Annotated in this window: 56 protein-coding genes, 2 tRNA genes and 1 riboswitch (2 of these 59 running past the window's edge); of the genes, 23 read left to right on the plus strand and 35 right to left on the minus strand. The window is 70.6% G+C overall.

What is annotated here, in order from left to right:
- Window positions 1-390, plus strand: partial view of a DUF1707 domain-containing protein gene (locus tag ACFY1P_RS22365; protein ID WP_390751682.1) — the 3' portion only. Its footprint begins 213 nt before the window's first position; only the last 390 of its 603 coding nucleotides appear in the window; the start codon falls outside the window, past its left edge; the stop codon is at window positions 388-390.
- Between the two features lie 3 nt (window positions 391-393).
- Here ACFY1P_RS22365 and ACFY1P_RS22370 read toward each other — a convergent pair whose 3' ends face one another.
- Genes ACFY1P_RS22370 through ACFY1P_RS22380 form a run of 3 tightly spaced genes read right to left on the minus strand, consistent with a single transcriptional unit; the run spans window position 394 to window position 2,981 of the window.
- Complete coding sequence (locus ACFY1P_RS22370; protein ID WP_390751683.1) at window positions 394-1,356, minus strand: ATP-binding cassette domain-containing protein; 963 nt, start codon at window positions 1,354-1,356, stop codon at window positions 394-396.
- A gap of 10 nt (window positions 1,357-1,366) precedes the next feature.
- Window positions 1,367-2,131, minus strand: coding sequence for an ABC transporter permease (locus ACFY1P_RS22375; protein ID WP_361523792.1), 765 nt, complete (start codon window positions 2,129-2,131; stop codon window positions 1,367-1,369).
- Window positions 2,132-2,180: 49 nt separating this feature from the next.
- The gene (locus tag ACFY1P_RS22380; protein ID WP_361523741.1) at window positions 2,181-2,981 is read right to left on the minus strand and encodes an ABC-2 family transporter protein; all 801 of its coding nucleotides are present in this window, start codon (window positions 2,979-2,981) and stop codon (window positions 2,181-2,183) included.
- Between the two features lie 284 nt (window positions 2,982-3,265).
- Between ACFY1P_RS22380 and ACFY1P_RS22385 the strand changes: the two genes are divergently transcribed.
- Window positions 3,266-5,566 (plus strand): transglycosylase domain-containing protein, encoded by a 2,301-nt coding sequence (locus ACFY1P_RS22385; RefSeq protein ID WP_390751684.1) that lies wholly within the window; start codon window positions 3,266-3,268, stop codon window positions 5,564-5,566.
- A gap of 21 nt (window positions 5,567-5,587) precedes the next feature.
- Here the strand turns inward: ACFY1P_RS22385 and ACFY1P_RS22390 are convergent, their stop codons facing one another.
- From ACFY1P_RS22390 to ACFY1P_RS22400, 3 genes are all read right to left on the minus strand, one after another.
- Complete coding sequence (locus ACFY1P_RS22390; protein ID WP_361523736.1) at window positions 5,588-5,908, minus strand: SMR family transporter; 321 nt, start codon at window positions 5,906-5,908, stop codon at window positions 5,588-5,590.
- A 30-nt stretch (window positions 5,909-5,938) separates the two neighbouring features.
- Window positions 5,939-6,009: riboswitch (guanidine-III (ykkC-III) riboswitch) on the minus strand.
- Between the two features lie 34 nt (window positions 6,010-6,043).
- The gene (locus tag ACFY1P_RS22395; protein WP_058046871.1) at window positions 6,044-6,346 is read right to left on the minus strand and encodes a co-chaperone GroES; all 303 of its coding nucleotides are present in this window, start codon (window positions 6,344-6,346) and stop codon (window positions 6,044-6,046) included.
- A 102-nt stretch (window positions 6,347-6,448) separates the two neighbouring features.
- A complete protein-coding gene (locus ACFY1P_RS22400; RefSeq protein ID WP_361523730.1) occupies window positions 6,449-6,769 on the minus strand; it encodes a DUF3618 domain-containing protein in 321 nt (106 codons plus the stop codon).
- A 166-nt stretch (window positions 6,770-6,935) separates the two neighbouring features.
- Between ACFY1P_RS22400 and bcp the strand changes: the two genes are divergently transcribed.
- Window positions 6,936-7,403, plus strand: coding sequence for a thioredoxin-dependent thiol peroxidase (bcp, locus tag ACFY1P_RS22405; protein WP_361523727.1), 468 nt, complete (start codon window positions 6,936-6,938; stop codon window positions 7,401-7,403).
- Window positions 7,404-7,439: 36 nt separating this feature from the next.
- On the opposite strand, the gene ACFY1P_RS22410 is transcribed toward bcp, so the two are convergent.
- Both ACFY1P_RS22410 and ACFY1P_RS22415 read right to left on the minus strand, forming a co-directional pair.
- Window positions 7,440-8,681: a sensor histidine kinase gene (locus ACFY1P_RS22410; RefSeq protein WP_390751685.1), complete on the minus strand. Its 1,242-nt coding sequence runs from the start codon at window positions 8,679-8,681 to the stop codon at window positions 7,440-7,442.
- A complete protein-coding gene (locus ACFY1P_RS22415; protein ID WP_361523724.1) occupies window positions 8,681-9,214 on the minus strand; it encodes a hypothetical protein in 534 nt (177 codons plus the stop codon). Before ACFY1P_RS22415 ends, ACFY1P_RS22410 begins: the two co-directional genes overlap by 1 nt.
- A 273-nt stretch (window positions 9,215-9,487) precedes the next feature.
- Between ACFY1P_RS22415 and ACFY1P_RS22420 the strand changes: the two genes are divergently transcribed.
- Window positions 9,488-10,990: an MFS transporter gene (locus ACFY1P_RS22420; RefSeq protein WP_361523721.1), complete on the plus strand. Its 1,503-nt coding sequence runs from the start codon at window positions 9,488-9,490 to the stop codon at window positions 10,988-10,990.
- 115 nt (window positions 10,991-11,105) lie between these two features.
- Window positions 11,106-11,189 (plus strand) — tRNA-Leu (locus ACFY1P_RS22425).
- A 70-nt stretch (window positions 11,190-11,259) separates the two neighbouring features.
- Here the strand turns inward: ACFY1P_RS22425 and rdgB are convergent.
- The 3 genes from rdgB to ACFY1P_RS22440 all read right to left on the minus strand — a co-directional run bounded on the left by rdgB (window position 11,260) and on the right by ACFY1P_RS22440 (window position 12,934).
- Window positions 11,260-11,862: an RdgB/HAM1 family non-canonical purine NTP pyrophosphatase gene (gene rdgB / locus ACFY1P_RS22430; protein WP_390751686.1), complete on the minus strand. Its 603-nt coding sequence runs from the start codon at window positions 11,860-11,862 to the stop codon at window positions 11,260-11,262.
- On the minus strand, window positions 11,859-12,593 hold the full coding sequence (gene rph / locus ACFY1P_RS22435) for a ribonuclease PH (protein WP_361523713.1): 735 nt from the start codon (window positions 12,591-12,593) through the stop codon (window positions 11,859-11,861). The genes rdgB and rph overlap by 4 nt, the downstream gene beginning before the upstream one ends.
- Before the next feature lie 107 nt (window positions 12,594-12,700).
- Window positions 12,701-12,934, minus strand: coding sequence for a glucose PTS transporter subunit EIIB (locus tag ACFY1P_RS22440; protein WP_087927953.1), 234 nt, complete (start codon window positions 12,932-12,934; stop codon window positions 12,701-12,703).
- A gap of 224 nt (window positions 12,935-13,158) precedes the next feature.
- Here ACFY1P_RS22440 and ACFY1P_RS22445 point away from each other — a divergent pair, with 224 nt between their 5' ends.
- The gene (locus tag ACFY1P_RS22445) at window positions 13,159-14,472 is read left to right on the plus strand and encodes a PTS transporter subunit EIIC (RefSeq protein WP_361523710.1); all 1,314 of its coding nucleotides are present in this window, start codon (window positions 13,159-13,161) and stop codon (window positions 14,470-14,472) included.
- Between the two features lie 268 nt (window positions 14,473-14,740).
- Window positions 14,741-16,030 carry a PTS transporter subunit EIIC gene (locus ACFY1P_RS22450; RefSeq protein WP_390751687.1) on the plus strand — a complete coding sequence of 430 codons (1,290 nt, stop codon included), beginning with the start codon at window positions 14,741-14,743 and terminating at the stop codon, window positions 16,028-16,030.
- 108 nt (window positions 16,031-16,138) lie between these two features.
- On the opposite strand, the gene ACFY1P_RS22455 is transcribed toward ACFY1P_RS22450, so the two are convergent.
- The 8 genes from ACFY1P_RS22455 to clpS all read right to left on the minus strand — a co-directional run bounded on the left by ACFY1P_RS22455 (window position 16,139) and on the right by clpS (window position 22,010).
- Window positions 16,139-16,888, minus strand: a complete 750-nt coding sequence (locus ACFY1P_RS22455) for an MBL fold metallo-hydrolase (protein WP_361523705.1) — start codon at window positions 16,886-16,888, stop codon at window positions 16,139-16,141.
- Window positions 16,889-17,096: 208 nt separating this feature from the next.
- A complete protein-coding gene (locus ACFY1P_RS22460) occupies window positions 17,097-18,047 on the minus strand; it encodes a cysteine synthase (RefSeq protein ID WP_361523702.1) in 951 nt (316 codons plus the stop codon).
- Window positions 18,048-18,061: 14 nt separating this feature from the next.
- On the minus strand, window positions 18,062-18,349 hold the full coding sequence (locus tag ACFY1P_RS22465) for a MoaD/ThiS family protein (RefSeq protein ID WP_361523699.1): 288 nt from the start codon (window positions 18,347-18,349) through the stop codon (window positions 18,062-18,064).
- Between the two features lie 68 nt (window positions 18,350-18,417).
- Window positions 18,418-18,534: a putative leader peptide gene (locus tag ACFY1P_RS22470; RefSeq protein WP_361523696.1), complete on the minus strand. Its 117-nt coding sequence runs from the start codon at window positions 18,532-18,534 to the stop codon at window positions 18,418-18,420.
- A 100-nt stretch (window positions 18,535-18,634) separates the two neighbouring features.
- Window positions 18,635-19,057 carry a M67 family metallopeptidase gene (locus ACFY1P_RS22475; RefSeq protein WP_361523693.1) on the minus strand — a complete coding sequence of 141 codons (423 nt, stop codon included), beginning with the start codon at window positions 19,055-19,057 and terminating at the stop codon, window positions 18,635-18,637.
- A 211-nt stretch (window positions 19,058-19,268) separates the two neighbouring features.
- On the minus strand, window positions 19,269-20,765 hold the full coding sequence (locus ACFY1P_RS22480) for an amino acid permease (protein ID WP_390751688.1): 1,497 nt from the start codon (window positions 20,763-20,765) through the stop codon (window positions 19,269-19,271).
- Between the two features lie 340 nt (window positions 20,766-21,105).
- Window positions 21,106-21,699 (minus strand): DUF2017 domain-containing protein, encoded by a 594-nt coding sequence (locus ACFY1P_RS22485; protein ID WP_390751713.1) that lies wholly within the window; start codon window positions 21,697-21,699, stop codon window positions 21,106-21,108.
- Window positions 21,699-22,010 carry an ATP-dependent Clp protease adapter ClpS gene (gene clpS / locus ACFY1P_RS22490; protein WP_361523784.1) on the minus strand — a complete coding sequence of 104 codons (312 nt, stop codon included), beginning with the start codon at window positions 22,008-22,010 and terminating at the stop codon, window positions 21,699-21,701. The genes ACFY1P_RS22485 and clpS overlap by 1 nt, the downstream gene beginning before the upstream one ends.
- A gap of 130 nt (window positions 22,011-22,140) precedes the next feature.
- Here clpS and ACFY1P_RS22495 point away from each other — a divergent pair, with 130 nt between their 5' ends.
- Window positions 22,141-23,469 carry a nicotinate phosphoribosyltransferase gene (locus ACFY1P_RS22495; RefSeq protein ID WP_361523687.1) on the plus strand — a complete coding sequence of 443 codons (1,329 nt, stop codon included), beginning with the start codon at window positions 22,141-22,143 and terminating at the stop codon, window positions 23,467-23,469.
- Between the two features lie 156 nt (window positions 23,470-23,625).
- Window positions 23,626-24,219 (plus strand): isochorismatase family protein, encoded by a 594-nt coding sequence (locus ACFY1P_RS22500; RefSeq protein WP_361523684.1) that lies wholly within the window; start codon window positions 23,626-23,628, stop codon window positions 24,217-24,219.
- Between the two features lie 308 nt (window positions 24,220-24,527).
- Here ACFY1P_RS22500 and ACFY1P_RS22505 read toward each other — a convergent pair whose 3' ends face one another.
- Together ACFY1P_RS22505 and ACFY1P_RS22510 are read right to left on the minus strand one after the other, a co-directional pair.
- Complete coding sequence (locus ACFY1P_RS22505; RefSeq protein WP_361523681.1) at window positions 24,528-24,854, minus strand: hypothetical protein; 327 nt, start codon at window positions 24,852-24,854, stop codon at window positions 24,528-24,530.
- A 130-nt stretch (window positions 24,855-24,984) separates the two neighbouring features.
- Entirely contained in the window at window positions 24,985-27,390 is a 2,406-nt protein-coding gene (locus tag ACFY1P_RS22510; protein ID WP_390751689.1) for an immune inhibitor A domain-containing protein, read from the minus strand.
- Between the two features lie 315 nt (window positions 27,391-27,705).
- Between ACFY1P_RS22510 and ACFY1P_RS22515 the strand changes: the two genes are divergently transcribed.
- On the plus strand, window positions 27,706-27,993 hold the full coding sequence (locus ACFY1P_RS22515; protein WP_361523675.1) for a hypothetical protein: 288 nt from the start codon (window positions 27,706-27,708) through the stop codon (window positions 27,991-27,993).
- On the opposite strand, the gene ACFY1P_RS22520 is transcribed toward ACFY1P_RS22515, so the two are convergent.
- Window positions 27,979-28,791, minus strand: coding sequence for an RDD family protein (locus ACFY1P_RS22520; protein WP_390751690.1), 813 nt, complete (start codon window positions 28,789-28,791; stop codon window positions 27,979-27,981). The two genes, ACFY1P_RS22515 and ACFY1P_RS22520, sit on opposite strands and share 15 nt — an antisense overlap.
- 75 nt (window positions 28,792-28,866) lie before the next feature.
- Window positions 28,867-30,225, minus strand: coding sequence for an RDD family protein (locus tag ACFY1P_RS22525; RefSeq protein WP_361523670.1), 1,359 nt, complete (start codon window positions 30,223-30,225; stop codon window positions 28,867-28,869).
- A gap of 358 nt (window positions 30,226-30,583) precedes the next feature.
- On the opposite strand from ACFY1P_RS22525, the gene ACFY1P_RS22530 reads away from it, so the two are divergent.
- Complete coding sequence (locus tag ACFY1P_RS22530) at window positions 30,584-30,988, plus strand: SsgA family sporulation/cell division regulator (protein ID WP_361523667.1); 405 nt, start codon at window positions 30,584-30,586, stop codon at window positions 30,986-30,988.
- A gap of 143 nt (window positions 30,989-31,131) precedes the next feature.
- On the opposite strand, the gene ACFY1P_RS22535 is transcribed toward ACFY1P_RS22530, so the two are convergent.
- Together ACFY1P_RS22535 and hppD are read right to left on the minus strand one after the other, a co-directional pair.
- Complete coding sequence (locus ACFY1P_RS22535) at window positions 31,132-32,499, minus strand: FAD-linked oxidase C-terminal domain-containing protein (protein ID WP_361523664.1); 1,368 nt, start codon at window positions 32,497-32,499, stop codon at window positions 31,132-31,134.
- A gap of 857 nt (window positions 32,500-33,356) precedes the next feature.
- Window positions 33,357-34,499 carry a 4-hydroxyphenylpyruvate dioxygenase gene (gene hppD / locus ACFY1P_RS22540; RefSeq protein ID WP_390751691.1) on the minus strand — a complete coding sequence of 381 codons (1,143 nt, stop codon included), beginning with the start codon at window positions 34,497-34,499 and terminating at the stop codon, window positions 33,357-33,359.
- A 121-nt stretch (window positions 34,500-34,620) separates the two neighbouring features.
- On the opposite strand from hppD, the gene ACFY1P_RS22545 reads away from it, so the two are divergent.
- The 5 genes from ACFY1P_RS22545 to ACFY1P_RS22565 all read left to right on the plus strand — a co-directional run bounded on the left by ACFY1P_RS22545 (window position 34,621) and on the right by ACFY1P_RS22565 (window position 39,148).
- Complete coding sequence (locus ACFY1P_RS22545; RefSeq protein WP_390751692.1) at window positions 34,621-35,100, plus strand: Lrp/AsnC family transcriptional regulator; 480 nt, start codon at window positions 34,621-34,623, stop codon at window positions 35,098-35,100.
- Window positions 35,101-35,170: 70 nt separating this feature from the next.
- Window positions 35,171-35,818 carry an ABC transporter permease gene (locus ACFY1P_RS22550; protein WP_361535189.1) on the plus strand — a complete coding sequence of 216 codons (648 nt, stop codon included), beginning with the start codon at window positions 35,171-35,173 and terminating at the stop codon, window positions 35,816-35,818.
- On the plus strand, window positions 35,811-37,070 hold the full coding sequence (locus tag ACFY1P_RS22555) for an ABC transporter ATP-binding protein (protein WP_390751693.1): 1,260 nt from the start codon (window positions 35,811-35,813) through the stop codon (window positions 37,068-37,070). The genes ACFY1P_RS22550 and ACFY1P_RS22555 overlap by 8 nt, the downstream gene beginning before the upstream one ends.
- A gap of 196 nt (window positions 37,071-37,266) precedes the next feature.
- Window positions 37,267-38,151, plus strand: a complete 885-nt coding sequence (locus tag ACFY1P_RS22560; protein WP_361535771.1) for an ABC transporter permease — start codon at window positions 37,267-37,269, stop codon at window positions 38,149-38,151.
- Between the two features lie 4 nt (window positions 38,152-38,155).
- Entirely contained in the window at window positions 38,156-39,148 is a 993-nt protein-coding gene (locus ACFY1P_RS22565; protein ID WP_361535774.1) for a glycine betaine ABC transporter substrate-binding protein, read from the plus strand.
- Between the two features lie 263 nt (window positions 39,149-39,411).
- Here the strand turns inward: ACFY1P_RS22565 and ACFY1P_RS22570 are convergent, their stop codons facing one another.
- The 4 genes from ACFY1P_RS22570 to ACFY1P_RS22585 form a co-directional block, all read right to left on the minus strand.
- Window positions 39,412-40,206 carry a S16 family serine protease gene (locus ACFY1P_RS22570; RefSeq protein ID WP_361535756.1) on the minus strand — a complete coding sequence of 265 codons (795 nt, stop codon included), beginning with the start codon at window positions 40,204-40,206 and terminating at the stop codon, window positions 39,412-39,414.
- A gap of 232 nt (window positions 40,207-40,438) precedes the next feature.
- On the minus strand, window positions 40,439-41,080 hold the full coding sequence (locus ACFY1P_RS22575; RefSeq protein ID WP_361535753.1) for a helix-turn-helix domain-containing protein: 642 nt from the start codon (window positions 41,078-41,080) through the stop codon (window positions 40,439-40,441).
- 819 nt (window positions 41,081-41,899) lie between these two features.
- On the minus strand, window positions 41,900-43,690 hold the full coding sequence (locus ACFY1P_RS22580; protein WP_390751694.1) for a DEAD/DEAH box helicase: 1,791 nt from the start codon (window positions 43,688-43,690) through the stop codon (window positions 41,900-41,902).
- 273 nt (window positions 43,691-43,963) lie between these two features.
- Window positions 43,964-45,442, minus strand: coding sequence for an MFS transporter (locus ACFY1P_RS22585; RefSeq protein ID WP_390751695.1), 1,479 nt, complete (start codon window positions 45,440-45,442; stop codon window positions 43,964-43,966).
- Between the two features lie 86 nt (window positions 45,443-45,528).
- Here ACFY1P_RS22585 and ACFY1P_RS22590 point away from each other — a divergent pair, with 86 nt between their 5' ends.
- Window positions 45,529-46,254 carry a hypothetical protein gene (locus ACFY1P_RS22590; RefSeq protein WP_390751696.1) on the plus strand — a complete coding sequence of 242 codons (726 nt, stop codon included), beginning with the start codon at window positions 45,529-45,531 and terminating at the stop codon, window positions 46,252-46,254.
- An 83-nt stretch (window positions 46,255-46,337) separates the two neighbouring features.
- On the opposite strand, the gene ACFY1P_RS22595 is transcribed toward ACFY1P_RS22590, so the two are convergent.
- The 3 genes from ACFY1P_RS22595 to ACFY1P_RS22605 form a co-directional block, all read right to left on the minus strand.
- Window positions 46,338-47,432 carry a YeiH family protein gene (locus tag ACFY1P_RS22595; RefSeq protein ID WP_390751697.1) on the minus strand — a complete coding sequence of 365 codons (1,095 nt, stop codon included), beginning with the start codon at window positions 47,430-47,432 and terminating at the stop codon, window positions 46,338-46,340.
- Entirely contained in the window at window positions 47,432-47,986 is a 555-nt protein-coding gene (locus tag ACFY1P_RS22600) for a cysteine dioxygenase (protein WP_390751698.1), read from the minus strand. The genes ACFY1P_RS22595 and ACFY1P_RS22600 overlap by 1 nt, the downstream gene beginning before the upstream one ends.
- A gap of 84 nt (window positions 47,987-48,070) precedes the next feature.
- Window positions 48,071-48,976, minus strand: a complete 906-nt coding sequence (locus ACFY1P_RS22605; RefSeq protein ID WP_361531724.1) for a LysR substrate-binding domain-containing protein — start codon at window positions 48,974-48,976, stop codon at window positions 48,071-48,073.
- 121 nt (window positions 48,977-49,097) lie between these two features.
- Here ACFY1P_RS22605 and ACFY1P_RS22610 point away from each other — a divergent pair, with 121 nt between their 5' ends.
- From ACFY1P_RS22610 to ACFY1P_RS22620, 3 genes are all read left to right on the plus strand, one after another.
- On the plus strand, window positions 49,098-49,982 hold the full coding sequence (locus ACFY1P_RS22610; protein ID WP_390751699.1) for an alpha/beta fold hydrolase: 885 nt from the start codon (window positions 49,098-49,100) through the stop codon (window positions 49,980-49,982).
- 76 nt (window positions 49,983-50,058) lie between these two features.
- A tRNA-Cys gene (locus ACFY1P_RS22615) sits at window positions 50,059-50,130 on the plus strand.
- A 74-nt stretch (window positions 50,131-50,204) separates the two neighbouring features.
- The gene (locus ACFY1P_RS22620) at window positions 50,205-50,525 is read left to right on the plus strand and encodes a DUF4190 domain-containing protein (RefSeq protein WP_361531730.1); all 321 of its coding nucleotides are present in this window, start codon (window positions 50,205-50,207) and stop codon (window positions 50,523-50,525) included.
- On the opposite strand, the gene ACFY1P_RS22625 is transcribed toward ACFY1P_RS22620, so the two are convergent.
- Complete coding sequence (locus ACFY1P_RS22625) at window positions 50,513-50,731, minus strand: hypothetical protein (protein WP_361531733.1); 219 nt, start codon at window positions 50,729-50,731, stop codon at window positions 50,513-50,515. The two genes, ACFY1P_RS22620 and ACFY1P_RS22625, sit on opposite strands and share 13 nt — an antisense overlap.
- An 80-nt stretch (window positions 50,732-50,811) precedes the next feature.
- On the opposite strand from ACFY1P_RS22625, the gene ACFY1P_RS22630 reads away from it, so the two are divergent.
- From ACFY1P_RS22630 to ACFY1P_RS22640, 3 genes are all read left to right on the plus strand, one after another.
- Complete coding sequence (locus tag ACFY1P_RS22630; protein WP_390751700.1) at window positions 50,812-51,195, plus strand: hypothetical protein; 384 nt, start codon at window positions 50,812-50,814, stop codon at window positions 51,193-51,195.
- A gap of 806 nt (window positions 51,196-52,001) precedes the next feature.
- Window positions 52,002-52,814 (plus strand): helix-turn-helix transcriptional regulator, encoded by an 813-nt coding sequence (locus ACFY1P_RS22635; RefSeq protein ID WP_361531739.1) that lies wholly within the window; start codon window positions 52,002-52,004, stop codon window positions 52,812-52,814.
- Window positions 52,811-53,035 (plus strand): DUF397 domain-containing protein, encoded by a 225-nt coding sequence (locus tag ACFY1P_RS22640; protein ID WP_361531742.1) that lies wholly within the window; start codon window positions 52,811-52,813, stop codon window positions 53,033-53,035. Before ACFY1P_RS22635 ends, ACFY1P_RS22640 begins: the two co-directional genes overlap by 4 nt.
- A gap of 83 nt (window positions 53,036-53,118) precedes the next feature.
- On the opposite strand, the gene ACFY1P_RS22645 is transcribed toward ACFY1P_RS22640, so the two are convergent.
- Together ACFY1P_RS22645 and ACFY1P_RS22650 are read right to left on the minus strand one after the other, a co-directional pair.
- A complete protein-coding gene (locus ACFY1P_RS22645; RefSeq protein WP_361531744.1) occupies window positions 53,119-53,619 on the minus strand; it encodes a hypothetical protein in 501 nt (166 codons plus the stop codon).
- Between the two features lie 92 nt (window positions 53,620-53,711).
- Window positions 53,712-54,061, minus strand: the end of a protein-coding gene (locus ACFY1P_RS22650; protein ID WP_390751701.1) for an alpha/beta hydrolase. 1,399 nt of this gene lie beyond the right edge of the window; 350 of the gene's 1,749 nt are visible here — the last part of the coding sequence; the start codon falls outside the window, past its right edge; its stop codon occupies window positions 53,712-53,714.

The raw sequence follows: 54,061 nt of genomic DNA on the forward strand, positions 1-54,061 counted from the left end.
TGGGCGGAGCGGGTCGGTGGGAGGGCCACGTCCGGCGGGGCGGTCGGGATCTTCGGTGGTTTCCACCGCGCGGGGCGCTGGACGGTGGGGCGGCGGTTCACCGCCTTCACGATGTGGGGTGGCGGCCAGATCGACCTCCGTGAGGCCCGTTTCGCGGAGCGCGAGGTGGTCATCCGGTGCTTCGCCCTGATGGGCGGCATGGGCGTCGTCGTACCGCCGGACCTGGACGTCCAGGTCTCCGGCATCGGCATCATGGGCGGCTTCGGCGACCGGGCGACCGGACCGGGCACGCCCGGCGCGCCCAAGGTGCGGGTCACCGGCTTCGCGCTGTGGGGCGGCGTGGGCGTCACCCGCAAGGCGAGGAAGGCCGAGCGCAAGTCCCTGGGCTGAGCCTCACACCTCCCGCTCCGCGTACATCCTCGCGATCACGTCCTCGATGTCCGGTTCCTTGATGGAGAGGTCGACCAGCGGGTACCGCTCCGCGACCGCCGCCACGACCGGGGCCGCGCTGCTGTCCGCGGGGAAGGCCAGCCACTGGCGCGGTCCCGCGACCTTCACCGTGCGGGCGCCGGGAACGCCCTCGATCGGCGGGAGTTCGTGCTCCAGGTCGACCACGAGCGTGCGTTCGCTGCCGCCCACCGTGTGGAGCGTGCTCAGCCCGCCGTCGTGGACGAGGCGGCCGTGGTCGATGACCATGACCCGCTTGCACAGCTGCTCGATGTCGGTGAGGTCGTGCGTGGTGAGCAGGACCGTCGTGCCGCGTTCGGCGTTGACCTCGCGGAGGAACTGCCGGACCTTCGCCTTGCTGATGACGTCCAGGCCGATCGTCGGTTCGTCGAGATAGAGCACCTCGGGGTCGTCCAGCAGCGCCGCCGCGATGTCACCGCGCATCCGCTGCCCGAGGGAGAGCTGGCGCACGGGCACGTCGAGCAGCTCGCCCAGGTCGAGGAGTTCGACGCAGCGGTCCAGATTGGTTCGGTAACGGGCGTCAGGAATGCGGTACATGCGGCGCACCAGTCCGTAGGAGTCCCGCAGCGGCAGGTCCCACCACAGGGTGGTGCGCTGTCCGAAGACGACGCCGATGCGGTGCGCCAGCTTCGTCCGCTCGCGGGAGGGGTCGATCCCCGCGACGCGCAGCCGGCCGCCGCTGGGCGTCAGGATGCCCGTGAGCATCTTGATGGTGGTGGACTTCCCGGCTCCGTTGGGGCCGATGTAGCCGACCATCTCGCCGCGCGGCACCCGGAAGCTGATGCCGTCCACGGCCCGCACCTGATGCCGCTCGCGGCGCAGGAAACCGGTCTTCCGGCGTACGTCGAACACCTTCTCCACGCCGTCGAGTTCGATGAAACCGTCCACTGTCCGCCTCTCAGCTCCCCGTACTCCGATAGCTCCGCAGCCCTGCCCGCCACACCAGCCCCGCGCCCGTGAGCATGAGGAGCGCGACCAGGGGCCCGCAGCAGCCGACCCAGCCGGGCAGGCCCAGCGGGTCGTCGCGACCCAGGAGGCGCAGCGCGGGCAGCCAGTTGACGAAGGCCAGGGGGACGATGAAGGTCACCCCGCGGACGAGCTCCGTCGCGAAGACCGTGGGCGGGTACTGCAGCATGGTGGCGCCGCCGTAGGTGAAGGAGTTCTGCACCTCCGCCGCCTCCGTCGCCCAGAACTGGAACGCCGCGCCGACGATGAAGACGGACGCGAAGAGGGCCGCCCCGCCGAGCACCATCGCGACGGTGAACAGCGCCTTGGGCAGCGTCCACGCGACGTCGACGCGGGCCAGCCCCCAGCCCAGCACGAGGGCGCCCTGGCTGATGCGGCCCAGCCTGCGCAGCGCGAAGCGGTCGGCGGCGACCTGCGCGAGGACCGGCGCCGGGCGCACCAGCAGCGTGTCGAACGTGCCGTCCCGCACCCGCTGCCCGATCCGGTCCATGCTGCCGAGCACCAGGTCGGCGAGGCCGAGGGAGCAGCTGCTCGCGCCGTACAGCAGCGCGATCTCCGGCAGGGAGAAGCCGCCGAGCGCGTCGATGTGGGAGAACATCAGCATGATGGCGACGAAGTCGAGGCCGCTGGCCACGAAGTTGCCGATCGTCGTCATCACGAACGACGCGCGGTAGGCCATCGTGGAGCGCACCCACATCGCGACGATGATCCCGTACGCCCGTATCCCCGTCACCACCACGGACCGGTCAGCCACCCTGGACCACCACCTTGGCCGTCGCGAGCGACTGCACGGCGCGCCCCGCCGCCAGCAGGAGCACCGCCCAGGCCGCCTGGAAGGCGAGCGCCCGGGCCAGCCCCGCGCCCGTGTGCAGGCCGAGCAGGACGTCCGCCGGGACCTGGAGCATCGCCGCCCACGGCAGCAGCCGTACGGTCTCGCCGAACGCTCCGGGGAAGACCGTCAGCGGCAGCAGCATCCCGGAGAAGAAGCCGCTCAACAGCATGCTCACCATGTTGAGTCCGGTGCCGTCGAGCATCCAGAACGCGCACAGGCCGATCAGATAGCGCAGCCCGAAGCCCACGCCAAAACCGAGGAGGGCGGAGAGCAGGAAGGCGAGCCAGGCCAGGGGGTCGGTGGGCAGGGCCAGTTCGAAACAGAGCGCGCCGACGGCCAGCGGCACCGCCCCGCGGCCGAGCAGCTGGAAGGCCGCCCGGCCCAGATCGGCGGCGAACCACCACAGCTGGAGGTCGGCGGGGCGGTAGAGGTCCACCGCGATGTCGCCGGTGCGGATGCGCTCCTGGAGCTCCTCCTGGAAGCCGCCGCCGAGCAGCGCCATGGCCGCGAGGAGCCCCTGGCTGACCCAGACGAAGGTCAGGGCCTGCGCCTGGCCGTAGCCGCCGAGGTGCGGCCGTTCGTCCCACAGGGCGATGAACGTATAGGCGATGATGAAGCCGAAAACGGTGTTGGTGAAGACACCGGCGGCGGTGGCGACGCGATACGTGGCATAGCGGCGGAATCCACTCACCGCGACGGCGGCATACAGCCGCATCCCAGGACACCTCTCGTCGTTGAACCTCGATAGTCCGCTGACCTCGAAGCGCTGGAGCCTATCCGCACGGCTCGGCCGCCGACCACGTATTTTTCACTCCTGGGAGTGGTCGGCCTGATCCGTTCGGCTCTTCAGTGCCGTCACAGGTGCGCTACGTCCCTCCGACTCGGAACGCATGATGCCAAAGTGTCCGACGGGGCGTACGACGCACAGCGAACCGCCCGACACAACACCGCTCACCGTGGCCGAACAACCCCGGGAGCGGCCGAGGAGTCCCTAAAGACATGAGCGACGAGCAGTCACAGCAGCAGCCGGACGGCGGTGATGAGCGCTCCCGCCGGGCGGGCCGGCCCCCGAACGGCGCCACCGGCCCCGGTGGTTCCGCCAAACCCCGCCGCCCCAAGCGCACCGGCTGGCGCAGGCTCCTGCCGACCTGGCGCATGGTCCTCGGCGGCTTCCTGCTGATCGTCCTGCTCATCGCGGGCGGTCTCGTTGCCGGCTACATGCTGGTGAACATCCCGCCGGCCAACAGCGCGGCCACCGCCGAGAGCAATGTGTATCTCTACGCCGACGGCACCCAGTTGGCGCGCGACGGCGAGGTCAACCGCGAGAGCGTGTCGCTGAGCCGGGTCCCCAAGACCGTCCAGCACGCCGTGCTCGCCGCCGAGGACCGCGACTTCTACTCCGAGTCCGCCGTCAACCCCGAGGCCATGCTCCGCGCCGCGTGGAACACCGTCACCGGCAAGGGCAAGCAGTCCGGCTCCACGATCACCCAGCAGTACGTCAAGAACTATTACCTGGGCCAGGAGCAGACCGTCAGCCGCAAGGTGAAGGAGTTCTTCATCGCGATCAAGCTCGACCGCGAGGAGAGCAAGGACGAGATCCTCGAAGGCTATTTGAACACCAGCTACTTCGGGCGGAACGCCTACGGCATCCAGGCCGCCGCCCAGGCGTACTACAACAAGGACTCCGACAAGCTGAACGCCGCCGAGGGCGCCTATCTCGCGACGCTCCTCAACGCGCCCAGCGCCTACGACGTCGGCGCGCACCCGGAGAACAAGCCCCGGGCCATGGGCCGCTGGAACTACGTCCTCGACGGCATGGTCAAGAAGAAGTGGCTCGACGCGAGCGAGCGCGCCGCCATGAAGTTCCCCTCCCCCGGCAAGTCCCGGCCGCGGCTGGGCATGTCCGGGCAGCGGGGCTATCTCGTGGAGGCCGTCAAGGACTACCTCACCACCGACAACAAGATCGTCGACGAGCAGACGCTGGCCCGCGGCGGTTATCGCATCACCACGACGATCGACAGGAAGAAGCAGGACGCCTTCGTCAACGCCGTGCAGAAGCAGCTGATGGACGACCTCAGCGAGGACCGCCAGGTCGACCGCTACGTCCGCGCGGGCGGCGCCTCCATCGACCCCACCACCGGCCGGGTGGTCGCCCTCTACGGCGGCATCGACTACACCAAGCAGTACGTCAACAACGCCACTCGCCGCGACTACCAGGTGGGCTCCACCTTCAAGCCCTTCGTCCTCACCTCGGCCGTCGAGAACGGCTCCACCACGCAGGACGGCCGCCCGATCACCCCGAACACCCTCTACGACGGCACCAACAAGCGCCCCGTGCAAGGGCGGACCGGCCCCGTCGGCTACGCGCCCGCCAACGAGGACGACAAGTCCTACGGGCAGCTCAACGTCACCAAGGCCACCGACCTCTCGGTCAACGCCGTCTACGCCCAGATGGCACAGGACGTCGGCCCGGGCAAGGTCAAGGACACCGCGGTCGCCCTCGGCATCCCCGCCAAGACCCCCGAGCTGACCCCCTACCCCTCCATCGCGCTGGGCGTGGCCACCGCCAGCGTCCTGGACATGACCCAGGCGTACGCGACGCTCGCCAACCACGGCCGGCACGGCCCGTACACCCTGGTCGACAAGGTCACCAAGGGCGGCGAGAACGTCGAACTGCCCGGCAAGGAGCCCAAGCGCGCCGTCACCCGCGACGCCGCCGACACCACCACCGCCGTCCTCAAGAGCGTCGTCGACAACGGCACCGGCTCCACCGCGCAGGCCGCCGGGCGCCCCGCGGCCGGCAAGACGGGCACCGCGGAGGAGGACAAGGCCGCCTGGTTCGCGGGCTACACCCCCGACCTGGCCACGGTCGTCGCGGTCATGGGCCAGGACTCCGACACCGGCACACAGAAGTCGCTGTACGGCGCGACCGGGCTGCCCCGCATCAACGGCGGCGGCGCGCCCGCGGACATCTGGGCCGCCTACACCGAGGTGGCGCTGGAGGGCACCGAGGTCAAGGACTTCGACCTCCAGACCTCCGGCGGCGAACCCGCGCCGACCCTGGAGCCGCCGACGACCTCGGCGCCCCCGGAGAGCAGCGCCCCGCCCACGGCGTCCGCGCCGCCCAGCAACCTCCCGCCGCAGCCCTCCGCCCCGCCGCGCCGGCCGACCGGACCCCCGACCCTGCCGGGCCCGCCGACCGGGCTCCCCACCCTGCCGCCCTTCACGCTCTTCCCGAACGAACCGAAGGACGCGGGGCGGCACGGGGGCGACCGGGACTCGCTCCTGGGCGACTACTGAGCCCGGGGCGAGGCACCGGGGTCAGTGACCCGAGGTCGCCTTGAGGCCCACCACGGCCACCAGCAGCAGCACGACGAAGAAGATCCGCGCGGCGGTCGCCGGTTCGCCCAGCACCGCCATACCGAACACCGCCGCGCCGGCCGCCCCGATGCCGACCCACACGCCGTAGGCCGTACCGATCGGCAGCGTGCGCGCGGCCTGCGACAGCAGCAGCATGCTCGCGGCGATACCCGCGATGGTGAACACGCTCGGCCAGAGCCTGGTGAATCCTTCGGTGAACTTCATCCCGATCGACCAGGCGACCTCGAGCAGACCCGCGACAGCGAGCAGGACCCATGCCATGACGGCACCTCCGTGGAAAGCTCCTACAGGGGTGCGTCGTCTTGTCCTGACCCGGTACGGCGCGTCTCGTCGGGTTCTTCCGACGGTATCAAAAAGAGGGAAACGCGGGCGGCGGGCTCCCGTACGTCAGAGGCGTCAGAGGTAGAGCCCCGTGGAGTCCTCGGAGCCCTCCAGCCGCTCCGCCGCCACCGCGTGCAGATCCCGCTCGCGCATCAGGACGTACGCCACGCCGCGGACCTCCACCTCTGCGCGGTCCTCCGGGTCGTAGAGCACCCGGTCGCCCGGCTCCACCGTGCGCACGCTCTGCCCGACCGCCACGACCTCCGCCCAGGCCAGCCGGCGGCCCACCGCCGCCGTCGCCGGGATGACGATGCCGCCGCTGGAACGGCGCTCGCCCTCCGGGATATCGGTCCGGACCAGCACCCGGTCGTGGAGCATCCGGATGGGCAGCTTGTCGTGGGTGGTGTGCGTACTCACGCCATGACCGTACCCGCCCCGGCGCGGCCCCGAGGCCATGGGCCGCGGATCCGCCGGTGTGACCTACGCCCGGCGGCGGCGCGAGGAGAGGGTCAGCAGCCCGATCACGCCCACCGCGACCATCGCCACCGGCACGATCCGCTCCAGCCGCGGCGAGCCGTCCTCGGCCACGAAGCGCGACCGCACGTCCGAGACCAGCTGGTTCGCCGCCACATAGGCGCGCCCCGCGGTCTGGTCCACCTTCGAGGCGACCTTGGCCTTCGCATCGCCCACGATCGTCCTAGGGTGCATGCGCACACCGATCTCGTCGAGCGTCACGGCGAGCTCGTTCCGCCTGCGGGCGATGTCCGCCTCGATCTGCGCAGGGGTCCTGGCATCCGACACCGCGCTGCCTCCGTCGTCTCGAAAAGAGTGATGATGAGTGATGACGACAGTCTGTCAGCTCACCGGACCCCGTGCCCCACGGCACCCCCGATCGAGGAGCTGACTACTCTCGGGGACCGGACAGCCCACGCGGGGCACCCCGCGCGACCCCCGACGAGGAGACCTCATGAGCGAGCGACTTCAGCCCGGCGACACCGCCCCCGCCTTCTCCCTGCCCGACGCGGACGGCAAGCAGGTCTCCCTCGCCGACCACAAAGGACGCAAGGTCATCGTCTACTTCTACCCCGCCGCCCTCACGCCCGGCTGCACCAAGCAGGCGTGCGACTTCACCGACAACCTCGACTTCCTCGCCGGGCACGGCTACGACGTCATCGGCGTCTCCCCCGACAAGCCCGAGAAGCTCGCGAAGTTCCGCGACGCGGAAGACCTCAAGGTCACCCTGGTCGGCGACCCCGAGAAGAAGGTGCTGGAGGCCTACGGCGCCTTCGGCGAGAAGAAGCTGTACGGCAAGACCGTGACGGGCGTCATCCGCTCCACCGTCATCGTCGACGAGGAGGGCAAGGTGGAGCGCGCCCTCTACAACGTCAAGGCCACGGGCCACGTCGCGAAGATCATCAAGGACCTGGGGCTGTAACCCCCCGCCCGGCGGGTCCGGCCCCGGCCGGACCCCTCAGGCACCCTCCGCGGGCGGATCCGCCTCCGGAAGCTCGAGCACCGCCTGCGCGCCGCCGCCCTCCGCCGTGCCGAACTCCAGACTCGCGCCCAGCACCACCGCCTGGCCCACCGCGATCGTCAGCCCCAGACCGTGCCCCGTGCCCCGCTCCGGCGCCGCCGTACGGAACCGGCGCGGCCCCTGGTCCACCAGCTCCGGCGGATAGCCGGCACCGTGGTCGCGGACCACGATCCGCGCGCCCTCCACGCGCACCTCGATCGGCGGCTTCCCGTGTTTGGCCGCGTTCCCCAGCAGGTTCACCAGGATCCGCTCGACCCGCCGCGCGTCCGTCGCCACGATCCGGCCCTCGCCGACCACCTCGACCGACACGTCGTCGACCCCGCGCTGCCCCCGCGCCCGCTTCACGATGCCGCGCACCAGCGACGGCAGCTCCACCGGATCCAGCTGCGCCCGCTCCACTCCGGAATCCAGCCGGGAGACCTCCAGCAGGTCCTCCACCAGCGAGCGCATCGTCTGCGCCCGCTCCTGCACCATCTCCACCGCCCGCGGATGCGGCAACAGCTCCGCCGACGCCACCAGGCCCGCCACGGGCGTCCGCAGCTCGTGCGCCACGTCCGCCGTGAACACCCGCTCCGCCTCCACCCGTGCCGCCAGCGACGCCGCCATGTGGTGCACCGACCGGCCCAGCTCCGCGACCTCGTCCCGGCCACCCGCCAGCAGCGCCTCCGCGTCCGGCTCCCCGCCGGCCGCGATCCGCCGCGCCGCCGCCGCGCTGCGCCGCAACCGCCGCGACAGGCTCTGCGCCACGAACCACGCCACCACCGCCATCAGCGCCACCGTCGCGGCCCCCGCCACCAGCAGCGCCTTGTCCAGCGCCTTCTGCAAGGGATCGCGGTCCGGATAGGGCGCCGACACCGACAGCACCTTGCCGTCCCCCACCGACGTCGCCGCCCACACCCGCGGATCCGCGCCGTCACTGACGTACGTACCGGGCTTGCCCTTCGCCACCCGCTTCACCAGCGGGGCCGGCAGCGTCGAGTCGTCCAGCTGCGCCCCGAGCGCGAGCAGACCGTCGCGCTGATACACCTGGAGCGCCGAACTCAGCAGGTCGTCCTGGTACGACTGCGCCTGCCGCGCCCGCTCGACCGCCGAGATGTGGTGCACGGCGATCCCGAGCACCACCACCGCGAGCGCGGTCACGAAGGAGATCGCCAGCGCGATCCGGCCACGGATCCCCATCACGTGATCGAGTACGTTTCCTTCGACTCCCCCATGGGCGTGGCCCCGGTGTAGTCGACGTCGATCCCGGTGAAGGCCAGCACGCCGTCGACGTTCTTCGCGCCGTACAGCCGGAAGCGGGCCGGATAGGTCGCCGCGGCCGCGCCGTTGGCGGCGCCCGAGACCTGGACCACACCGCGGCCGTCCGCGCCGTCCGCGTCGTAGTGCGCCCACTTGATGCCGCTCGCCACCATGCCGGTGTTCGCGCAGTTCAGCGTGATGATCTCGGGCTCCACGGTCGCCGAGCCCAGGCCGCACTCCCGCACGCCCGGCAGCCCCTCGGGGCCGGCCGCCTCCACCGTGTCCTGCGGCACCTCGCGCACGGGCTGCGGCGACTTCTGCGCCGCGGCCGTCTTCGGCGCGTCGGACACCGCGCTCGCCCGGTCCTGCGCCTGGCTGAACCACACACCGCCGAGCGCCAGGACGGTCACCGCCGCGAAGATCGCCAGAACAGTGCGCATGCTGGCCCGGCGGGGCTCGGCACGGTCGGCCATCGGCCTCTCTTCCTCGGTGGGGATCGCTGGCGGGGCGGTCGTTCGGGCCCCGCTCTGAGTGACGGGGAAATCGTGCGGCGCGTTCCCTTCATGCCTATATCAGGTTCTCCTCGGGCAGCCGCTGACCGAGCGCTTCCGCGCGGCGCGGAAGTGACCAATCTCCTGAACCGGCCCCGGACCGGTTTGAGCCGCCGCGCAGCGCGCAGACGCACGGGGCGCCCGTACCAGCACTGCCGCCCCTCAGCGCGGCCGAGCAGACAAGGACAACGAGCCGTGCCCACCGGCAGCAGCACCGAGACCTCATCCGACCGCGACCCGGAGGCCGTCAGGCGGCATCCGGCCCTCTTCCGCGCCGTCGTCCGGCGCCGGAACCCGCGGCTGCGTCGTACGGACATCACCGTCACCGACGAGCGGACCGTGAGACGCGCGGTCAAGGCGGCGGCCCTCGGCAACGCCATGGAGTGGTTCGACTTCGGGATCTACAGCTATCTCGCGGTCACGATCGGCAATGTCTTCTTCCCCTCCGGCAACGACACCGTCCGGCTGCTGTCCTCGCTGGCGACCTTCGCCGTGGCCTTCCTCGTACGGCCCCTGGGCGGCCTCTTCTTCGGGCCGCTCGGCGACCGCGTCGGCCGCAAGCGCGTCCTCGCCCTGACCATGGTCCTGATGGCGGTCGGCACCTGCGCGATCGGCCTCATCCCCTCCTACGCGGCCATCGGCTTCTGGTCGCCCGTGCTGCTGATCTGCTTCCGGATGCTCCAGGGCTTCTCCACCGGCGGCGAATACGGCGGCGCGGCCACCTTCATCGCGGAGTACGCGCCCGACAAGCGCCGCGGCTTCTTCGGCAGCTTCCTCGAATTCGGCACCCTCGCGGGCTACATCGGCGCCGCCGGGCTGGTGACCGCGATGAACTCGCTGCTCGGCAGCGCCGCGATGGACGACTGGGGCTGGCGCCTGCCCTTCCTCGTCGCCGGGCCGCTCGGCCTCGTGGGCCTCTATCTGCGGCTGCGGCTGGAGGACACCCCGGCCTTCCGGAAGCTGGAGGAGGAGAACGCCGCGGCCGGCTCGGACGCCGAACGCCCCGAGAACGAAGGCACCGAGCTCAAGCAGATCTTCACCGCCCACTGGCAGCGGCTGCTGCTGTGCGTCGTCCTCGCCGGGGCGTACGGCATCACCGACTACATGCTGCTCTCCTACATGCCCACCTATCTCACCGACCAGCTCGACTACGACGACACCCACGGCCTGCTCATCCTCATCGCCACGATGGCCCTGCTGATGGTGGTGATCACCTTCGTCGGCCGGCTCAACGACCGCGTCGGCCGCAAGCCGCTGCTGATGGCGGGCATGGGCGGCTTCGCGCTGCTGTCGGCGCCCGCGTTCCTGCTGCTCAAGCAGGGCAGTGTCGTCGCCGTCTCCGGCGGCATGCTGATGCTGGGCCTGCCGCTGGTCTGCCTCCTCGGCACCATGTCGGCGGCGCTCCCCGCCCTCTTCCCCACCTCGGTCCGCTACGGCTCCCTGTCCATCGGGTACAACATCTCCACGTCCCTCTTCGGTGGCACGACCCCGCTGGTGATCACCGGCCTCATCCGCGCCACGGGCAGCGACATGGCCCCCGCCTTCTACACGACGGCCGCGGCCGTCGTCGGCATGGTCGCCGTCGCCTGCATGAAGGAAACGGCCCGCCAGCCGCTGGAGGGCTCCCCGCCGTCGGTCTCGACGAAGGAGGAAGCGGCGGAGATAGCGGCCTCACAGACGCCGGATCCGAAGTTCTGACGTCACCCGCCGACGCCGTGCGCGGGGGCCAACTGCCGGGCGGGGTACGGGCGGGTGCCGATCCGTACTCCGCCGCCGCACGGGGACGACAGGGCCAGTACGATGGCCGTGCCGGGCGGCCGTGGTGGAATTGGCAGTCACGCTGGGTTTAGGTCCCAGTGGGTTAACACCCGTGAGGGTTCGAGTCCCTCCGGCCGCACACACGGCGAAGGGCCGGTCAGCTTTCTCAGCTGACCGGCCCTTGGTCGTGTGCTCAGCTAGTCGTGTGCTCAGCCCAGGAGTTCGCGCACCACCGGCGCCAGCCCCCTGAACGCCTTCCCCCGGTGGCTGATCGCGTTCTTCTCCGCCGGGGTGAGTTCCGCGCAGGTGCGGGTCTCGCCCAGGGGCTGGAGGACCGGGTCGTAGCCGAAGCCGCCCGTGCCGGTCGGGGCGTGGCGCAACGTGCCCTCCAGGCGGCCTTCGACGACGCGTTCCGTGCCGTCGGGGAGGGCCAGGGCCGCCGCGCACGCGAAGTGGGCACCACGGTGCTCGTCCGCGATGTCGGCGAGCTGGGCGAGGAGGAGGTCCAGGTTGGCCTTGTCGTCGCCGTGGGTGCCGGACCAGCGGGCGGAGAAGATGCCGGGGGCGCCGTTCAGGACGTCGACGCACAGGCCCGAGTCGTCGGCGACGGCCGGGATGCCGGTGGCCTGGGCCAGGGCGTGGGCCTTGAGGAGGGCGTTCTCGGCGAAGGTGACGCCGGTCTCCTTGACGTCCGGGATCTCGGGATAGGCGTCGGCGCCGACGAGTTCGACGTCGAGGCCGGCCTCCGCCAGGATGGCGCGGAGCTCGGTGATCTTGCCCGCGTTGCGGGTGGCGAGGATCAGGCGCTTCATGCGAGCGTCCCGGCGAGTGCCTCGCGCTGGGCCGTGTCGAGCGTGGCGCAGCCGCCGACGGCCAGGTCGAGGAGGGCGTTGAGCTCCTCGCGGGCGAAGGGCTCGGCCTCGGCCGTGCCCTGGACCTCGACGAAGCGGCCGTCGCCGGTGCAGACGACGTTCATGTCGGTCTCGGCGCGGACGTCCTCCTCGTAGCAGAGGTCGAGGAGGGGGACGCCGTCGACGATGCCTACGCTGACGGCGGAGACCGTGCCGGTGAGCGGCTGGCGGCCGTGCTTGATCAGCTTCTTGCCCTGGGCCCAGGTGATCGCGTCGGCCAGCGCGACGTACGCGCCGGTGATGGCCGCGGTGCGGGTGCCGCCGTCGGCCTGGAGGACGTCGCAGTCGAGGACGATCGTGTTCTCGCCGAGCGCCTTGAAGTCGATCACGGCGCGCAGGGAGCGGCCGATGAGGCGGGAGATCTCGTGGGTGCGGCCACCGATCTTGCCGCGCACGGACTCGCGGTCGCCGCGGGTGTTGGTGGAGCGGGGCAGCATCGAGTATTCGGCGGTGACCCAGCCCTCGCCGGTGCCCTTGCGCCAGCGGGGCACGCCCTCGGTGACGCTGGCGGTGCAGAAGACCTTGGTGTCCCCGAAGGAGATGAGGACGGAGCCTTCGGCGTGCTTGCTCCACCCGCGCTGGATGGTCACGGGGCGGAGCTGGTCGGGGGTGCGGCCGTCGATGCGAGACATGGTGATGAGCCTATAGGCAACGCGAAGGGCCCCGTTCCGGTCCGCCCCGAACCGGGAAGCGGTTCGTGCGGGGCGCGGAAGGGGGCCCTTCGCGGGAGCTCAGCGGCTCACATCATGTCTTCGATCTCGCCGGCGATCGGGTCGGCGTCGGTGCCGATGACAACCTGGATGGCGGTGCCCATCTTGACGACGCCGTGGGCACCGGCGGCCTTGAGGGCGGCCTCGTCGACCAGCTCGGGGTCGGCGACCTCGGTGCGGAGGCGGGTGATGCAGCCCTCGACCTCTTCGATGTTGTCGATCCCGCCCAGCCCGGCGACGATCTTCTCAGCCTTGGTGGCCATGTGCACTCCTGGTTGTCTCGGCCCTCGGCATTCTCGCCGACCGGCTTTCACACGGTACCCACGTTCAGACCAGTTACGTGGGCGTTTGTCCGCCATCTAGCGAAAGATGACGACCAACCGGCGCTGCGCTCCGGGAGGCCCGACAGGCACCGCAAGTGGTCTACACCAGTATGCGGCAAAGCACCGAGTGGACTGTCGCCGGGGCGGCAGGCGGAGGGACCGAGATGAGTTCGAACGCCGCGGCGGCCCCCCGGCGGAAGACCTGGACCCAGGGCCTCTTCCAGAACCTCCAGAAGATGGGCCGCAGCCTCCAGCTGCCGATCGCGGTGCTGCCCGCCGCGGGCATCCTCAACCGGCTGGGGCAGCCGGACGTCTTCGGCAAGGACGGGCTGGGCTGGACGGACGTCGCGAAGGTCTTCGCGGGCGCGGGCGGCGCGCTGCTGGACTCGGGGCTGGGGCTGCCGCTGCTGTTCTGCGTGGGCGTGGCCATCGGCATGGCCAAGAAGGCGGACGGCTCGACGGCGCTGGCCGCGGTGGTGGCGTTCCTCGTCTATTTCTCGGTGCTGCACCAGTTCCCCGAGGACTGTCCGCACCGGACGAAGTTCGGCGGGGCGGGGCTGTGGAGCGGGGTCTGCGTGACGGGCGCGGGCGCGGCGACCCCGGCGACGTTCCAGAATCCCGGGGTGTTCGGCGGCATCGTCATCGGGCTGCTGAGCGCCTGGTTCTGGATGCGTTTCCACAAGGTGCGGCTGGTGGACTGGCTGGGCTTCTTCAACGGCCGCCGCCTGGTGCCGATCCTGATGTCGTTCGTCGCGCTGGCCTTCGCGGTGATCTGCCTGTGGGTGTGGCCGCCGGTCGGTGACGCGCTGACGAGCTTCAGCAAGTGGCTGTCGGACCTGGGGTCGGCGGGCTCGGGCGTCTTCGGCGTGGCCAACCGCGCGCTGCTGGTGGTCGGGCTGCACCAGTTCCTCAACACCTTCATGTGGTTCCAGTTCGGCGACTACACCAAGCCGGACGGCACGGTGGTGCACGGTGACATCAACCGCTTCCTGGCGGGCGACCCGCACGCGGGCCAGTTCACCACCGGTTTCTTCCCGGTCATGATGTTCGCGCTGCCGGCCGCGGCGCTGGCGATCGCGCACTGCGCGAAGCCGCACCGCCGCAAGGTGGTGAGCGGCATGATGCTGTCGGTCGGCCTGACGTCGTTCGTCACGGGCATCACGGAGCCGATCGAGTATTCGTTCCTCTTCATCGCCCCGGCGCTCTATGTCATCCACGCCCTGCTCACGGGCGTGTCGATGGCGGTGACCTGGGGATTCGGGGTGCACGACGGCTTCAGTTTCTCGGCGGGCCTGATCGACTACGTCATCAACTGGGGGCTGGCGACGAAGCCGTGGCTGATCATTCCGATCGGGCTGTGCCTGGCGGTGGTCTACTACGTGCTTTTCCGGTTCGCGATTACGAAGTTCGACCTGCCGACTCCGGGGCGCGAGCCGGAAGAGCTCGCGGAGGAGATCGAGCAGGAGAACGTCAAGTAAAGAGAACCCGAGGTGAGGAGCCAGTGACACTGCGCTGGGTTTAGAGTCGCACCTCCGGGGAGAGACGCCGAGAAACACCGTCCCCGGGCCTTGGGCCCGGGGACGGTTTGTCGTCGGGCGCCGGCCTGTGTCCGAGACCACCGGGAACGATGGATTCCTTTATCCCGGACTCACGTGCTACAACAGGTCTAAACCACTGAGTGGTGTAGACCAGATTGCGGGCCGTCCCCCCTTCCCCCCGAGCGCCCGCCTCACCTGGAGGAATCCGATGAGTAAGAGCGCCAAGGCGGCGAAGACGGCGCCTGATGACGCCGCGCCGGAGAAGAAGAAGTTCGGCGCCGGTGCCATGGGCGTCGCGCAGCGCATCGGCCGCAGCCTGATGCTGCCGGTCGCGGTGCTCCCCGCGGCCGCGCTGATGGTCCGCCTGGGCCAGGACGACATGCTGGGCAGGAAGTCCTTCCCGGCGTTCCTGAACAAGATCGCCGAGTTCATGTCGGCCGGTGGCGGCGCGATCCTCGACAACATGGCGCTGCTGTTCGCCGTCGGTGTCGCGATCGGCTACGCCAAGAAGTCGGACGGCTCCACCGCGCTCGCCGCCGTGGCCGGTTATCTGGTCTTCCAGAAGGTGCTGGGCACCTTCACCGACGGCAGCCTGCCGAAGAAGGAGGCCGTGGTCGACCACAAGGTCGCCATGGTGGAACAGGCGGTCGACGCCAAGGTCCTCGGCGGCATCGTGATGGGCCTCGTGGTCGCGCTGCTCTATCAGCGCTTCTACCGCACCAAGCTGCCGGACTGGGCGGGCTTCTTCGGCGGCCGCCGCCTGGTGCCGATCCTGTCGTCCTTCGCGGGCCTCCTCATAGGTGTGGTCTTCGGCTACATCTGGCCGGTGCTGGGCTCCGGCCTGCACAACTTCGGTGAGTGGCTGGTCGGCTCCGGCGCCGTCGGCGCGGGCATCTTCGGTGTCGCCAACCGCGCACTGATCCCGATCGGCATGCACCACCTGCTGAACTCCTTCCCGTGGTTCCAGGCCGGCTCCTACGACGGCCCCAAGGGGGCCGTCAACGGCGACATCGCGCGCTTCCTCGCGGGCGACCCGAACGCCGGCCAGTTCATGACCGGCTTCTTTCCGATCATGATGTTCGCGCTGCCGGCCGCGTGCCTGGCGATCGTGCACTGCGCCCGCCCCGAGAACCGCAAGGTCGTCGGCGGCATGATGTTCTCGCTCGCGCTCACCGCCTTCGTCACCGGCGTGACCGAGCCGATCGAGTTCACGTTCATGTTCATCGCCCCGGTGCTGTACGCGATCCACGCGGTGCTGACCGGTGTCTCCATGGCGCTGACCTGGGCGCTCGGCATGAAGGACGGCTTCGGCTTCTCCGCCGGCGCGATCGACTTCCTGCTGAACCTCGGCATCGCCTCGAAGCCGTGGCTGCTGGCGCTGGTGGGTCTGTGCTTCGCGGCGGTCTACTACGTGGTCTTCCGCTTCGCCACCGTCAAGTTCGACCTGAAGACGCCGGGACGTGAATCCGAGGAGGAGTCGGCCGAACTCAAGGCCTGACACTCCCCGGGAATTCCCGGAATCGAGAAAAACGGTGAAGGGCCCCTGGAATCCCATGGATTCCAGGGGCCCTTCACCGTTTTCGCCTTTTGAATTCCATTACCGCGGCTAAATCTCGTAGACCGCCCCGGACCGCGCCAGCTCGACCGGACCCGCATAGACGGCCCGCGCGTCGCGGAGGTTGGTCAGCGGGTCCGTCCACGGCGGGATGTGGGTGAGCACCAGGCGTCCGACACCGGCGCGGGCGGCGTGCTCGCCGGCCTCGCGGCCGTTGAGGTGGAGGTCGGGGATGTCCTCCTTGCCGTGGGTGAACGACGCCTCGCACAGCAGGAGGTCGGCGCCCACGGACAGCTCGTGGAGGGCCTGGCAGGGGCCGGTGTCGCCGGAGTAGACGAGCGCGCTGCCGTCGTGCTCGACCCGGAACGCGAACGCCTCGACGGGGTGGCACACGCGCTCCGTGCGCACGGTCAGCGGGCCGAGGGTGAAGCTGCCCGGCTTCAGGGTGTGGAAGTCGAAGACCTCCGCCATGCAGCTCTCGCCCACGTCGCCGTAGGCGGTGGTGAGCCGCTGCTCGGTGCCCTCGGGGCCGTGGACGGGGATGGCGTCCGCCCGGCCGCCTTCGTGACGGTAGTAGCGGGCGACGAAATAGCCGCACATGTCGATGCAGTGATCGGGGTGCAGGTGCGACAGCAGGATGGCGTCGAGGTCGTAGAGACCGATGTGACGCTGCAACTCACCGAGGGCACCATTGCCCATGTCGAGGAGCAGCCGGAAGCCGTCGGCCTCTACGAGGTAGCTCGAACAGGGTGATTCCGTGGACGGGAACGACCCCGAGCATCCGACGACGGTGAGCTTCATGCGGGCCTGAACCTCCGTGGGCTGGTTACGGGGGGCCATGCGGTCCGTCGAGCGTAAGGCGCGAAGTCGGCGGTCGCTCCTCCGCGAGGTTCGGTTGTGGTTGAAGTCACCGGTACGGACGCGTATGCCGCGGGGCGGCGGTGTCGAGACTACTCCCGGCCAGCCTCGTCCCGCCCCTGCCCGCCCGCGCCGGCAGGGGCGGGTGCGCTCACGCCCAGAGCTGGCCGTGCAGGACGGCGACGGCCTCCTCGTCGGTGGCCGCGGTGTAGACGCCGGTGGAGAGGTACTTCCAGCCGCCGTCGGCGACGACGAAGACGATGTCGGCGCGCTCCCCGGCGCGTTCGGCCTTGCGGGCCACCCCGAGCGCCGCGTGCAGGGCGGCGCCGGTGGAGATCCCGGCGAAGATGCCCTCCTCGGCGAGGAGTTGCCGGGTGCGGCGGACGGCGTCCTCGGAGCCGACGGAGTAGCGCGTGGTGAGCACGGACTCGTCGTAGAGCTCGGGCACGAAGCCCTCGTCGAGGTTGCGCAGCCCGTAGACGAGGTCGTCGTAGCGGGGCTCGGCGGCCACGATGCGTACGCCGGGCACGTGCTCGCGCAGATAGCGGCCGGCGCCCATGAGGGTGCCGGTGGTGCCGAGGCCGGCGACGAAGTGGGTGATCTCGGGGAGGTCCGCGAGGATCTCGGGGCCGGTGGTGGCGTAGTGCGCGCCCGCGTTGTCGGGGTTGCCGTACTGATAGAGCATCACCCAGTCGGGGTGCTCCGCGGCGAGCTCCTTGGCCTTGCGCACGGCCGTGTTGGAGCCGCCCGCGGCGGGCGAGGGGATGATCTCCGCGCCCCACATGGCGAGCAGCTGGCGGCGCTCCTCGCTGGTGTTCTCCGGCATGACGCAGACGATGCGGTAGCCCTTGAGGCGGGCCGCCATCGCAAGCGAGATGCCGGTGTTGCCGGAGGTGGGCTCCAGGATGGTGCAGCCGGGCGTGAGCCGGCCGGCCCGCTCGGCCTGCTCGATCATGTGCAGGGCCGGGCGGTCCTTGACCGAGCCGGTGGGGTTGCGGTCCTCCAGCTTGGCCCACACCCGGACGGTGCCGGACGGGGAGAGCCGCGGCAGGCGGACGAGCGGGGTGTTGCCGACCGCTGCCAGCGGGCTGTCGTAGCGCACGGGGATCCCGCCGATCAGACCATGCCGCCGGCCACGGCCGGGAGGATGGTGACGCTGTCGCCGTCGCCGAGTTCGGTGGCGATGCCCGCGAGGAAGCGGACGTCCTCGTCGTTGAGGTAGACGTTGACGAAGCGGCGCAGCTCGCCGCCGGCGGCCTCGTCGACCAGGCGCTCGCGGATGCCGGGGTGGCGGGCGTCGAGGTTCTTGAAGAGCTCGTCGATCGTGGCCCCGTCGCCCTTGACGGCCTTCTCGCCGTCGGTGTAGGTGCGGAGGATGGTCGGGATGCGGACCTCGATGGCCATGGGGGTGCTCCTGTCGGAGTGCGGGGAGGGGCGGCGGGGGCGACGGGAAGGCGTGCGCGCCGCAGGGGTCACGCGGCGGCGCCGCGCGGACACAGCGCACCGGCGAGCCGGCACAGGTCGACGTGAAGCCGCGCCGTGAGCAGCGTGCTGCTCGGCGTCCTGTCGCTCACGTTGTCGGCAACCATGGGCGCATCGTATCGATTCCCTGTGCGCGCCCCGGAAGTTCGTCCCGGCATGCGGACCCTCTGGTCTCAGTGGGCAGTCACTGTCACCTGGTGGGCGGGCTCAGTACGCGTCCACGACGCGGACCTCCTCCTCGGTCACCTCGCCGTCGACGATCCGGAAGGAGCGGAACTGGAAGGGGCCCGCGTCGTCGGTGTCGGCGGTGGAGACGAGGACGTAGTGGGCGCCGGGTTCATTGGCGTAGCTGATGTCCGTGCGGGACGGGTGGGCCTCGGTGGCGGTGTGCGAGTGGTAGATGACGACGGGGTCCTCGTCGCGGTCGTCCATCTCGCGGTAGAGCTTCAGGAGGTCGGCGGAGTCGAACTCGTAGAAGGTGGGCGAGCGGGCCGCGTTGAGCATGGGGACGAACCGCTCGGGCCGGTCGCTGCCGGCGGGACCGGCGACCACGCCGCACGCCTCGTCGGGGTGGTCGGCGCGAGCGTGGGCGACGATCCGGTCGTGGAGGTCCTGGGTGATGGTCAGCATGGGGGCAAGGATAAACACGGGGTGTACGGGCGGACCTTGGGTGGCTCGTGTACGTCTGCCTCTGCGGGCCATGTCGTCCGCACCACCGCTGCGCGGCGGTGTCCTCAAACGCCGGACGGGCTTGATTTGGCTGATGCATCAGCCAAATCAAGCCCGTGGGGGCAAAGCGTCCCGCCGCAGGCGGCAGGCGGAACATCCGGCAGAACCAGCGTCAGCGCTCCGCCTCGGCGCGGGTGGCCGCGGCCAGTTGCGCGTAGTGCTCGGGGGACTTGCGGGTGAACGCCTCCGGGTTGCGGCGCTTGAGCGCGTAGTAGGAGACGACCATGAGCGCGGCCCAGACGGGAGCGCAGTAGAGCGAGACGCGGGAGTCCTTGTCGATGCCCATCAGCACGATCACCATGAGGATGAAGGCGAGTGCGAAGAGGCTGGTCCAGGGCGCGCCCGGGGCCTTGAACGCGGACTGCGGGAGTTCGCCGCGGTTGGCCTTCCAGCGGTAGCGGAGCTGGGCCGCGAGGATCATGATCCAGGCCCACATGCCGGAGATGGTGGCGAAGGAGACGACGTAGGTGAACGCCTGGCCCGGCCACTGGTAGTTGATCCAGACGCCGACCAGCATCAGGGCGGCGGAGGCGGTCGTGCCGCGCAGCGGCAGGCCGTTCCTGGTCAGCTGGGCGAAGAACTTCGGGCCCTGGCCGTTGAGCGCGAGGTCGCGCAGCATGCGGCCGGTGGAGTACATCCCGGAGTTGCAGGAGGAGAGGGCCGCGGTGAGGACGACGAAGTTGACGATGCCGGCGCCCGCGGGGAGGCCGATCTTCTCGAAGGCGGCGACGAAGGGGCTGACGCCGGGCATGAACTCGGTCCACGGGACGACGGCCAGGATGATGACGAGCGCGCCGATGTAGAAGACCGCGATCCGCCACGGGACGGTGTTGATCGCCTTGGGGAGCGTCTTCTTGGGGTCCTTGGCCTCGCCCGCGGTGACGCCGACGAGCTCGACGGCGAGGAAGGCGAACATCACGATCTGCAACGTCATCAGGGTGCTCTTGATGCCGTTGGGGAAGAAGCCGTGGTGCGACCAGAGGTTGCTGAAGGTGGCGGTGTCACCGGCGTCGGAGAAGCCGAGGGTGATCACGCCGATGCCGATCAGGATCATGCCGATGATGGCGGTGACCTTGACCATGGAGAACCAGAACTCCAGCTCGCCGAAGAGCTTCACGGAGATCAGGTTGGCGAAGTAGAGGACGACCGTGAAGCCGAGCGCCGAGGCCCATTGCGGGATGCTGCCCTTGGACCAGAAGTTCACATAGGTCGCCGCGGCGGTGACCTCGGTGATGCCGGTGACGACCCAGAAGAGCCAGTAGGTCCAGCCGGTCACGTAGCCCCAGAAGGGGCCGAGGAATTCACGGGCGTAGTCGGAGAAGGAGCCCGAGACCGGGCGGTACATGAGCAGCTCGCCGAGCGCGCGCATGATGAAGAAGATGACGAGGCCGGCTATCGCGTAGGCCAGGATCAGGCTGGGTCCGGCCTTGTGGATGGCCGTGCCCGCGCCGAGGAAGAGGCCGGTGCCGATGGCACCGCCGATGGCGATCATTTGAATCTGCCGGTTGCCCAGCCCCCGCTGGTAACCCTCGGAAGCGTCCTGTCCGCTTCCGTCCTGCCGTGCGGCCTCCGCGTTGGCGGAGCGGTCCGCGACCTGCTCAGAGGTCATGGTGGTGCGCCTTTCTCCATACCGGTCCGACAAATTCGGACCGGGTCCAGATCCCCCCGGATGGAGTCCTGCATGCCGACGGTCGGCCGGCGAAGCGCTCCCGCCGCGACATGGGTGGCGTCACGGAGGCAGGTCGTGAAGATTTATCACGTGGCGCAATGAGATCGTCTACCCGCGTGTGGCCTGGGCCACCTTTAAAGTAGGACAAATGTAAAAAGGCCGCCCATTGGCGGCCACTACGGTAACTCGATCGTTATCCGGAATTGAGCGTCCGCTGAGCGAACACCCGGTGAAGGGTGTTCGCATTCCGGACGGAATCACGGGGTCCGTACGGCCCCGGTCAGGACATCAGCGCCTCGACGAGGGTCTCCTGGAGGCCCCCCAGCCAGAGGTACGCCATCACCATGGGCTTGCGCGGGTCCTCGTCCGGCAGCCGGAAGAGTTCGTCGCTGTCGTCCTCGTCGCCGATCTCCAGCCGGGTGCCGATGGCGAGGCGCAGGTCGTTGAGCGCGCCCAGCCACTGGCGGCAGTCCTCCGGCGACAGCCGCAGCACCGCGCCCCGGTCGCCGCCGGCGGTCAGCGCGTCCAGCGAGCGGACGATGCCGAGGGCGTCCTCACGCTTGCGGGCGCGCAGGTCGTTCTCCGTGTAGCGACGGAATTCGGCCGCGTGCGCGCGCTCCTGCGGGTCCTGCGCGGACCCGGGCTCACCGTATGCGTCCGGGAAGAGGCGGGCGAGGGCGGGGTCGGCGGGCGGCTCGCTGGGGCCCTCCACGAAGAGGCGGGCGAGCGGGTCCGCGTCGTCCGGGCCGTGCCCGTCCCCCGGCCCGATCAGCTCCAGCAGCTGCACGGCCAGGCTGCGCAGGATGGAGATCTCGACCTCGTCGAGCGCGACGGCGGCCCCGCCGCCGGCGAGCGGCTCGAAGTGCCCGGCCATCAGCGGTCCTGCGAAAGGGTCGCCCACAGGCCGTATCCGTGCATCGCCTGCACGTCACGCTCCATCTCCTCGCGGCTGCCGCTGGAAACGGTGGCTCGGCCCTTCTGGTGGACGTCGAGCATCAGCTTATGGGCCTTGTCCTTGGGATATCCGAAGTAGGTCTGGAAGACATACGTCACATAACTCATAAGGTTGACAGGGTCGTTGTGAACCAACGTGACCCAGGGAACGTCGGGCTCCGCCACCGCGTACGGCGCCTCGTCCGACTCGGGACGTTCGATCTCAACAGGGGCAACGCTCACGCCTCCCATGCTGCCACTCACGCCGGGCCGGCGCACAAACGGGTCCCGGCAAACAGCCCCCCAAGAAATCGTCAGTCTGACGAGTATTCGCGGTAGCATCGACGCGAAGGACAGGACCGGAAATGCGAGGTAGGGCGAAGTGAACGCTGCGGACCTGGGACTGCCGGTGGCTGTGCCGTCGACGTCCCTCTTCACCGACCGTTACGAACTCACGATGCTCCAGGCCGCCCTGCGGTCCGGCACCGCGGACCGGCGCTCGGTGTTCGAGGTCTTCACCCGCAGGCTGCCCGAGGGGCGCCGCTACGGCGTCGTGGCGGGCACCGGCCGGGTCCTGGACGCCGTGGAGAACTTCCGCTTCGACCCGGACGTCCTGAAGTTCCTGGCCGACCAGCACATCGTCGACGAGCCCACGCTCGCCTGGCTGGCCGGCTTCCGCTTCCGCGGCGACATCTGGGGCTACCCCGAGGGCGAGGTCTACTTCCCCGGCTCGCCGATCATGCGGGTCGAGGGCAGCTTCGCCGAGGCGGTGCTGCTGGAGACGGTGATCCTCTCCATCCTCAACCACGACTCCGCGGTCGCCGCGGCGGCCTCCCGGATGTCGGCCGCCGCGGGCGGCCGGCCGCTGATCGAGATGGGCGCGCGGCGCACGCACGAGCTCGCGGCCGTCGCCGCCTCCCGCGCCGCCTACGTCGGCGGCTTCGCCAGCACCTCCGACCTGGCGGCAGGCTTCCGATACAACATTCCGACGGTCGGCACCAGTGCGCACGCCTTCACGCTGCTGCACGACAGCGAGCGGGACGCCTTCACCGCACAGGTCGACTCGCTCGGCGGGGGCACCACCCTCCTGGTGGACACCTTCGACGTCACCGAGGCCGTCCGGATGGCCGTGGAGATCGCGGGCCCCGAGCTGGGCGCCGTGCGGATCGACTCCGGCGACCTGCTGCTGCTCGCCCACCGGGTGCGGCAGCAGCTGGACGACCTGGGGGCCACCGAGACGAAGATCGTCGTCACCAGCGACCTTGACGAGTACGCCATCGCCTCGCTGGCCGCCGCGCCCGTGGACGCGTACGGCGTGGGCACCCAGCTGGTCACCGGCAGCGGGCACCCCACCTGCTCGATGGTCTACAAGCTGGTGGCCCGCGCGGACTCCGGCGACCCGGACGCCGAGCTGCGGCCGGTGGCGAAGAAGTCGATGGGCGGCAAGTCCTCCATCGGCGGCCGCAAGTGGGCCGCCCGCCGCCTCGACGCGGACGGCGTGGCCGAGGCCGAGGTCGTGGGCACCGGCGAGGTGCCGCCGGAGCTCGCGGACCGGCAGCTGCTCGTGGAGCTCGTACGCGGCGGCGAGACCGTCGCCCGGGAGCCCCTGGACGCCGTCCGCGACCGGCACGAGGCGGCCCGGGCCGGGCTGCCGATGTCGGCCACCCAGCTCTCCCGCGGCGAGCCGGTGCTGCCCACCGAGTACGTCTGACCGGCGGGGGCCGGGGCTGACCTGGGCGCACCGGCACCGGTGCGCGGCCCGGGTGCGCCGAGACCCCCTCCCAATACGCCACGGGAGTCACTACCCTCGGTCACAGCGACTTGATCCGCACTGTCGGCCGAGGGCCCTTCACAAAGGATCCGCACTATGCAGCGTGCACTGATCATCGTCGACGTGCAGAACGACTTCTGCGAGGGCGGCAGCCTCGCGGTGGCCGGCGGCGCCGACGTGGCCGCCGCCATCACCGATCTCGTCGGTGAGGCCGCCCCGGGCTATCGGCACATCGTCGCCACGCGTGACCACCACATAGATCCCGGCGATCACTTCTCCGACCATCCGGACTTCGAGCACTCCTGGCCGGTGCACTGCGTGGCCGGCACGGAGGGCAGCGGCTTCCACCCGAACGTCGCCCCCGTCATCGCCTCCGGCGCCATAGAGGCCGTCTTCGACAAGGGTGCCTACGCGGCGGCGTACAGCGGCTTCGAGGGCACCGACGAGAACGGCACGTCGCTCGCCGACTGGCTGCGCGAGCGGGGCGTGACGGAGGTCGACGTCGTCGGCATCGCCACGGACCACTGCGTGCGCGCCACCGCCCTGGACGCCCGCGCGGAGGGCTTCGCGACACACGTCCTCCTGGACCTGACGGCGGGCGTCTCCCCCCACACGACGGAGAAGGCCCTGGACGAGCTCCGCGCGGCGGGCGTGGAGCTTTCCGGCAAGCCGGTGGTTTCTGGCGGGTGATCTGGCTGGGGCCGTCGGTTGGGTGCGGGTTTGCTTGCCGCCTGCGGCGGGAGCGCACTTGGGGGTCCCCCCCCGGACGAAGTCTGGGGGAGCGTCCTCAAACGCCGGACGGGCTGTATTGGTGCGGGTCCGTTGCGCCTGCGGCGGTGACGCCCTGCGGGCGTGTCCTCAAACGCCGGACGGGCTGGATGGTGCGGACCGTTGCTTTCAGCCGGTGCGGGATCGCTGCCGCATCAGCCACAACCAGCCCGTCCGGCGATTGAGGACAACGCCGCGCAGCGGTGGTGCGGGAACGAAGGCAGCCGCGGCTAAGCCGCCGAGCGGCGGGGGAAGAGGGTTGCTATCGGGTGCCAGGACTCCGTGTCGTCGCCCGGGTCCGCTCGCCAGACCAGGCCGTCCGGGTGGTGCAGGACCGCGGTTATCTCGTCCGGCGTGGGGGGCTCGCTGTTGCCCCTGAGGTAGACGGCCCGGAGGCCGAGGTTGCGCAGGCGGGTCAGCGCCCGCGCGCGGTTCGCCGCGTGGACCAGGACCCGGACGCGTCCTCCGGGCGGTGCGCCGCCGCCCGGAGGCGTCGGCAGCGACAGGGCGACGACCACGCTGCCGCCCGGCAGCTTCATGAACCCGCCACCTGCCATCCGCGCCACCTCTCCCCCACCTGTGTCAATAAGAGCGTCACGACAGTCATCTAAACGCGATCGGCCGCCGCCCGCTAGAGGGCGACGGCCGATACGCGTCTGACCTGCGCAAACACCGATTACATGCGGTTTACCGGGTGGACGGACCCACCTGGATCGTCATCGTGGAGCCGTTCAGGGCCTCCGTGAGGATGCGGATCTTGGTGTTGGTGTCAGTAACCCGCACACCGCCCGTCGGGTTGCTCTCGTCGTAGTACGAGCCCTTGTGGTCGTCGAAGACCGGCGTGCCGAGCTTGCCCTTGACGCGGGTGGCGACGCCGTCGTTGTGCACGGTGTAGCCCTGCGTCGGGAACCAGCTGAACGTCGAGTCGTACGCCTGGAAGCGGTTGCGCATCAGCGAGCCGTCCGCCCACTTCTCCGCCTTGGCGTGGGCGTCGACCGGCAGGATGCGGCCGGTGCCCGGGTGCAGGCCGACGTTGTTGTCGGGCTGCGAGGTGTCCCACTTCCAGATCAACAGGCCCTTCTGGTACGGGAAGTGCTCGACCCAGCCGGGCCGCGTGCTCTTCCAGCCGAAGTTGTACGGGCCGACCTTCAGGGTCTGGTCGTAGGAGACGTACTGGCGGTTCTCGGCGATGTAGTACTGCGGGTAGTCCTTGGTGAAGGACTCGCCGATGCGTGAGAAGCCGTTGGAGGTCCAGCCGTTGTCGCCGTCCTCGGCGCCGTCGGTGAAGAGGGCCGCGCCGTCGGCGGTGACGCTGATGGCGTCGGCGGTGAAGCCCTTGCCGGAGGTGCCGCCGTCCGTCTGGTAGCGGAAGCGCAGGTCGATCTTCTTGCCGGCATAGGCGTCGAGCGGGTACGCCAGCTTCTTGTACGCGCCGGAGGTGCCGGTCAGCGCGGGCCGGTCGCCGCCGTCGCGGGTGATGGCCTTGCCGTCGGCGGTGCCGTCGAGCGGGGTCCAGTTGGCGCCGCCGTCGGTGGAGACCTCGGCGTAGAGGTAGTCGTAGTTGGCCTCGATGTCCCACCAGCCCGAAAGGTCCAGCCGGGCCTTGGACTTGCCGGTGAGGTCGACCGTGCGGGTGAGGGTGTTCTTCAGGTCGTCGCCCTGGCCGCCCCACCACTGCTTGGCGCCCTCGGCGGGCTTGACCACGTCGGTCTTGACCGCCTTGTCGGGCAGGTCGACGACGAGCGCCTGCTTGTCCTTGGTGTTGTACTCCGCCACGCCCAGCTTGTGCGTCGACTTCGTCGCCGCCTTCGCCTTGTCGTAGTTGAGCCAGCCGAGCTGGAGCTTGTCCCAGGCGCTCATGTCGCCGGGCAGGTCACCGATGGAGTCCTTGCCCGTGCCGAGCCAGGAGCCGGACGACATCAACGACCAGTAGTCGACGGACGATTCGCCCTTGCCCGTGGTGTCGTACTCGTCGGGGAGGCCCAGGTCGTGGCCGTACTCGTGGGCGAAGACGCCGAGGCCGCCGTTCTCCGGCTGCATGGTGTAGTCGCCGACCCAGATGCCGGTGTCACCGATCTGGGTGCCGCCGGCCTTGTTGTCCGCCGGGCCGGTCTTGCCCGCGTCGGAGCCGTAGGCGTACCAGCGGTGGGCCCAGATGGCGTCGGTCTTCTGCGCGCCGCCGCCGGCGGACTCGTCCTCACCGGCGTGCACGATCTGGAAGTGGTCGATGTAGCCGTCGGGCTCGTTGAAGTTGCCGTTGTGGTTGTAGTCGTTGCGGTCCCACTGGTCGTACTGCGCGAGCGTCGCCTTGATGTCGGCGTCGCTGCGGCCCGCGGCCTTCTGGTCCTCGACCCACTTGTTGACGGCGTCGCGCACCAGGTCCCAGGCGCTGGGGCAGTTGGTGGAGCCGCAGTAGTTGGAGCCGTAGCGGGCCTCGTTCCAGGGCACCCGCACCCAGTCCGTCACCTGGCCGTCGACGGAGTAGCGGCCAGAGGACTGCTTCTCGTAGTACTTGGCGAGGGACTCCTTCTTCTTGTCGTGCGAGAAGTAAAGGTCCTGGTAGTGCTCGCGGTTGTAGTCCTTCTGCCAGGCCGTGCTGTTGTCCTTGGCACGGTCCGGCTGGGCTATCCGGTTGTGCGCCGGGCCCGGCGTGCCGCCGTACTTCTTCACGGGCGGCTTGGGGCCGTCCGGCCCGTCCGGGTCGTACATCGTGGTGTCGTCGACCTTGTCGCCGAAGTCCACCAGGATCGTGAAGATCTTGTCGGTCTTCTGCCGGGCCAGCTCGACGTATTTGCCCTTGCCCAGCTGGACGACCTGCGAGCCGCCGCGCTGCTCGGTCTTCGCGTCCCCGGCCAGCACCTTGTCGAGGGCGGCCTTGCGCTGTGCTTCGTTCTTCTTGCTGAAGGGGCCCTTGAGGTCGTGCTCGACGCCCTGCTTGGCCTGCGCCGGGTCATGGCGCTCGACGGCGGCGGGCTGGTCGGACCCTGCCGCTCCGGCCGCGTTCGCCACCTGTGCCGAAAGGGTCGCCGCGCCCAGCGCGACGACCGTGGCCACGGCGGCGGATCTGACGACCCTCCGTTGGCTGATCTTCACTTGTGTCTGTCCTCCCCAGTAACAACCGTGGAGGTATTTGACCGGAGGGAGACCAAAAAAGACAGATCTTGACTGAACCCTGACGAGCCAAGTACGTTATGGAATCCTTAACTTGCGGATTTCGGACATCAACCGGCCTGCCTGTCTCACCCTTTGGACAGGCGCGTGTCCGTGTGCGCCCCCCGTGCTCCAAGACCGTGGATTAGGTCACGCTTACCAGCAGTTCCGCTCGGGCAGACAGGTCCGTAGAGTCGTTTTGGTGTACGCACCAGTCGGCTCCGCACCCCACACATTGCCCCGAGGACGGATCCCGCCATGCCGCGTCCGACCCCCGCACAGATAGCCTATGGTTCGGCCACCGTCGTCATCTCGACCCTCGCCATGCTGCTGCTGTCGCAGACGCGAACAGGGCCCGGGATCGCGGTCATTGCCCTTGTCGCCCTCACCCTCGGACTGCTGGTCGCCGTGACCGTGCCGATGCCCCGGGCGTCCCTGCGCGCCAGGGTCCGCCGGGCCCGCGCGGCCGGGGCGGAGCGGGTGCCGGGACAGCGCGCGCCGCTGTCGGCCGAGGCCCGGATGAGGGAGACCTCAGTGCGCGGTTGAGACGACCACGGTCTTGGCCGCTTTGTCGTGAATGCATTGGTGATACGGCATATCCCAAGTGCACCACAGCACATTGACCAGCCAGAAGACGAAGCCGCAGCAGGGCACGACTTCGGGCAGCGAGTAGACGGCGGCGCGCGTCCAGCCCGGTGTGCCTTCAGGGACCGCGCCGTTCTCCAGCATCGCCACCCGGATCTGCATGACCATCTTGCCGACCGTCTGACCGCGCTTGGTCAGCATCAGTCCCTCGTAGACGAAGTAGACGACGGCGATGATGATGCCGAGGCTGGTGGACTTGCCGTTGTTGTTCGACAGGTCCCAGTCCCAGCCCCAGGTGGCCGCCGAGAAGACGGCGGTGACCGGGACGGACACGAGCAGGCCGTCGATGATCCGGGCGACGAGCCGCCGCCAGCGCTTGGCCAGCGGCGGCATGCCCGCGAGCGGGTCGGTGGCGCCGTACTGATCGCCGTAGGGATTGCCGGGCCCGCCGCCGGGAGCACCGGCACCGCCGTACGGGTCACCGCCGTAGGGACCGCCGGGGTACGGGCCTCCGGGGGGAGGCGGCATCCCACCTGAGCCACCGCCGTACGGGCCGCCGGAGGGCGGCCCTTCACCCGAGGCGCCGCCGCCCGGGGCGCCGGCTGCCGGGCCACCGCCGTAGGGACCGCCGCCGTACGGGCCGCCGCCCGGGGTCGCGCCCTGGCCGGGGCCCGGGCCGCCGGAGGGCGGCGAGGGGGGCGGTCCCTGGGGCTTCCTCAGGAACGGGTCGTCCTCTGGCGGCTCTTCGGGGGTACTCATGCCCCGAGTAGAACCCAGCCTCGCGGCGGCCGCATCCGGCCGTATGCCGTTCGAGTGCGGTGGCGCGCCGGACGCTCAGCGGCCGTTGGAGGCCACGAACGTACGGGCGGCCTTGTCGTGCCAGCACTGCCGCCACGGGCGGTCGAACAGGCACCACAGGGCATTGAGCACACCGACCGCCAGGACGCCGAGCACGCCGTAGACCAGCCAGCGGCGCAGAGCCTGCCCAAAGGAGGGCGTGTCGTGCGACTCGATGCCGAGCACGCGCACCCCGCACAGCTTCTTGCCCAGCGTGCGGCCCCACTTGGCGGTCGGCAACGCCTCGTAGACCAGCCCGGCCAGCAGCAGGACGCCCAGCACGATGCCCAGATACGGGCCGGTGGTGCCGTCGAGCAGCCAGACCGTCACGGTCTGGCCGGACTGCTTGGCCTGCTGCACCTTGGCGTCGATGTGATCGGCGGACTTCTTCCACAGCGGCACGGCCACGGCGCCCACGGCGGCGCCCAGCACGGCCGAGTCGACGACGCGCGCCAGGAGGCGGCGGCCGAGCGGAGCCGGCCTGCCCTGCCGCTCCTGCGCGGCCCGCAGGAACGGGTCGTCCTTGGGCGGCTTCCAGGGTGCGGGGGCCTCGCCGCCACGCGGCTCCGCGCGCTCCTGGGGCCGCGGGCCGGCGGCGGGCTGCTGCCGGGCCAGCTGGTGCACCTGCTGCGCCCAGCCTCCGGCCGCGGGGCGCTCGGCCGCGGGCAGCGCCTGCCGCTCGGGGGCGGCGGGCAGCACGGGCGCCTCCTGGGCTGGACGCGTGTCCTTGAGGGCCTCCTGGGCGCGCGGCGGCGCCTCCTGGGCGGCCGCCGGGCCGGGGCCGGGCCAGGGCTGCGGCGCGGGCGAGGAGACGGGCTGCGGGCTCGCGGACGCGCGCAGCTGGATCGTCCCGCCGGGCCGGGCACCCGCTCCCGCCGCGGGCGGGGCCTCGCCCGGCGCGGCCGGCCGCTCCTGCGCGCCGGTCTCCCGGCTCGCGGGCAGGCGGGGGTCACGGGCGGCGGGGATCACCGGGCCACCGGCGGCCTCCCAGGGGGCGCGGGCGCCGCGGCCGCCGTCGCCGGTACGCGGATCCACCGCTTCCGCACGGGCCTCCCGCAGGGCGGGCTCCTCGTCGAGGAACATCGGCCCGGTCTCCTCCGGCAGCGGCCCGCTCGCGGGCGGGGCCTCCGTGCGCCGCGGGGTGGGCGGCACGGGCGCGGCGAGGGCGGGGGCGGGCGTGGTGGCGAAGCCGGCGGGCGGCGCGGGCAGCGGCTCGCCCTCGGCGGGCGCGGGCCGGCTCGTGCCGGGCACCCAGGCGGCGCCGCTCCAGTACCGGATGTAGCCAGGAATGGACGGGTCCGGATAGAAGCCTTCCACAGGGCTGCTGTCGGCGGATCCTGAGGTAGGAGCGCTCATGGTGTCCGATGTCCCGTATCTGCTCGGCCGTACTGGGTGTCGTGTCGTGGGCGGGCGGCTGGCGGTCCCTCAGTCTGCCGCACGCGCGTCACGTCCTGTGCGTTGCTCCGGTACCTCGTGACCTCAATGCACAAAAGGCAACCCGGGACGCTCCAGACAGGTCTACCAGACGGCTCTCTCCTCTGCGGCCGTCCCGCGGGCGGGACCACTCACACGTGCGACCGGTGGGCACGGGAAGTCCGGGGATCGACGGGGCGAAGTCGCGTAATGGTGTGGGGGTCGACGCGCTCTATCCGGTGCGGGCCCGTTCGCGAAGGGCCACGCACCGAGGGAACGCAGAGCAGAGAGGGCGCACTTCATGCACACCGTGGTGGAACGAGAGTTGGAGATCGACCTGGTGCTGTCGCCGGACCGCACCGTTCCGGTGCCCTGTCGGCTGAGCTATCGCACGGCCGATCCGTACGCCGTCAACATCACCTTCCACGTCACCTCGACCTGCCCCGTGAGCTGGACGTTCGCCCGCGACCTGCTGATGGAGGGCCTCTTCCGCCCGGCCGGGCACGGCGATGTACGGGTGTGGCCGACGGTCGCGGAAGGGCGCAACGTCGTCTGCATGGCGCTGTCGTCACCGGACGGCGACGCGCTGCTGGAGGCGCCCGCGCGGCCGGTCACGGGCTGGCTGGAGCGGACGCTCCGCGCGGTGGCCCCCGGCTCCGAGGACCTCGCCCTGGACGAGGCGCTGCGGGAGATCCTGGGAGCGTGAGGACGGCGGGTTCCGGGGGCGAAGCCCCCGGAAACGGACGTCTGCCCTAGGAATGAAGTGAGCGCCCTCCGGGGCCGGCCGAGCACTCCGCCGGATGTTCGTGGCTGGTCACGCGTCCCCGTACCGGACTTCGCCGAGCCCGCTCAGAGCACCTTGCCCGGGTTCAGCAGCCCCAGCGGGTCGAGGACCGCCTTGATGCCGCGCTGGACCTCCATCGCCACCGGGCCGAGCTCCCGCGCCAGCCACTCCCGCTTGAGGACGCCCACCCCGTGCTCCCCGGTGATCGTGCCGCCGAGCGACAGGCCGAGCGCCATGATCTCGTCGAAGGACTCCCGCGCGCGCCGCGTCTCGTCCTCGTCGGCGGGGTCGAAGCAGACGACGGGGTGGGTGTTGCCGTCACCGGCGTGGGCGCAGACACCGATGGTGAGACCGTACTTCTCGGCGATGGCGGCCGTGCCGTCGAGCATCGCGGCGAGCCGTGCGCGGGGGACGCACACGTCGTCGATCATCGTGGCGGCCTTCAGCGCCTCCATGCCGGGGAGGGCGAGCCGCCGTGCCTGGAGCAGGAGTTCGGACTCGGCCGGGGTGTCGGCGGGCACGACCTCCGTCGCCCCGGCGGCGGTGCACAGCGCGGCGACGGCGGCCAGGTCGGGCGCGGGGTCGGGGGTGTCGAAGCCGGCGAGGAGCAGCGCCTCCGTGCTCTCGGGCAGCCCCATGTGGGCCAGCGCGTTGACGGCGCGGAGCGAGGTGCGGTCCATCAGCTCCAGGAGGGAGGGCGCGTGCCCGCGGGCCATGATCTCGCGTACGGCGTCGCAGGCGGTCGCGGTGGAGGGGAACTCGGCCGCCAGCACGAGCTGTTGGGGCGGCGCGGGCTTGAGCGCGAGGACGGCCCGGACGACCACGCCGAGGCTGCCCTCGGAGCCGACGAAGAGACGGGTGAGGTCGTAGCCCGCGACGCCCTTGGCCGTGCGGCGGCCGGTCGTCAGCAGGCGCCCGTCCGCGAGGACGACGTCGAGGCCGAGGACGTATTCGGCGGTCACCCCGTACTTGACGCAGCACAGGCCGCCGGAGGCGGTGCCGATGTTGCCTCCGATGGTGCACTGTTCCCAACTGGAGGGGTCCGGCGGGTAGTAGAGGCCCTGCTCGGCGACCGCGCGGGAGAGCACGGCGTTGACGACGCCGGGTTCGACGACGGCGATCCGCTCGACCGGGTCGATCTCCAGGATCCTGTCCATCTTCACGAGCGACAGCACGATGCAGCCGTCACTGGCGTTGGCCGCGCCGGAGAGTCCGGTGCGGGCTCCTTGCGGGACGACGGGGACGCGGTGGGCTGTCGCCGTGCGCATGATGTGCTGGACGTGTTCCACGGTGCGGGGCAGTACGACGACGGCTGGTCGGCCGGCTTCGCAGAAGCTCGCCATGTCGTTGGCGTAGGAGGTGGTGACGTCGGGGTCGGTGAGGACCGCTTCCTCGGGGAGCGATGCGCGGAGCGCGTCGATGAGATCGTCCATACGTTCTCTCTTTCCCCGGCCCCGCCCCTTCCCGAACCGGGGCACGCGCCCGGCTGCGGGCCGGTTCGCGCCTGCGGCGGGCTTTTTCCCCTACCCCGCCCCTTCCCGGCTGCGTCTGATGTGCGGCTCCGCCGCGCGGGGGGGGGCGCTGCCCCAGATCCGCGGGTGCGGGCGGGTGGGCGCCTGCGGCGCTTTCTTCCCCTACCCCGCCCCTTCCCGAAACTGGGGGCAAGCCCCCAGACCCCCGAACCGCGCTCCGCGCGGTGTCCTCAATCGCCGGACGGGCTGAAAAGAACGGCGCGCCCCGGAACTGGGGCGCTGCCCCAGACCCCGGCCTGCACGCCCGTTGCCTCCCCCAGACTCCGTCCGGGGGTGCCCCCAGAGGTGCCCCCAACCGGCTGAAAGGAAAGGCCCAGCGCACCCGGCTGGAATGAGTGCCCCGGACGGGCGGAAGGAAAAGCGCGGCGCACCCCACAGCCCGCACTTGCCCTCCGGCGGGAGGGGGTGGGGTCGGAGGGTGGGGTTCTGGAACGCGGTGCGTGAATCAGGGCACCCAAAACGCTTTACGGCGCCCGCACCGCGTTCCAGGTTCCCAGCCCGGAGGCCCCACCCCCGGCACCCACAACCACAGCCCGGCCGGCGATTGAGGCCGCCCGCCGCAGGCGCACACAACCCGCACCGAAACAACGCCCCCGCACCCAGCGGAAAGCGCACCCACCACAAACCCAGCCCGGCCGGCGATTGAGGCCGCCCGCCGCAGGCGCACACAGGCCCGCACCCACAAACGAACCGCACCCAGCGGAAAGCGCACCCGCAGCGGACCAGCCCGCCCGGCGTCTGAGGGAGAAACGGAAAACTCAGAGATTGCCCCGCTTCTCCTGCTCCCTCTCGATCGCCTCGAAGAGTGCCTTGAAGTTGCCCTTGCCGAAGCCCATCGAGCCGTGGCGTTCGATCATTTCGAAGAAGACCGTCGGGCGGTCCTGCACCGGCTTGGTGAAGATCTGGAGGAGGTAGCCGTCCTCGTCGCGGTCGACGAGGATCTTCAGTTCGCGCAGGGTCTCGACGGGGACGCGCGTCTCGCCCGCCCAGTCGCCGAGGGTGTCGTAGTAGGAGTCGGGGGTGTCCAGGAACTGGACGCCGGAGGCCCGCATGGCGCGTACGGTCGCGACGATGTCGTTCGTGGCGAGCGCGATGTGCTGCACGCCGGGGCCGCCGTAGAACTCGAGGTACTCGTCGATCTGCGACTTCTTCTTGGCGATCGCGGGCTCGTTGAGCGGGAACTTCACCTTGCGGGTGCCGTCCGCGACGACCTTCGACATGAGCGCGGAGTATTCGGTGGCGATGTCGTCGCCCACGAACTCCTTCATGTTGGTGAAGCCCATGACGTTGTTGTAGAACGCCACCCACTCGTCCATCTTGCCGAGTTCGACGTTGCCGACGCAGTGGTCGATGGCCTGGAAGCGGCGCGGGCCGGGCTCCACGATCGGCTCGGCGGCCTCGAAGCCGGGGAGGTAGGGGCCGGTGTAGCCGGAGCGGTCGACCAGGGTGTGGACGGTCTTGCCGTAGGTGGCGATCGTGGCGAGGACGACCGTGCCGTGCTCGTCGGTGAGCTCGTACGGCTGCTTGACGCCCGTGGCGCCGTGCTCGACGGCGTAGGCGTACGCGGCGCGCGCGTCGGGCACCTCGATGGCCAGGTCCACGACGCCGTCGCCGTGCTCGGCGACGTGCTCGGCGAGGAAGCGGCCGTGGTCGGTGGACGCCTTGATGACGGAGGTGAAGACGAAGCGGGCGCCGCCGGACTCCAGGACGTAACTCGCGGTCTCACGGCTGCCGTTCTCCGGTCCGGAGTAGGCGACGCGCTTCATCCCGAAGGCGGTGGAGTAGTAGTGCGCGGCCTGCTTGGCGTTGCCGACGGCGAAGACCACCGCGTCCATGCCCTTGACCGGGAAGGGGTCGGCCTGCCGAGCGGTGTGAAGGGTGTGATCCGTGGTCTGTGTCATGGCCGCAGGTTCCCGCCGATCCACAAGGTGCGCAATAGTTCGCGTATTCACTGGGCAGGCTGCATAGCGTACGTGCGGTAACGCCGGACGTTCTGTACACGATGACCACAGGGAGGCGGCCATGGCGATCGATCGTTTGGACGGCAGGCTCATCGAGCTGCTCGCCGAGGAACCGCGCATCGGGGTGCTCGAAGCCTCTCGCCGCCTGGGAGTCGCCCGCGGTACGGTGCAAGCGAGGCTCGACCGCTTGCAGGCACAGGGGGTGATCCGGGGGTTCGGGCCCGACGTGGACCCGGCGGCGCTCGGGTATCCCGTCACCGCCTTCGCGACCCTGGAGATCAAGCAGGGGCAGGGCGCGGACGTGCGGACCCATCTGGCGACGGTTCCGGAGGTGCTGGAACTCCACACCACGACCGGGCACGGCGACATGCTCTGCCGCCTGGTCGCACGCTCGAACGCCGACCTCCAGCATGTGATCGACCGGGTTGTGGGTTTTGATGGCATTGTCCGGGCTTCCACGGCGATCGTGATGGAGAACGCGGTTCCCCTGCGGATCATCCCCCTGGTGAAACAGGCGTCGGAGGACCCGTACCGGCCCTGACGCGGCTTTTCGGCGACGGCTCTCCCGGTCTCCCCGGCGACCGGGCACGGCGATGGCGAGGAGTGAGCGGGTGAGCTTCTGGAAGTACGTCGGCAACCGGCACGCACAGCTGCTGGCCGATACGTATCAGCACGCGAGCGCCGTCTTCCAGTGCATGGTGGTGGCCACGGTGATCGGGGTGACGATCGGCGTGCTCACCTACCGCAGCGAATGGGCCGGCGCCCTCGCGGTCACCGCGACCGCGACCCTGCTGACCATCCCCTCCCTGGCCCTGATCGGCCTGCTGATCCCGGTCACCGGCCTCGGCGTGGCGCCCACGGTCACCGCCCTGGTGCTCTACGGCCTGCTGCCGATCGTCCGCAACGCCGTCGTGGGGCTGCGCGGGGTGGATCCCTCGCTGGTCGACGCGGCGAAGGGCATCGGCATGTCGCGGCTCGCCCGGCTGTTCCGGATCGAGCTGCCGCTCGCCTGGCCGCCGATCCTCACCGGCATCCGGGTCGCCACCCAGATGCTGATGGGGATCGCCGCCATCGCCGCGTACGCCTCCGGGCCCGGCCTGGGCAACGAGATCTTCCGCGGCATCTCCTCCCTGGGCAGCGCCAACGCGCTCAACCAGGTGCTGGCCGGGACGCTCGGCATCGTCGTGCTCGCCCTGCTCTTCGACGCCGCGTACGTGCTGATCGGGCGCCTGACCATTCCGAGGGGGATCCGTGCCTGAGCCCTCCGCGGCCGGCGCGCCCTCGGGCGCCACCATCCAGCTGGAGAACCTCACCAAGCGCTATCCGGGCACCTCGGCGCCCGCCGTCGACTGCGTCAACATGGAGATCAAGGCCGGTGAGCTGGTGGTCTTCGTGGGCCCTTCCGGCTGCGGCAAGACCACCACCATGAAGATGATCAACCGGCTGATCGAGCCGACGTCCGGCCGGATCCGGATCGACGACGAGGACGTCACCGACATGGACCCGGTCCGGCTGCGCCGCAAGATCGGCTACGCCATCCAGTCCTCCGGCCTCTTCCCGCACATGACCGTCGCGCAGAACATCGCGCTCGTGCCGAGGATGACCGGCTGGCCGAAGTCGCGCATCAGCGCCCGGGTGGAGGAGATGCTCGACCTGGTCGGGCTGGACCCCGGCGAGTTCCGCGGCCGCTATCCGCGGCAGCTCTCCGGCGGCCAGCAGCAGCGCGTGGGCGTCGCCCGCGCGCTGGCCGCCGACCCGCCCGTCCTCCTGATGGACGAGCCCTTCGGCGCCGTCGACCCGATCACCCGCGACCACCTCCAGGACGAGCTGATCCGGCTCCAGCACGAACTGCACAAGACGATCGTCTTCGTCACCCACGACTTCGACGAGGCCATCAAGCTCGGCGACCGGATCGCGGTGCTCCGCGAGCGCTCGCACATCGCCCAGTTCGACACCCCGGAGGCCATCCTCACCAACCCCGCCGACGACTTCGTCTCCGGCTTCGTCGGCGCGGGCGCGGCACTCAAACGGCTCAACCTCACGCGCGTGCGGGACGTGGGCGTGGTCGCCTTCCCCACCGCGACGATCGACGACCCGTTGCAGTCCATCTTCGACAAGCTGCGCACCGGCACGGCCAACGAGGTGCTGCTCCTCGACCGGCACAGCCGCCCCTACAAGTGGCTGCGCCGCGGCGACCTGATGCGCGCCAAGGGCTCACTGGCGCGGGCCGGGACCCTGGTGCACGACACGGTCACCCGCGACGCGACCCTGCGCGACGCGCTGGAGGCGGTCCTCATCGACAACGCCGGGCGGGTGGCGGTGACCGGGCGGCGCGGGGAGTACGAGGGGGTGGTGGACATGGAGACCCTCATGAACTCCGTGCACGAACTCCTGGAGGAGGACCGCCTGGACGCCGTGGAACACCAGCACCGGCTGGAGGAACAGCGCGCGCAGCAGACCCGCCAGGAGCAGGAGGGCGGGGCGCCGGGCGAGCCGGGGGAGACGGCGTGAAGTGGGACGGCGCGTTGCCGGGTCCGGCTCCTTTTTCCGCCTGCGGCGGTGAAGGCCCTTCGGGCCTGTCCTCAATCGCCGGACGGGCTGGATGTGCCGGATGTGGGCGGTCAGGTGCGGCGCATCCAGCCCGTCCGGCGATTGAGGACACCGCCGCGGAGCGGTGGTGCGGACCTCACGGCCGGAGGTGGGCGTCATGACCCGTGGCAAGGGCCGGCGGCCCGAAGGGGAGCACGAGGTCCGTGGGGTCGCTTTCCGGGATCGTGGCGAGCACGATCTCGGCGGGCTCGACGACCCCGGCCTCCACCACGGCTCGCCGCCGGAGAAGTCCTCCTCCCCCGCCCGCCGCCTCACCTGGCCGCAGCTGACCGTCCTTCCGGTGATCATCTTCGCGGTCCTGTTCGCCACCTGGCTCTGGTTCCGGGGCACGACCCTCGACTCCATCGCCCAGAACTCGATCGCCGGCGGCAACGTCTGGCTGCGGCTGCGCCAGCACGTCGTGCTCACCGTCGTCTCGACGTTCTTCGTCCTGATCATCGCCATCCCGCTCGGCATCCTGCTGACCCGCCGCCGGGTGCGCCGCGCCGCGCCCGTCGTGATGGCCGTCGCCAACATCGGCCAGGCCACGCCCGCGATCGGCCTGCTGGCACTGCTGGTGATCTGGATGGGCATCGGGATGCGCGCCGCGCTCGTCGGCATCGTCATCTACGCCGTGCTGCCCGTCCTCTCCAACACCATGGCGGGCCTGCGGGCCATCGACCCGACCCTGGTGGAGGCCGCGCGCGGGATCGGGATGTCCGCGCTCGGGGTGCTGGGCAAGGTCGAACTCCCGCTGGCCGTACCGCTGATCCTCGCGGGTGTGCGCACCGCGCTCGTCCTCAACGTGGGCACGGCGACGCTCGCCTATTTCGGCGGGGGCGGCGGACTCGGCGACCTGATCGCGTCCGGCATCACCAACCAGCGGATGCCGGTGCTGGTCCTGGGGTCCGTGCTGACCGTGGCCCTGGCACTGCTCGTGGACTGGCTGGCGTCCCTGGCCGAGATCCTGCTGCGGCCGCGCGGCCTGGAAGAGGGTGGCTGAGGTGATGACGGCGAGACGGCGTACGGGCCTCACGGCGACGGCACTCGGCTGCGCGCTCCTGCTGCCCCTCACCCTCGGCGGCTGCGGGCTGACCAGCGGCTCCCCGATGGTCGACGACGTCCGGCCCGGCTCGATCGGGCAGGGCCTGCCGCTCAAGGGCGCCGATCTGACCGTGGCGTCGAAGAACTTCAGCGAGAACATCGTCCTCGGCCAGATCATGGGCCTGGCCTTCAAGGCGGCGGGTGCGAAGGTGCTCGACCGCACCAACATCCAGGGCTCGATCGGCGCCCGCGAGGCGGTCAAGTCCGGTGGTGCGGACGGGATGTACGAGTACACCGGCACCGCCTGGATCACCTATCTCGGCCACGACACCCCGATCGCCGACCCGCGGGCGCAGTGGCGGGCCGTCGTGGACGCGGACGCGAAGAACGGCCTCACCTGGCTCGCCCCGGCCGCCCTGAACAACACGTACGCGCTGGCGCTGAACCAGGCGAACGAGAAGCGCTACGGCACGCGGACCCTCTCCGACGTGGCCCGGCTGTCGAAGCGCGACCCGGCGGCGGTGTCGCTCTGCGTGGAGAGCGAGTTCGCGGCGCGCAACGACGGGCTGCCGGGCATGGCGAAGACGTACGGCATGAGCGTCCCCGCCTCCCGGATCCAGAAGATGGACGGCGGGATCATCTACACCCAGGTCTCCGGCGGCGGCTCCTGCACGTTCGGCGAGGTCTTCACGACGGACGGCCGGATCAAGGCCATGAACCTCTTCGTCACACAGGACGACAAGGGCTTCTTCCCCAACTACAACGCGGCGCCGGAGATCAACAGCGCGGCGATGCGGAAGTATCCGGCGATCAGGGAGGTGCTCGACCCGATCACGGCGAAGCTGACGAACGATGTGGCGCGGGAGTTGAACGCCCGGGTGGACGTGGAGGGCGAGGACCCTCATGACGTGGCGAAGGACTGGCTGGTGGAGCAAGGGTTCATCCGGAGGGGGTGACCCTTTTTGTTCCCCTGCCCCGCCCCTTCCCGAAACCGGGGAGACCCCGGACCCCAGCGCCCTTGGGGGTCCCCCCGGACGAAGTCTGGGGGAGCGTCCTCAAACGCCGGACGGGCTGATTTTGGCTGATGTGGGTGCCAATTCAGCCCGTCCGGCGTTTGAGGACGCGCCCGAAGCGTGCTTCGGGGGTCTGGGGGCTTGCCCCCAGTTTCGGGAAGGGGCGGGGTAGGGGAACAAAGCCCGCCGCAGGCGAACCGCACCCCTCAGCAGCTGGGCACCTTGTCCTCCCGCCCCGAAGCGAGATCCCTCAACGACGCCACGGCGTCGCCGAGCTTGTCCACCGGCACCAACCGAAGCCCCGCGGGCAAATTCGCCCCCGCATCCGAGCACTCCCCCCGCGGCACGAGAAACACCGTCGCCCCGTCCCGCTTCGCGGCCTGCGTCTTCAGGGGGACGCCACCGACCGCGCCCACCGTCCCGTCCGGCTCGATCGTGCCGGTGCCCGCGATCGTCCGGCCGCCGGTGAGGTCGCCGCCGCGGCCGTCGCCGTCGAGCTTGTCGATGATCCCGAGGGTGAAGAGCAGGCCCGCGCTGGGTCCGCCGACGTCGGCGAGGCTGAGTCCGACCCGCACCTGGTCGGGGGACTTGTGGAGATAGCGCAGGGCTGCCGCGGAGGCGGAGTCCTGCGACTTCTTCATCTCGGCGGTGTTGTGCGCCTCGACCTCCTTGTCGGAGTCGCCGACGGGGTAGACGGCGTCGTGCGGCATGACCGCGCGGTCCGTACGGAACCAGCCACTGATCACATCGCTCAGGCTCACCTCGACGCGCGGCCCGGTGGCCTGGATCGTGGTCATCCGCAGCTGCCCGGTGGTCCGCCGGCTGTCGGCGCCGCTGAGGGTGATCACGGGCTTGCCCTCGTCCGTCCCGAGCACGTTCACGGTCGACCCCGGCTGCGCGATGGAGAAGGGCAGGGGGACGAACGCGGCGACGGCGAGCAGGGCGACGAAGGGTGCGGCGCAGATCGCCAGGCGCGCGCGGGTGCTGGTCGGAGCAAGCATGCGACCGAATCTACCTGCCGTGTGCCGGGCGGCGGCGCAGCGGTGGGCTCCGCCGCGGGCCCGGTCCTCGGGGTCCGGAAGTGAGCGAGCCGCGGCCCGCCCACCCCAGCCGAAATCAAGCCCGTTGGGGGCACCCCTGGACGGAGTCTGGGGGAGATTGAGGACGCCCGCCGCGGGCCGACGGCGCCCGCGGCCGAAAGCGGACCCGCGACGAGGAAATCCGCCGCCCGCGCTAGCGAAGCGCGTCCGCCACCTCCTTCGCCGCTTCCATGACGCGTGGGCCCACGCGGTCCGGGACCGAGTCGGCGAGCATCACCACGCCGACGCTGCCCTCGATGCCGAGGACGCCGAGCAGCGGGGCCGCGGCCCCGCTCGCCCCGGCCTCCAGCTCACCGTGGGTCAGGGCGTATCCGGGGTTGTCCGCCTCCCCGCGGCGCGCGGCGAGTATGGCGCGGCCCGCCGCCCCGCGGTCCAGGGGATGGCGGAAACCGGCGCGATAGGCCACGTGGTAATCCGTCCACGTCGGTTCGACGACGGCCACGGCCAGGGCCTCGGTGCCGTCGACCAGGGTCAGGTGGGCCGTGGCACCGATGTCCTCGGCCAGCGACCGCAGCGCGGGCAGCGCCGCTTCCCGTACCAGCGGATGGACCTGGCGGCCGAGCCGCAGCACCCCCAGTCCGACCCGTGCGCGGCCGCCGATGTCGCGGCGCACGAGCGCGTGCTGCTCCAGTGTGGCGAGCAGTCGATAGACAACCGTGCGGTTGACGCCGAGCTTGGTGGAGAGCTCGGTGACGGTCAGACCGTGATCGGTGTCGGCGAGCAGTTTCAGGACACGCAGTCCTCTGTCGAGCGTCTGCGAGGTTTCCGCGGTCACGACGCCCCTCCTCCGATGAGTGGCGGCCCGCCGTCGCGGTGGGATGCGCCACCGGTCCCGTCCGGCAGCGCGCGAGGAGAGGCCGCCGGCCGCTTGTCTCATGGCACCGGCTGCGCTCCGCGGCGGCGCTGCCACGGGGCGTGTGCGTGACCGGCACGGTAGCGCCGCCGGTCCGCTCAGCGGAAGAGTCTGCCCAACATCCGGGCAGTGTGGGCTGTCTTTACGAATACCGGGGGGTGGATTCCAGTATTCGGACACCGTCCCGGGGTTTTCTTTCCCCAGCCCCGCCCCCTCCCGGCTGCGTCTGATGTGCGGCTCCGCCGCGTGGGGGGTGCGTGCCCCAGACCCCCGGCTGCGGGCCGGTTCGCCGCCTGCGGCGGAGAGCGCCCTGCGGGCGCGTCCTCAAACTCCCCCAGCTACCTCCCCCAGACTCCGTCCGGGGGTGCCCCCAGAGGTGCCCCCAACGGGCTGGATATGCGGACCGTAGCCCGCAAACCTGCGGCCCGCAGGCTACGAACCCACGGTCCGTGCAATCCAGCCCGTTGGGGGCACCTCCCAGCGGTAGCTGGGGGAGTTTGAGGACAACGCGGCGAAGCCGTGTTGCGGGGTCTGGGGCGAAGCCCCAGTTTCGGGAAGGGGCGGGGCAGGGGAACAAAGCGCCGCTGGGGGCACCTCCCAGCGGTAGCTGGGGGAGCACTCAAGCCGCACCCGGGCACGGGTCCGGGGCGGAGCCCCGGCCGCGGCGGAGCCGCGCATCAGATGCTGCGGGAAGGGGCGGGGCAGGGGAAACAAAAGCCCGCCGCAGGCGTCAACAACCGCCTACTTCATCCGCGTCGCCCACTCCCGCACCTTACGGATGCGCTCGTTGAGCTGCCCCGCCGTCGCCTCCGCGCTCGGCGGGCCGCCGCAGACCCGCCGCAGTTCGGTGTGGACCACACCGTGCGGCTTGCCGCTCTGGTGGACGTAGGCGCCGACGAGGGAGTTGAGCTGCTTGCGGAGTTCGAGGAGTTCCTTGTGGGTGACCACGGGGCGCCGCTCGGCGGGGAGTTCGAGGAGGTCGACCTCGGCGTCCGGCTTCTTGCGGCTGTGCGCGATCTGCCGGGCCTGCCGCTTCTGGAGCAGCATCTGCACCTGGTCGGGTTCGAGCAGGCCGGGGATGCCGAGATAGTCCTGCTCCTCCTCGCTGCCCGCGTGCGCCTGCATGCCGAACTCGGCGCCGTCGTAGAGCACCCGGTCGAAGACCGCGTCGGACTCCAGCGCCTCGAAGGACAGCTGGTCGTCCTCGCCGGTGTCCTCGTCCTGCTGCCGCTCGGCCTCGGCCAGCTCCTTCTCGGACTCGGCGTACGGGTCCTCCTCGCCGTCCTTCTTCGGCTTGTCGAGGACGTGGTCGCGCTCGACCTCCATCTCGTTGGCGAAGGTCAGCAGCGTGGGGATGGTCGGCACGAAGACGGAGGCGGTCTCGCCGCGCCGCCGGGAGCGCACGAAGCGGCCGACGGCCTGGGCGAAGAAGAGCGGGGTGGAGATCGTCGTCGCGTAGACGCCAACCGCGAGGCGCGGCACGTCCACGCCCTCGGACACCATGCGGACGGCGACCATCCAGCGGGCGTCGGACTGCGAGAAGTCGTCGATGCGCTGCGAGGCACCGCTGTCGTCGGAGAGCACGAGCGTGGCGCCCTCGCCGGTGATCTCGCGGATGAGCTTGGCGTAGGCGCGGGCCGACTCCTGGTCGGAGGCGATGACGAGGGCGCCGGCGTCCGGTATGGCCTTGCGGACCTCGCTGAGGCGGCGGTCGGCGGCGCGCAGCACGTTCGGCATCCAGTCGCCGCGCGGGTCCAGGGCCGTGCGCCACGCCTGGGAGACGGCGTCCTTGGTCATCGGCTCGCCGAGGCGCGCCTCCAGCTCGTCGCCCGCCTTGGTGCGCCAGCGCATGTTGCCGCTGTAGGAGAGGAAGATGACCGGCCGGACGACGCCGTCGGCCAGCGCGTTGCCGTAGCCGTAGGTGTAGTCGGCGGCGGAGCGGCGGATGCCGTCGTTGCCCTCTTCGTAGGTGACGAAGGGGATGGGGTTGGTGTCCGAGCGGAAGGGCGTGCCGGTCAGCGCGAGCCGCCGGGTCGCGGGCTCGAACGCCTCCATGCACGCCTCGCCCCAGGACTTGGAGTCACCGGCGTGGTGGATCTCGTCGAGGATGACGAGGGTCTTGCGCTGCTCGCAGCGGTTGCGGTGGAGCATGGGACGCACGCCCACGCCGGCGTAGGTCACGGCGACGCCGTGGTACTCGCGGCCGAGGGGGCCCGCGCTGTATTCGGGGTCGAGCTTGATGCCTATGCGGGCGGCGGCCTCCGCCCACTGCTTCTTGAGGTGCTCGGTGGGGGCGACGACGGTCACCTGCTGGACCACGTGGTGGTGCAGCAGCCAGGAGGCGAGGGTGAGCGCGAAGGTGGTCTTCCCGGCGCCCGGGGTCGCGACGGCGAGGAAGTCGCGCGGCTGTTCCTGGATGTACTTCCCCATCGCGCCCTCCTGCCAGGCGCGCAGCTTGTTCGCGGTACCCCAAGGCGCCCGGCCGGGGAAGGCGGGCGAGAGGTGGTGATTGGCGGCTGTGGTGGTAGTCACGGTCTCCGTCGGCTGGCTCGGCGAATCGGCAACCGCGTCAGCCTACCCGCGTCCGCGGCGGAACCCGGGAGGGACGACCCGCCCTCACCCGGCGGTGGGACCGAGCTCACAATCCGCTCGCCGGGCGAAGGACGGGCGGGGCGGGGCGGGAGAGAGCCCCTGAGCGGGCCTGCCGAAGTCCAGCGCGGCACCGCGCCCCGGCAGGGGCGCGGGGAACCGCGCGACCAGCCACAGTCGGCCCGCGGAGACAGGACCGCACTCCCGGCGGAGCGCTCAGGTCCGCGGCCGCAGCCGTGTCGTCACGTACGCGCCGACGAGGGCGGCGGCCGCCATCGTGAGGAAGACCACGACGAAGGCGGCGTGCGGCGCGGCCACCTCGCCGCCGGCGCCGCCGCCCAGGGCCGCGAAGAGGACGCCGCCGATGCCGACGAGGGTGATGTTGCCGAGCGCGTCGGAGATCTGGAGGGAGGCCGCGTCGGCCCCCTCCTCGCCGGGCCGGGAGAGCTTGAGGAGCAGCACGCTGCCGCCGGAGATCGTCAGGCCCATGCCGTAGCCGCCGATGATCCACGAGGCGGCGACGATCCACGCGGGCACGCCGTCGATCAGCGCGGTCGACACGAGGGCGACGGCGGTGGCGACGAGCAGCATGCCGAGCGTCATCAGGCGTTCGCGGTGGGGTTCCAGGCGCGGGCGGCTCTGGGTGTACGAGCCGAGGGCCCAGGTCAGGCCGCCGCCGGTGAGGGAGAGCCCGGCCATCGTGGCGGACATGCCGCGTTCGGTCACCAGCATCAGCGGGACGAAGCTCTCCGTGCCGAGGAAGGCGCCCGCGGCGATGCCGCGCAGCAGGACGACGGACGGCAGTCCGCGGGCGGCGCGCAGGGTGCCCCGCGGCAGCAGCCGCAGGACGGCGGGGGCGAGCAGGGTGAGTCCGGCGGCTGCCGGGACGAGCGCCACCCAGCGCAGGTCCTGCCCGGCGTACTGGAGGAGGCCCGCGCCCGCCGCGACGGCGAGGGCCAGCAGGATGCGGCGGCGGTCCATGGCGGGGGCGCGCTCGCCTGTGGGGAGCGCCCGCAGGGCGGGCAGCATCACGGCGAGCGGCAGCAGGATCAGCACGGGGATGGAGAGGAACACCCAGCGCCAGCCGAGGTGTTCGGTGACGGTGCCCGCCAGCAGCGGGCCGACGATCACGGGTACGACCCAGGCGGCGGAGAAAGCGGCGACGATCGAGGGCCGCAGCCGCTCGGGGTAGGCGCGGCCCACCACGACGTACAGCGCGACGAGGACCAGGCCGCCGCCGACGCCCTGGATGCCGCGGCCCGCGACGAACATCCACATCCGCTGCGCCGAGCCCGCGACGACGAGTCCGGTGCCGAAGGCGGCGATCCCCGTGAAGAGGGGTGCCAGCGGGCCCGCGCGGTCGCACCACTCCCCCGACAGGGTCATCGCGAACAGGCTCGCGGTGAAGAACGCGGAGAAGGAGAAGGCGTAGAGCCCGACGCCGTCGAGGGCCCGGGCCGCGACGGGCATCGCGGTGTTGACCGCGCTCGCCTCGAAGGCGATGAGGGAGACGACGGAGATGATGCCGAACGTCAGCGCCCGGTAGGCGCGTCCGAGGACGCCCTGCTCCGCGTCCGGTGCGGGGTCGGTGGATCCGGCGTTCGTGGAGCCGGCGGTCGTGGATTTCGTGGGTACGGATCCGGTGGTTATGGATTCGGCTGCGGTGAGGGCGTCAGCGGATTCGGCAGCTGTCATCCCCTCAGAGTAAGAACCGAAACAGGAAATGACACCTGTCGCGGGAACCAGATCCACTCCGTCTTTGGTCCTGGATTCCATGCCCGATGACCATGGCGGGAACGCGCACTGGCAGTCATGTACATGGCGATAGAATCCGGCCAGGTCACCGACCGTGGCGCCGCGCGCCCGGCGGGCGGACCCGCATCTTCACGCCCGGCCACGGGGCCGGTCGCAGCACATGGGGGAACACCATTTCCATTCGGCACGCACTCGCCGCCGCGCTGGTCGTCTCCGGCGCACTCACCCTGACCGCCTGCGGGCCGGACGACGGGGGCAAGGCTTCTTCCGGTCCGTCCTCGTCCGCGTCCCCGGCGCGGAGCGCCGCTCCCGCCGGGCCGGCGGACAGCGGCAGGTCCAAGGACCCCTGCGGCCCGCTGCCCAAGGGCCACAAGCTCGTCCGGGTCGACCACGTCGAGGGCGCGATGGCCAACGTCATCGCGCAGGACGCCAAGGTGTCCTGCAACACCAAGATGGACGAGGGCGCCTTCTACCGCCCCGACGGCCCGACGAAGACCTACTCCTTCGACCCCCAGGCCAAGGTGACCGTCATCGGCAAGAACGGCCCCGAGGCCCGCCCGGCGGCCAACACCGGCACGACCCTCTCCGGGATCGGCCACGTCAAGGAGTGCGCGGACCCGGACCACAAGCAGTACGACAGCGGGCAGTCGAAGCAGAAGAGCGACGAATACTGCGCCGGACAGAACTACTACGACGTGGCGGTGGGCCCGGACAACAAGATCACCGAGATGACCGAGCTCTACGGCTCGTAGTCACCCCGGCGAACGCGGCGGGGCCCGGCACACGGACACTGTTGGTCAATGGGCCGGGCCCCGCCTTCTCGTGAACGCCACGGCTAGGTGGTGAGCAGCACTCCCCCGTACGACGCCCCCGCGATCACCGCCCACGAGCACAGGCCCAGCGCCGCGACCCGGCCGCCGGTGCGCGTCAGCGTGGGCAGGTGCACCGCGCTGCCGAGGCCGAACAGGGCGGCGGCGAGCAGCAGTTCCTGCACGTGCTGCGCGAGGTCGAGCGCCCCGCCCGGCACCAGGCCGGTGGTGCGCACGCCGACCATCGCCAGGAAGCCGAGGACGAAGAGGGGCACCAGCGCGGGCCGCTTGCCGGTGCCCGCCGCCGGGTCGTGCGCCCGGCGGCGCCGCATGGACACCGCCACGGCCGCGACGAGCGGCGCGAGCAGCGCGACCCGCATCAGCTTGACGAGGACCGCGTCGGTGAGCGCCTCGGGTCCCGCGGTCTGCGCGGTGGCCACGACCTGCCCGACGTCGTGCACCCCCGCGCCGACCCAGCGGCCGAACTGCGCGTCGTCCAGCCCGAGCGGGTGGTGGAGCAGCGGGAGCACGGCGATGGCGAGCGTGCCGCACAGCGTCACCAGCGCGACGGAGGTCGCCACGTCCTCCTCGTCGCTGCCCGACACCTCGCTGACGGCGCCGATCGCGGAGGCGCCGCAGATGGAATAGCCGGTGGCGATCAGCAGCGGCTGGTCACCGCGCAGCCCCAGCCGCCGTCCGAGCCACAGCGTCCCGAAGAACGTGGCCGCCACGACCGCGACCACCATCGCGACGGTGGCCCAGCCGAGCCCGAGCACGTCGCCGACGCTCAGCTTGAGGCCGAGGAGCACGACGCCGACGCGCATCAGCCGCTTGCCGGCCAGCGTCAGCCCCGGCCGGGCCGCCCCGCGCACCCGGGCCCGTACGCCGGGGGTGTGCGCGGCCGCGATGCCGAGCACGACGGCCGCGGTGAGCATGGGGACCGCGGGTGCGAGCCGGTGGACGGCCCAGGCCACGGCCACACCGGCGGCGGCCATGGCCAGCCCGGGAAGCTTGTCCTTGCCCGGGAGCCTGTCCGTGCCCGGGATCCCGCTCCTCGCCGGGGTGGCGGGCGGACCGCCCGGTCGCGTGCCCGCCTTCGTACGGGGGGTGTCCAGGGCCATCAGAGTTCGTCGGCCGGGAGGTCGTAGACGCGGCGGACGCTGCTGCCCAGGCGGGAGATGTCGGCTCCGTAGATGTGGATCGAGATGGCGGTGGACGAACAGGAGTTGCGCACCCGGTGGATGTCGCCGGGCGGCGCGAAGCCGCAGACGTCGCCCTGGGCGTTGACCACGTCCTCGGTCGCGACGAGACGGGCCGTGGTGCCGTCGGGGACGAGGCGGTAGCGGCGCTCGCTCTCCGTGCCCTCGTGAACTCCCGTGACGCACCAGGACACATGGTCGTGGACGCACGTCTCCTGGCCGGGCAGCCAGACGAGCGCGACGATCGAGAAGCTGCCGTCGTGCTCGGCGTGCAGGAGGTGCTGCCGGTAGTGGTCGGGGTCGCCCTCGCGCTGCTCGGGGGTGAGCAGGTCGGGGGAGCCGAGGTGGGCCGCGAGCCGCTCGCCGACGAGGTATGCCGTCGTGTCGGGCGGCAGGCCGCGGCCCACGGCCTCGCGTACGTCGTCGACGAGCTGGTCGATGCGCGCGGTCGTGGGGGCTACGGTGGGTGTGGTCATATGTGCAGCGTCGGACGGTGTGATCCATCGGTCCAACGACAGTTTGTTGACGGGAGCCTCACTCCCGCTTATACATCTGCGGGCTCAGCAGCCGACGCGGCGGGCCGCGACCGCCTTCAGCTCGTCCAGCACGAGCGCCGTCGCCGGGACGCGCAGGTGCTCGCGGAGCACGTACGCCGAGACCTGACGGCGCGAGGCCGGGTCCAGCGCCCGCCCGGTGATCTTGTCGTGGCGGAGGAAGGACAGCACAAGGCCCGGCATCATGGCGACGCCCAGCCCCTCGGCGACCAGCGACTGCACCACGAGGTTGTCGTCGGTGGTGAAGGCGATGTCGGGGGCGAAGCCCAGCTCGGCGCACTCGTGCAGGAAGTTGGTGCGGCAGCGCAGGCAGCCGGCGATCCAGCGCTCCTCCGCCAGGTCGGCGAGCTTGACGGCGCGGCGGCGGGCGAGGTGGTGCCCGGTGGGCATCAGCACCGTCAGCTGATCCTCCATCAGCCGTATCTCGACGACCTCCTCCGGCACCTCTTCGTGCAGGCCGGGATAGGTGAAGGCGAGCGTGATGTCGCACTCGCCGCGCACGAGGCGGCGGATCGACTCGGGCGGCTCGCCCTCCAGCAGCTCGACCCGCACGCCCGGGTGGTCGGCGGCGAGCCGGGCCAGCGCCTCCGGTATCAGGGTCGCGCTCGCGCTGGGGAACGCGCAGACCCGCACCCGCCCGGCACGCAGCCGGGTCAGCGAACTCATCTGCTGCTGCGCGGCCGTCAGGCTGTCGAGGATCGTCTCCGCGTGCCGGGTGAGCGCCTCGCCGGCCTCCGTCAGCCGCATCCCGCGGCCCGCGCGCACGAAGAGCGGCGTGCCCACCGCGCGCTCCAGCGCCTTGATCTGCTGGGTGATCGCGGGCTGGGTGTAACCGAGCTCGCGAGCGGCCGCGGAGTACGACCCGGCCGTGACCACCGCGTGGAACGTTCTGATGTGCCGGGTGTCGAACACACGGGAATCATAAGCGGAATTTGGGGGAGCAGGGGAGTGAGCGGGTAGTCACTTCTGGATCGACAGACCGTCGAGGGGCTGGGGGCGGACTATCGACGGACTATTGGGGCAAGGTGGACTCGTGCGGCACTACACCTCGTACGACTCGACGGAGCAGGCGTACCGCGTTCTTCCGGCCCGGGACGGAGGCGGCGGCGAGACCGTCGTCTGCCTCGCCGGCGGGCCGGGGCGGGACGCCGCCTACCTCGGCGACCTCGGCGGGCTCGACGCCCGCCACACCCTCGTGATCCCCGACAGCCGCGGCACCGGCGCCTCGCCGCCCTCCCCCGACCCGGGCGGCTACGCCTTCCCCGCCCTCGCGGAGGATTTGGAGGCGCTCCGCCGCCACCTCGGCCTGGAGCGGTTCGCCCTGCTCGCCCACGACGCCGGGTGCGCGACGGCCCAGGCGTACGCAGCGGCCCACGCCGAGCGGCTCAGCCGCCTGATCCTGGTCACCCCCGGCTCCCGCCTCCAGGGCGAGCTGCCCGACGACGCCGAGCAGATCTTCGAGGCCCGCGCCACGGAGGACTGGTGGACGGACGCGTACGTCGCCGTGCACACCCTCCCCACGACCTCCGACCTGGGCGAGGTCCGCGACCTGCTGCGACGCGCGGCCCCCATGGCGTACGGCCGCTGGGACGCCCCCCAGCGCGCACACGCCGCCACGGAAGGCGACCAGCTGAACCCGGTCCCCCGCGCCGGCTTCTGGCAGGGCATCGACGAACCGGCCCGCCAGGCCCTGCTCGACCGCCTCCGCGAGGTCCGCTGCCCGGTGCTGGTCATCACCGGCGACCGCGACGCGGTCACGGGCATGCGCGCGGGCGAATTCGTCGCGTCCTCCTTCCCCGAGGCGGTCCTGCGCCCCCTGCACGAGGTCGGCCACTACCCCTGGGTGGACGAGCCGGATCTGTTCCGCCCCCTGGTGGAGGAATTCCTGGCGTCCGATGCGGCTTCCGATGCCGGATGAACACGGTGTGTCAGTCGCATTGCACCCATTGTCCCCACCGACGGCAGCCGCCTATGGTCAAGACAACGCACAACTTGGCCGTGTGCCCGAGTGGTTGAGGGACTCGCCTGCAAAGCGAGTTACGCCGGTTCGATTCCGGTCACGGCCTCTGAGCACCGTATGCGGTGAGGGTGAGTACGCGTACGGATGCCGGCCGCTTTCCGCCGGCCGTACGGTCCGGACATGACCAAGCGCGCCATGTTCCCCGCCCACCAGAGCCTGCCTTCCCCGCACGACCGCGACGGCGCGGGGGTAGCGGCCCTGGTCCTCAGCCTGATGGCGCTCCTGATGACCAGCATGGTCGGCGGATTCCTGCTCGCCATCCCCGTCGGCACCGCCGCCATCATCTGCGGTTCGGTCGGCGTCGGCAGGGCGAGACGCGGCGAGGCGAGGAACGGCCGCATGGCCCTCACCGGCCTGATCCTCGGGGCCGCCATCACCGTCCCGACACTCGGCTTCGTGGTGTGGCTGCTCCAGGGGCTGAGCGACGCCTATCCGTCGTAGCCCACGGTATTGGTGGCCAGCTCCTCCGGAGTGATCTCCGTGGCCCACCCCTCGGGCGGCTCCTGATAAGGACTGCACGCCCCGCAGTTGGGGCACGTCCACCGCCCGTGAATCCCCTGCACGACCGATCCGCACCCGCTGCACGTATCGGTGGTGTGATACGGCTCGCCGGGCAGGGCGTGGGGGCGCCACGACTGTTCGTCCATGGGTTCAGAGTGCCATGCGTACGGATACTCAGGTATCCGCACGGATGTGCGGCATTTGGGGTGCGCCTAGCGTCGGAGGCATGACGTTGACGACTGACGCCCCACCGCTGCCACCGCTGCCGCCGCAGCCGCCGCCGCCGCAGCCGCAGCCGCAGCCGCCGACGAGCCTGGCCGCCAAATTCCTCGGCGGGGCCGTCCTTTGGCTGTTCGCGGCGTTCACCTTCTGCGTACTCCCCATCGCGGTGATGGGGAGTGACGGCTGCTACGAGGGCGATACCCAGCCCATCTGTTCCCTGGCGGTCCAGCGGACCGTCGTCTTCGTCCCCGTACTCGCCGCCCCGACGGCCGCGATACTCGGCACCTGGGGACTGTGCTCGCGCCGGGCGGCGGCGCCGTTCGCTTGGATGGGCGCGATGCTGCTGCTCGTTGTGGCGTGGGCCGTGGTGAGCGAGATATCCCGATGAGACACGGCCGACGCGGACGAGGGGCGGCATTCATGGGGCATCGCGCGCTCGTTCTCGGAGTGTGCGCATCGGTCGGCGGCTGTGCTGGGTCGATCCGAGCGGTGCTGGACGGGGCGGGGGTACTCGAAATTCTCGCTCTGGCAGGGATCGGGGTCGCGGGCTTGATTCTCGCGGTGGCGTGCGTAGTGGAGTATTCGAGGCGGTAGGCAGGGGGGGGACGCCTCGTCATTCGCATGGCGCCCCGTGAGGGCGCCACGGCTATTCGTCCACGGGGCCCAGCGGGCCACGACCGCTACTGCTCGGCATGGTCCGCGTCGAAATGCGCGACGATCTCCCGCCGGACGCCCGCGATGCCGCCGCCGTGCTGCCGCACCTGGAGGGCCGTGACCAGATCCACGCACCGGGCGCAGGGCGGCTCCCACTTCCGGGGCGCGGCAGGCGGCCCGCCTGTGTGCGGCAGAGGAACGAACGTCGGGGGCATCATCGGAGGAATCAGCACGCCGCCCACTCCCCACGGCCCCGCTTCAGCTCCTCGGCCCGAGCGAGCCGAAGCGCGTCCGGCCGGGCACACCACTCGCCCCCTCCACCGGGCGCCCGAAGCCGCACCCCACGCTCATCGGCACCCACAAGCTCACCGACTTCCCCACACTGCGTGTCCACCACATGAACCCCTGGGCGATAGGTCATCACCGTCATCCGAACCTCCTTGCCGAGCAACCGTCGAGCGACCAGAGTTGCCTGCGCGCGGCCCGGACGACAGAGTTGAGAGCATCACAACTGGCCTGTGGTGGAAGGGGCGTTGGACCTTGCCCAAGTCGTCCAACAGTTCGGGTTCACCTTACGGTGACGAAGTCCGCGAATGGCGCACGCAGCGCGGCATGAGCCAGCGCGAGCTGGGCGCGGGGATGCAATACGGGCAGTCGTACGTGGCCATGGTGGAAAAGGGGGACCGCATCGGCAGCCCCGAATTCGCCGCGCATTGCGACAAGGTCTTCGGTACGCCGGGCACGTTCACGCGACTGTGGGAGCGGACGTCACGGCGGGGGCGGCACCCCGAGTGGTTCCTGCCTTACCTCGAACTCGAAGCGAAGGCGAAGGAAATCCTCGACTTCAGCTCATACCTCATCATGGGCATCTTGCAGACGGAGAACTACGCACGCGCCCTCTTCCGAGCCGCGTATCCGCGTGACGACCCGGAGGCGACAGCGGAGAAGGCCCAAGCGAGGTTGCAGCGACGAAACGTGCTGGACAGAAGCGCGCCTCCGCTCCTATGGGTGATCCTGGACGAATCATGCCTGCGGCGTGCGGTCGGCGGTCCGGCCGTCATGCGCGAGCAGATGGCACACCTGGTGGAGGCCGCGGAGTCGCCCCATGTCACCCTTCAAATGCTCCCGTTCGACGCGGGCGCACCCCCGACGGGTGAGAGCTTCACGCTGCTCAGATTCGAAGAGGAACCCGACGCCCTCTACACCGAGGCGCAAGGCATGGGCCGAGTCGTCGACTCGGCCTCAAAGGTGACGCGAGCCGGCCAGCTCTACGAGCGGCTACGTGCCGACGCTCTCTCGCCGGAAAAGACCGTGGTGAGACTACGAGACGTGATGGAGGAACTCTCAGGATGAGCAGCGCACTCGACCTCTCCAGCATGGAATGGACCAAATCGAGCTACAGCAGCGGTGAGGGCGGAATGTGCGTCGACTGGGCACCGAAATCCGTCGCCGCCCACGGCGTCGTCCCCATACGGGACAGCAAAGACCCGCAAGGCCCAATACTCACACTCCCGCCGCGCGCCTGGACATCCTTCATCGCGGCCCTCGTCGAGGACCGAATAAGTAACCGCTGATCGGGGCGTAGGTATCCGTACGCGGGCCTCGTATTCCCCTCCTCCCCGAACGCCGGGGCGAGCTGCACTCCCGGAGCAGCCACTTAGTACTTGCGGGCGTCGACTCCTTGCGGTGCACGGTAAGTGGGCGACACCATAGCGAACTTAATCAGGTCAGTCTTCGAGGCTCCCGCCGCACCCCCTTGCCGAGTGCTCCTGATCAAGAGTTCAGCAGAGAGCGAGACTCCGTCCTTCTCATGCACAGCCTCGATCTCAAGCTGCCGCGCCTTGGAGTTGGCAGGACCGTAATGAGTGACACGCCAGCCGTTTTTGGGAAGCCCCTCACGAAGCCTTTGGAACCCTTGAGTCAACTCATCCGGCGAGAGCTTCCAAATCGACCAGTCATGCTGCATGGAGTAATTTCCGTCGCTCTGGTCGAAGGAGACGGCCGCCGGCCCCCCGGGCGTCACCTCGCCACGTAGTTGTGTGACGTCAAGAACCGCACTGGACAAGCGACTGACCAACGCCCCCGCGTCCTTCGGGTGCATCATCTGCACATCCTCGGAAGCAGCGCTTGTCTCACGCGCTTCGCTCTTCTCGTTCATGCTCCCACACCCCGAAACGCACACTGCAGCCAGTGAAATCGCCGCGCCCCAGCGCACCGGACCCCAGCTCTTTCCTTTGAACCGTACGGCCGTCACTTAAGCTTCACCTCGTCGTACTGCCCTACAATAACTTTCCCTTGGTTCTCGATACTCAGGCTCGGCTTATCCGGCCGCCCGTTCTCACCTTCGCGGTAGTCCCAGTAACCGCTGTGCCCCTTCGTGTCTGTATCCATCTGCTGAGCACCGAATTTCGCATCATTTGGAATAATGAAGTCCCGCCCCTCCCGGTGGCCGTGAACGTATTTGCCCCAGTCGCCCACATCGTCATCCTCCTCACGCGCATGCTCGTTCCACACATGCCCCTTGGGAACGTCCATCTCAGAGGCGCGACCGACCTGGACTCCAGGGCTTCCGGCGAACACGACATCGTCCGCCTCCAGGT

Source organism: Streptomyces sp. NPDC001407 (genome assembly GCF_042895325.1).
GTDB lineage: Bacteria > Actinomycetota > Actinomycetes > Streptomycetales > Streptomycetaceae > Streptomyces.

What these genes read in the sequence shown, in the direction of transcription:
- ACFY1P_RS22485 (WP_390751713.1), bottom strand. Translation starts at nt 21,699, where the DNA reads ATGGCCGGGCACTTCGAGCCGCTCGCCGGCGGCGGGGCCGCCGTCGCG.
- ACFY1P_RS22465 (WP_361523699.1), bottom strand. Translation starts at nt 18,349, where the DNA reads ATGGCCATCGAGGTCCGCATCCCGACCATCCTCCGCACCTACACCGAC.
- ACFY1P_RS22630 (WP_390751700.1), top strand. Translation starts at nt 50,812, where the DNA reads ATGACGTTGACGACTGACGCCCCACCGCTGCCACCGCTGCCGCCGCAG.
- ACFY1P_RS22600 (WP_390751698.1), bottom strand. Translation starts at nt 47,986, where the DNA reads ATGACCACACCCACCGTAGCCCCCACGACCGCGCGCATCGACCAGCTC.
- ACFY1P_RS22625 (WP_361531733.1), bottom strand. Translation starts at nt 50,731, where the DNA reads ATGGACGAACAGTCGTGGCGCCCCCACGCCCTGCCCGGCGAGCCGTAT.
- ACFY1P_RS22520 (WP_390751690.1), bottom strand. Translation starts at nt 28,791, where the DNA reads ATGAGTACCCCCGAAGAGCCGCCAGAGGACGACCCGTTCCTGAGGAAG.
- clpS (WP_361523784.1), bottom strand. Translation starts at nt 22,010, where the DNA reads ATGGGAGGCGTGAGCGTTGCCCCTGTTGAGATCGAACGTCCCGAGTCG.
- ACFY1P_RS22645 (WP_361531744.1), bottom strand. Translation starts at nt 53,619, where the DNA reads ATGAACGAGAAGAGCGAAGCGCGTGAGACAAGCGCTGCTTCCGAGGAT.
- ACFY1P_RS22500 (WP_361523684.1), top strand. Translation starts at nt 23,626, where the DNA reads ATGCAGCGTGCACTGATCATCGTCGACGTGCAGAACGACTTCTGCGAG.
- ACFY1P_RS22410 (WP_390751685.1), bottom strand. Translation starts at nt 8,681, where the DNA reads ATGGGGATCCGTGGCCGGATCGCGCTGGCGATCTCCTTCGTGACCGCG.
- ACFY1P_RS22480 (WP_390751688.1), bottom strand. Translation starts at nt 20,765, where the DNA reads ATGACCTCTGAGCAGGTCGCGGACCGCTCCGCCAACGCGGAGGCCGCA.
- ACFY1P_RS22595 (WP_390751697.1), bottom strand. Translation starts at nt 47,432, where the DNA reads ATGGCCCTGGACACCCCCCGTACGAAGGCGGGCACGCGACCGGGCGGT.
- bcp (WP_361523727.1), top strand. Translation starts at nt 6,936, where the DNA reads ATGAGCGAGCGACTTCAGCCCGGCGACACCGCCCCCGCCTTCTCCCTG.
- ACFY1P_RS22470 (WP_361523696.1), bottom strand. Translation starts at nt 18,534, where the DNA reads ATGGTTGCCGACAACGTGAGCGACAGGACGCCGAGCAGCACGCTGCTC.
- ACFY1P_RS22560 (WP_361535771.1), top strand. Translation starts at nt 37,267, where the DNA reads ATGACCCGTGGCAAGGGCCGGCGGCCCGAAGGGGAGCACGAGGTCCGT.
- ACFY1P_RS22375 (WP_361523792.1), bottom strand. Translation starts at nt 2,131, where the DNA reads ATGTGGGTGCGCTCCACGATGGCCTACCGCGCGTCGTTCGTGATGACG.
- ACFY1P_RS22530 (WP_361523667.1), top strand. Translation starts at nt 30,584, where the DNA reads ATGCACACCGTGGTGGAACGAGAGTTGGAGATCGACCTGGTGCTGTCG.
- ACFY1P_RS22515 (WP_361523675.1), top strand. Translation starts at nt 27,706, where the DNA reads ATGCCGCGTCCGACCCCCGCACAGATAGCCTATGGTTCGGCCACCGTC.
- ACFY1P_RS22475 (WP_361523693.1), bottom strand. Translation starts at nt 19,057, where the DNA reads ATGCTGACCATCACCCAGGACCTCCACGACCGGATCGTCGCCCACGCT.
- ACFY1P_RS22525 (WP_361523670.1), bottom strand. Translation starts at nt 30,225, where the DNA reads ATGAGCGCTCCTACCTCAGGATCCGCCGACAGCAGCCCTGTGGAAGGC.
- ACFY1P_RS22545 (WP_390751692.1), top strand. Translation starts at nt 34,621, where the DNA reads ATGGCGATCGATCGTTTGGACGGCAGGCTCATCGAGCTGCTCGCCGAG.
- ACFY1P_RS22385 (WP_390751684.1), top strand. Translation starts at nt 3,266, where the DNA reads ATGAGCGACGAGCAGTCACAGCAGCAGCCGGACGGCGGTGATGAGCGC.
- ACFY1P_RS22395 (WP_058046871.1), bottom strand. Translation starts at nt 6,346, where the DNA reads ATGCTCCACGACCGGGTGCTGGTCCGGACCGATATCCCGGAGGGCGAG.
- ACFY1P_RS22505 (WP_361523681.1), bottom strand. Translation starts at nt 24,854, where the DNA reads ATGGCAGGTGGCGGGTTCATGAAGCTGCCGGGCGGCAGCGTGGTCGTC.
- ACFY1P_RS22565 (WP_361535774.1), top strand. Translation starts at nt 38,156, where the DNA reads ATGACGGCGAGACGGCGTACGGGCCTCACGGCGACGGCACTCGGCTGC.
- ACFY1P_RS22380 (WP_361523741.1), bottom strand. Translation starts at nt 2,981, where the DNA reads ATGCGGCTGTATGCCGCCGTCGCGGTGAGTGGATTCCGCCGCTATGCC.
- rdgB (WP_390751686.1), bottom strand. Translation starts at nt 11,862, where the DNA reads ATGAAGCGCCTGATCCTCGCCACCCGCAACGCGGGCAAGATCACCGAG.
- ACFY1P_RS22640 (WP_361531742.1), top strand. Translation starts at nt 52,811, where the DNA reads ATGAGCAGCGCACTCGACCTCTCCAGCATGGAATGGACCAAATCGAGC.
- ACFY1P_RS22390 (WP_361523736.1), bottom strand. Translation starts at nt 5,908, where the DNA reads ATGGCATGGGTCCTGCTCGCTGTCGCGGGTCTGCTCGAGGTCGCCTGG.
- ACFY1P_RS22590 (WP_390751696.1), top strand. Translation starts at nt 45,529, where the DNA reads ATGACCATGGCGGGAACGCGCACTGGCAGTCATGTACATGGCGATAGA.
- ACFY1P_RS22585 (WP_390751695.1), bottom strand. Translation starts at nt 45,442, where the DNA reads ATGACAGCTGCCGAATCCGCTGACGCCCTCACCGCAGCCGAATCCATA.
- ACFY1P_RS22455 (WP_361523705.1), bottom strand. Translation starts at nt 16,888, where the DNA reads ATGAAGCTCACCGTCGTCGGATGCTCGGGGTCGTTCCCGTCCACGGAA.
- ACFY1P_RS22535 (WP_361523664.1), bottom strand. Translation starts at nt 32,499, where the DNA reads ATGGACGATCTCATCGACGCGCTCCGCGCATCGCTCCCCGAGGAAGCG.
- rph (WP_361523713.1), bottom strand. Translation starts at nt 12,593, where the DNA reads ATGTCTCGCATCGACGGCCGCACCCCCGACCAGCTCCGCCCCGTGACC.
- ACFY1P_RS22570 (WP_361535756.1), bottom strand. Translation starts at nt 40,206, where the DNA reads ATGCTTGCTCCGACCAGCACCCGCGCGCGCCTGGCGATCTGCGCCGCA.
- ACFY1P_RS22440 (WP_087927953.1), bottom strand. Translation starts at nt 12,934, where the DNA reads ATGGCCACCAAGGCTGAGAAGATCGTCGCCGGGCTGGGCGGGATCGAC.
- ACFY1P_RS22620 (WP_361531730.1), top strand. Translation starts at nt 50,205, where the DNA reads ATGACCAAGCGCGCCATGTTCCCCGCCCACCAGAGCCTGCCTTCCCCG.
- ACFY1P_RS22445 (WP_361523710.1), top strand. Translation starts at nt 13,159, where the DNA reads ATGAGTTCGAACGCCGCGGCGGCCCCCCGGCGGAAGACCTGGACCCAG.
- hppD (WP_390751691.1), bottom strand. Translation starts at nt 34,499, where the DNA reads ATGACACAGACCACGGATCACACCCTTCACACCGCTCGGCAGGCCGAC.
- ACFY1P_RS22415 (WP_361523724.1), bottom strand. Translation starts at nt 9,214, where the DNA reads ATGGCCGACCGTGCCGAGCCCCGCCGGGCCAGCATGCGCACTGTTCTG.
- ACFY1P_RS22450 (WP_390751687.1), top strand. Translation starts at nt 14,741, where the DNA reads ATGAGTAAGAGCGCCAAGGCGGCGAAGACGGCGCCTGATGACGCCGCG.